The following is a 57671-nucleotide window of genomic DNA, read 5'->3' as shown; positions in this document are numbered from 1 at the left end:
ATATGGCTGTATATGCGTCCAGTCAAGATTGCTCGCTTCGGCCGCTTGCTCCACCGTTCCCTTCACGCCGCTCCACAGAATGGCAACGCGTTGTACGCCCGCTTTTACAGCCAGGTCAATGATTTCGTCTCCGGTCTGCAGAGGGGCGCCGCCTCCGCTGCTGGTCATCAAGTAGATGCCCTTGACTCCTTCCATTGCCGGTGCAAGCGTCTCCGGCGCCGCAAGGTCCCCGTATACATTCTCTACTCCTTCAGGCAAGACAGCCTTTGCCATTGCGGGATTGCGAGTCAAAGCACGCACTTGCTGTCCGGAGCGAACAAGCTGATGAACGAGATGGCGGCCTACGTTTCCGGTTGCGCCTGTTACTAGAATAGTCATTGGGTTTCTCCCTTCGATTCTTGGTTTTGGAACAGATCGATGCCCAGCTTCTCAAGAACGTCGATTGCCTTCTCAACGGGCAGTCTCGGTAAGTTGAACTCTCGGTCGATTACATCCCGAACCTCGTTGCGGTTGGCTAATATACGCTTTTCGACCTGCCCGCGGCTGTTCCGGATGCTCAGCACATTGTTGACTAATGAAAGCGATCGATCTCGATCCAATTGCCAAATTTGACAGCGTAAGAACGAGGTGAACAGACTATTCGGCTTGAAATAGTTTGCGATCGCTTGCTGAAAATCATCGAAGCGGTACGTTTTACGGATATCGAACGTTCAGCTCAGTTCAGTAAGCAGCTTTCCGTCCACTTCTCTGTTGTACGTGTACGTACCGGGTTCATCCCCCGGGAGCAATCTGATTTCTAAACCGCCGAAACGGGACACCTGATCGGGATCGCTCTCCAATCGGACGGGATCGAAAAAAGGGGCTCCGTTCCCGCAATCCACGTACACTTCTTCCTGTTCATCCGGGAGCCGGACGAGCAGCCCAACGTGCCCGCCGCCCAATAAAGCGTAGCGGCAGTGGAATCCAAGCCGGTTCAGCAATTCAAGGAGACTGCTGCTTATGACATAGCACGTTCCTCCCATATGATACTGAACGAGCTGCTTCACAAACTTCTTTTCATCCTGTTGGAGATGTTTTTGCCTGTGGTAAGCTTCAAAATTCATTAAGGTGCTCACGTTCTCGAAAGGAATACGATTTAGATGGGCCGTGCAAATCGTTTTTAAGTAGGCATAAGAAGGTTCTTGAACCGGAACTTGAATGTAGTTCAAATAATCGATCGCCCATGGAGGTAACGGCTTTTGCATCACGATCATCTCCCCTTCCGTCTGATTTCAATCCAACGGTAAGGTGAGTATAAACTGTAACACTAGTGTGATAGTCAAGGCGGAATGAGAGTGGTTCTGGAATAGAGCGGGAGAGGGGGCGAGAGGCTGTCCCATAAGCAGAGTTGCTTGAGATGATCGATAGAAAAAGTAGGGGTATGTACCTTCTGGAGAATGCCTCATACGCTCCTGAAATCACCGTACCACGGGTTTACCCATTCAAGTTTCAGGAGCGTATAGCATCGGAAGGAGGTACATACCCCTTGCACATTTATCGTCGATCATCTTTCAGAGCAGCTTAAAGTTCTTATGGGACAGCCGATTCTCGCTTAATTGAAATTGAAGCGGATTTCCCGCTGTTCGCATTCCGGGGCGGCAAAGCTCAGCAAGCGTTCGCCTTCTTCGGCGAGAGCGTCCCGGTCCTGCGGGCTCAGCGGGCGAAAAGGAGTGATGACGAGCGCCGCGGAACCGCGTTCCCGAACGAGGCTCCACATTCCGGCGACGAACCCGTCGATCAGGAACGTCGGGCGAATGATTCCGTTGATCGTGAATACGCGCTTGCGATCTTCCTCGGAAATGATGCGCGCCCGGTCGGCATGCGACAGCAGCACGTTATCGAATTCGGCCACAAAGCGCGGAGGAATCGGCATATCCTCGTCGGAAAGCGGCGCATTCGGCACATCGAACAGCTCGCGGCCCTGCTCGTCGCGGAAAACCCGCAGGCGGGGGCGCATTCGCTTGACGACTTCGCCCAAGCGCGTCAGTCCGCACCAGGCTTGCATATCTTGAACCGTCGCGGGGCCGAAGGCGGCCAGATAGCGCTCCAGCATAGGCTCCAGCGAGTCTGGACCGGCCGCCGCTTCTTCGCTTCCGAGCCAGACCTTCACGGTCGTATGGGCGGCCGGGCCGCTCTCGCCCCACAGCCCGCGCGGAGGCACTTGCACGAGAGAGAGCAGCGTGCGCGCGGCGGCTCCGAGGACGCCCACGTCGCGGCCGTGCCAGCGGTTGTCCGAGGCCAAGCGCTCGCCGATTTCCTGGAAGGTCATCGGGCGCTCCTCGAGCAACTTGCGGGCGGCTGCCGCCAGCTCGGCTTCGTCGACTCCCTCGAGAAGCTTGCCGTGGGTCGCCTTGAGGCCCCGATCCATCGCCGGCTGCACGAGCGGGCGCAGGGCCAAGGCGTCGCGGGCGGAGACGAGATGGATCGTCGAGCGCATGAGCGCGATCCGCACCGCTTGGCGGGATCGGATCAGCTCTGCCAGCTCGTCTTGGCGAAACCCCTCAAGCCTTGTCCATAAGCCGAAATAGGGCGGAGTTGGAGCTTGGGCTTGCATGCCGACGAGATGCTCGATCGCTTCCATAGCGGAGAGGGTTCGGCGGCGGATGAGCATCTGACGTTCGAGCAGCGCGCGATTGAGCTGCCGACGGCTCAGCACGGGCTCCCGGCTCGCAGCCGCAGCAGGATTGGCCATGGGATGAAATCTTCCTTTCCTAATTGGGATGAAATACGCAAGCTACTCTCTCTCCCGAAGCTGCCGCATGTACTCCGTCACCTTCCGGTCTTCCTCCAGCGGATACGCACAGCCGAGCTTGTCCGCTACGGCCAAGCCCACGGCCCGGGTCAGCCGCCCCGTCTCGAACAGCGCGTCCCAGATACGCTCCGGGTCGCCGTCCGCATACGTGCGGGCGTAGGACGTCCACAGCTCCTCCGGCAAAAACCGCTCCAACCAGCGACCCGCCTTGCCGACGTTCACCGTCCAGCCGTTGTTCATGCCGACGTGCCAGCTCAGCAGCTTCACGACCGCGTCCCGCACGACGGCGTCGAGCATGAACTTGGCGTATGGAATCTCGCCCCGTACTAACCCCTTCGCCACATTCGTCGAGCACCACCAAATCTCGTTGAATGCTTTTTCTACCTCCCGCTTATCGGGCTTCGCCGTCACGTAGGATCGCTCGCTCGGAGGCGGTATTTCGCCCATACGTCCGTCCTTGTCCAGCAGCACCTTCGTCAAGCTGTCCTCGATCCCCGCCACCGTATCCGCGCGCCGGAAAGACAAGTCGATGCGGACTCCGTCCGTGAACAGCATCAGGAAAATCTCCCAAGCTTCGCCGTCTTCCTCGGCTTGATTGTGCTGCATGATCATCAGCTCGCCGAATTCCGCGGCAATCCAGCTCTGATCCTCGGCGAACGAGGCGAAATCCGTCACGCCATAGATGACGTCATAGTCCCGCAGCTCGTCCTTCGCGACGTTCGGGTTGACGCGCGAGCCGTTCAGCAGCACGACGCGCACCCGCGCATCCCGCTCGGCGAAGGCCAGCAACCGTCCGAATACTTCCTCTTCCTGCCTCATGACAACCTCCGCGATTTCCTGTTTTCTTCAGTCTACCGGAACAAGCTTTTTTTTCCAACAACCGCTTTACTCTGGAGTTACTCCATAGTTTAAGATAGAGGAGAAACGAACCGATCCTATTCCTGCAGCCCATTCGGGAAGGAGACGACGGAGATGGAGTTTATAAGAAGGGTAGCGGGCAACGCCAGAAAAGCGTTTCGGTTTACGAGCACGGGATTGTCGTTAAAGGAAAAGTGGAGGCTCGCGCTCCCCGGTCCGATTCTGTCGGTCGGAGGCGTGCTCATCCACAACGTCTTCATCAAGTATTACACCGACATTATCGGCCTAAGCCCGACGATGGTCGGCTGGGTGTACGTCATCTATAATATTTGGAACGCGATCAACGATCCGTTCATCGGCGTCTGGATCGACAAAATGAGGCACAGGCCGAGACGAGGCAAATACGTCTACGTCATGCGCGTAACCGTACCGTTCATGATCCTCTCTTCGTTCGCGATGATGCTGTCGAGCCCGTCCTGGGACGAGTGGATGATTTTTCTGCTGTATACAGTGGAATTGTTCATCTACGATACGGCGGCAACGGCCTACAGCATCGCCTATCAGTCCTATACGCTGATCGCCGCTCCGACGAAGGAAGAGCGCGTCGACGTGAACATTATCCAGAACTACGTCTCCCAAGGGATGTCGTTCCTGGTGACGATGATTCCGACGATGCTGCTGGTCGGCGACGGCAAGAGGGAGGTTATTCTCCCGATTTTCTCCCTGGTCATCCTAGCGGAGTCCATATTCTTCGCACTGGCGCTAAGAGGGCTGAGAGACGACGCCAAAATGTACGAAAGTCTCGAAACCCAGTACTTCGACCTAAGAGACGTATGGAAAGAGGCATGGCAGATCATCAAATCCCGTCCTTTTCTCTCGTATATTCTGTTCTCTATCATCACGGTCGGGCCGATCGGTTTCTACTTCACGCCGTTCTTGTACTATATGGACGACGTCATGGATGTAAGCGGTATCACCGCGACGATCGTCGACGTGAGCACGCATGTGGCCGTTCTGCTCGTGCTTCCCGCGGCAGGCTATTTCATCAAGAAGAACGGTACGAAGATCAGCGTCTACTGGGGAACGTTCACCGCGGTGCTCGGATACGTCGGAATTTTCCTGGCTTCCAACCTATGGCTGGCCGCGATCTCTTATACGCTTGTCGTGTTTACGGTCAACTACATCCGTACCGCGGCTGCACCGATGGGGGCGCTGATCATCGACGAGAACGAAAGAACGACTGGCGTGCGGAAAACGGGACTGTTCAACGGCTTGTTCTCGGTGTTCACCGTCGCTTTCTCGAGCTTGCAGACGGTGATCTTCATTAATATCATCGGCGCGTACGGATACGACGGGACGGCGGACGTCCAGACGGATTCGGCGGTGTTCGGCATTCGGCTGGCGGCGGGAATCGTTCCTCTGGCCGCGGTCCTGCTGGGGTTGATCCCTCTGGCGCTGTATCCGTTCGATAAGAAAAAGGAAGAGGAAATTTCGGCGTTCAGCAATCGGGCGAGGAGAGGGGACGGGGTTTAGATGGGCGATCCGTCGTTGAGGCTGAGTTTTACGATCGGGGAAGTGTCGCAAATTCTGGACATTCCCGTAGATACGCTGCGCTACTATGACAAAATCGGGCTGCTGGCCCCGCATGTTCGCGACACGAACAAGTACAGGTATTACGACCTGGAACAGTTCGACTCGCTGATTACGATCCGCATGCTCAGGGCGATGGAGGTGCCGATCGAGCGCATCCAGGAGCTGCTGAAGGAGCGGGAGCTGACCGGAATTCAAGGGCTGTTGAGGGAGAAAAGAACGGACATCGACCGCAGGCTGGTTTACTTGAACCGATTGTCCGGCAAGCTCGATTCGCTGCATGCGAAGCTTCGCAAGTTCGAGGACGCGGATACGATCGAGCTGGTGAGAACGGAGCCCGCCTGGGTACTGCTGACCGACTCGATCATGGAAAGCGGCGACCGCAAGCTCGGGAGCCGGGTTCAGGAGCAGGTGCGCCGCATTCGCGAGCCGAAGGAATGGGTGGCTTTCTGCCATATTATCTCTATCGTATCGCAGGAGAATTTGCAAGCGGGCCGCTACCACAACTATTTGAACAACGGCATCCTCTCCACTCACCCGATGGACGGGGAGGGGGAGACGTTCCGGAAGCTCGAGCCGTTCTACTGCGCCAGAAAATACGTCGTCATTGGCAAGGACGATTACGCCAAGCTGGACGAACACTACGAGCATATGAAAGCTTTTATCGCCCGCCGCGGCTTTCGCATTGCCGGCCATTCGCTGGAAATCAATCTATATAATCAGTACGACCGTCACTATATCGAGATTCATATTCCGATCGCGGAGAAATAAGGAGGTCATTGTCTATGAAAAAATTGTCGGCTCAAGCTCAGCGCATCGTCAACGAGGACGGAGCGCACGTCATTCTTCACGGCGTCAATCTGGTCTGCAAGGACAAAAAGAAAGGGTATGTAGAACCTTGCGACGAGAGCTTGTTCATTTGGTTCCGCGAGCAGGGCTACAACGTGATAAGGCTGGGACTCATCTGGGATGGGGTAGAGCCCGAACCGGGGGCGTACGACGACGTCTATCTCGGGAAGATCAAACAGCAGGCAGCTTGGGCGCAGCAGAACGGCATCTACGTATTCCTCGACATGCATCAGGATCTGTACAGCTCGCTGTACGGGGACGGGGCGCCGGAATGGGCGACGCTGCACGACGGTCTGCCGCATGCGGAGGGCCAGCTCTGGAGCGACGCCTATCTGGAGAGTCCGGCCGTCAATCGGGCATTGGATCGCTTCTGGGACAACGCCCCGGGGCCGGGCGGCGTCGGCTTGCAGGATCGTTACGCGGCGATGTGGCGGCATGTGGCCGAATTTTTCTCCGACTGCCCGAATCTGATCGGCTACGATCTGATGAACGAGCCTTATCCGGGTACGGACGGGCAAGAGGTGCCGGGCGCGATTATCGCCGCTTACGCGGAGAAGGCGCTCGGGCTGGAGGACGCCGATGCCGGGCAGCTCGGGAAGCTGTGGTTCGACGAGGAGAAGAAGCTGGAAGTGCTGGCCGGCATGGCGAAAATGGAAGTGTACCGTCCGCTTGTGGAGAGCGCGGCGGAAGCGTCCCAACGCTTCGAACGGGAGAAGCTGTCCCCGTTCTTCGACAGGACGGCCGAAGCGATCCGCTCGGTTGACCGGGAACGGCTGCTGCTGCTGGAAACGAGCTATTTTGCGAACATGGGCATCGAATCCGGCCTTCAGCCTGCGGCAGACCGATCGGGGAATAGGGATGCGGGTATGATCTATGCTCCGCACGGCTACGACCTGGTCGTCGACACGGACCACTACGAGGCGTACAACCAGGATCGCGTCGACTTGATCTTCGAAGTTCATCGCCGCGTTCAGCAGCGTTTGAACGTTCCCGCTCTGATCGGGGAATGGGGCGCGTTCAACGGAAATCCGGCTACGCACGGCTTGACGCGGGCCATCGTCGCCTTGTTCGAAGGGTATCTGTGGAGCAGCACGTATTGGTGCTGGACGGACGGCTTCAAGGAAGCCCCTTACGCCTCGGCGCTTAATCGGGCCTATCCGCAGTCGACGGGCGGAGAGCTGCTCCGCTATCGCTACGATTACGATGCCGGACGGCTGGAGATGGACTTCGTGCCGAACGGAGCGGAGACGGTGATCTACCACCCGCAAGCGGCCCGCCTGACCGGCAGCGATATTCTGATCATGGGCGCGGAAGGCTGCTTGACGGAGATCTGCTCCTACGATGGCGCGCAAGGTGGACTGGTCATCGTGCGCGCACCGCAGGGAGAGGCTTCCGTATCCGTTCGGATTGGCGGATAATCGCGGCTACTTGATAATCATGACGGGGACGGGGGCGTGCAGGATGACGTTATGGCTGACGCTTCCGACCATCAGCTCCCGGAACGCGCCGAGTCCTCGGCTGTCCATGACGATCAGATCGCAGCCCTCGCGGTCGGCATAGTCGAGAATGGCCGGGGCCGGCGATCCGGCGAGAATGACGACATGGGCTCCGGGCACGTCCCCTAGGCGCCTTTTCACGCGGTCGATGATTTCCTCCCCGTGCTTCTTCACCTGCTCCTGATAGGATTCCGGCTGAGCGAAGGTCATGTCCGCCACCGTAACCGGCTGCAGATTGATGACGTGGGCAACGGTGAGCCGGATCTGCGTTTCGAAACGAGCGAACTGTACGGCTTTGTCGAGCGCTCTATTCGCCGGGTCGGAGCCGTCGTACGGAACGAGAATATGGTTGAAAATCATGCGAAGTCCCCCTTAATCGTTATACAGTCCAATTTACCCTGAAGGGGGATGCGCCAAACGCTTATGACGGGGATGCATGCGTGCCGGCGATGATCCGATCGCAGTTGGAATCGGAGTCCTGCTCGGAACTATGGTATGATACGGTTAACGTGTTTTACTTATAGTGACGAAGAGGGTTGGTATCGGAATGCATCTGTTATCCGTCGAAAATATATCGAAGAGCTACAGCGACAAAATGTTGTTCGAGAACGTGGCGTTCGGCGTCGAGAGCGGGGACAAAGTCGGCATCATCGGCGTGAACGGCACGGGCAAGTCGACGCTGCTGAAGGTGATCGCGGGCCTGGAGCCGCCGGATTCCGGCCAGGTGTCGATCGGCCGCTCCGTCGTGCTTCGCATGCTCGCCCAGGATCCGTCGTTCGGGCCGGAAGAAACCGCGCTGGAGCACGTGCTTGGCGGCGACTCTCCGCAGCTTCGGGCGGTGCGGGAGCATGCCGCGGTGCTGAAGGAGCTGGAGCTTCGCCTCGACGACGCCGGTTTGCAGGAGCGGCTCATCGCCGCCAACGCGAAGATGGACGAGCTGAACGCTTGGCAACTGGAAAGCGAAGCGAAGACCGCGCTTACGAAGCTGGGCATTCTGGACGTGCACGGTCGGGTGGCGGCGTTCTCCGGCGGCCAGCGCAAGCGCGTGGCGATGGCCGCGGCGCTGCTGCAGCCGTCCGACGTGCTCATTCTGGACGAGCCGACGAACCATATCGACAACGATTCCGTCGCTTGGCTCGAAGGGATGCTGCAGAAGCGCAAAGGCGCGCTGCTGATGATTACGCACGACCGTTATTTCCTCGACCGGGTCAGCAACCGGATGATCGAGCTGGATCGCGGCTCGGCGTATTTCTATGAAGCGAACTACAGCCGGTTTCTGGAGCTGAAGCTGGAGCGGGAAGAGCGCGAGGCCGCCTCGGAAGCCAAACGTCAAAACCTGCTGCGGGGCGAGCTGGCTTGGATTCGCCGCGGAGCGCAGGCTCGTTCGACGAAGCAGAAGGCGCGGCTCGACCGCTTCGAAGCTTTGAAGGAGCAGGGGCCCAAGAGCGCGGCGGGCAAGCTGGACGTGTCGGTGGCGTCGGCGAGGCTCGGCAAGAAAATTATCGAGATCGAGCATTTGCGGAAAAGCATCGGCGGCCGCGAGCTGATCCGCGACCTCAGCTACATCGCGGTGCCGGAGGATCGCGTGGGCATCGTCGGGCGCAACGGGAGCGGCAAGTCGACGCTGCTCAAGATGATCGCCGGGAAGCTGCAGCCGGACGGCGGGCGCGTGGAGCTGGGACCGACGGTGAAGCTGGGCTGGTTCAGCCAGGAGCACGAGGAGATGGACGAGTCGCTTCGGGTGATGGAGTATATCCGCGAAGGGGCCGAACAGGTGAAGACCGCGGATGGCACGACGATCTCCGCGGGGCAGATGCTGGAGCGGTTTCTTTTTCCTCCGGCGGTGCAGTGGTCCGTCATCTCCAAGCTGTCCGGCGGGGAGAAGAGGCGGCTGCAGCTGCTGCGGGTGCTGATGAACGCGCCCAACGTGCTGCTGCTGGACGAGCCGACCAACGATTTGGACATTGCGACATTGACGGTGCTTGAAGACTATTTGGACGATTTTCCCGGCGTCGTCATCGCGGTGTCGCACGACCGTTACTTCCTGGATCGGACGGCGGATCGCATTCTGGCGTTCGAGGGGGACGGCGTCGTTGCCGAGCATACGGGCAACTACTCCGATTATCAGGCTTACGCCGAGAAGCGGGAGGCGGAGAAGCAGGCATCGGCTGTCCCGACGAAAGCTTCGGGGGCGTCGACGACGGGGGAGGCTGTTCAGGAGCGCAAAGACCGCCCAGTGCTGAAAATGTCCTACAAGGACCAGAAGGATTTCGAGCAGATCGACGGCTGGATCGCGGAGACGGAAGAGGCGCTCGCCGCCGTAGCCTCCCGCATGGAGGAAGCGGCGAGCGATTCGGGCCGGCTGCAGCAACTGATGGAAGAGCAGACCGCGCTGGAGGCGAAGCTTGATGCGCTGCTGGAGCGCTGGACGGAGCTGAACGAGCTGGCCGAGCAGATCGCGGCCAACAAGACCGGGCGGGGCTGAGACCGGCTTTCGGCCTCGCTTGGACTTAGCGGTCTTGGTAGACCGCTATTTTGTCCACGATTCAGAAAGTGTAAAATCCGCTATCCTTATCTGAATCGTCTCCGACAAAACGCTTTCATCGTCCAGAGGACGCCGAAGGCATTTTTGCTTGGTTAGTGGGTGTTACGGCGAGCTAACGGCCTGGTAGGCCGTTAACGGAGGGAAAGCGGGAGAGTTGGCGCAGCTAACGGCCTGGTGGGCTGTTAACGGAGGGAAAGCGGGAGAGTTGGCGCGGCTAACGGTCTGGTAGGCTGTTAACGGAAGGCGAGCGGGAGAGTTGGCGCGAATAACGGTCTGGTAGACCGTTAACGGAAGGTGAGTGGGAGAGTTGGCGGGATTAACGGTCTGGTTGGCCGTTAACGGAAGGCGAGCGGGAGGATTGACGGGATTAACGGTCTGGTAGGCCGTTAACGGAGGGCGAGCGTGAGGATTGACGGGATTAACGGTCTGGTAGGCCGTTAACGGAGGGCGAGCGTGAGGATAGGCGCGACTAACGGCCTGGTAGGCCGTTAACAGAAGGTGAGTGGGAGAGTTGGCGGGATTAACGGTCTGGCAGACCGTTAACGGAGGGCGAGTGGGAGAGTTGGCGCGAATAACGGTCTGGTAGGCCGTTAACGGAGGGCGAGCGTGAGGATAGGCGCGACTAACAGCCTGGTAGGCCGTTAACGGAGGGCGAGCGGGAGGATTGACGGGATTAACGGTCTGGTAGGCCGTTAACGGAAGGTGAGTGGGAGAGTTGGCGCGACTAACGGTCTGGTAGACCGCTAACGCGCCGGACCGCTTACTCTCCCGGGTAGGAGAAAGCAACCTCGTGGATGCTGAGCTTGGCGCCGAGCATGATGCCGGAGCCGGGCTTCGGTTGCCCGCCGTGGCCGGTTTGTCCCTCGCCGTGGCCGGCCGGACCTGCCGCTGAGCCGCCTTCGGGCTTCGGGCGGGAGTGGGCGTGAGCTTGCTTGAAGGCGTCGCTGTTAACCCACCCTTCGAAGGTCTCTTTGTTTTCCCACGTCGTGCATACTTTCAGTTCATCGTGTTCCTCCAGCGACTCGGTCAGCAGCTCCATGCGGATAAAGCCGGGTGCGTGTTGAACGCCCTTCGGATTTTTGAATCGTTCGGCGACTTCGGCAACATGGCCGGATTTGACGCGAATCGTATTGATGGCGACGATCACGGTCGTAACCCCCTTCGAGATTGAGATCAGCTTAAGTGTACCAAATCTCGCCATCCGCCGCTCGATGCTGACCGAACACCGATATCGCCTCGCGCTGCTCCTCGCTATTTCTGCCGAACTACGCCTCCAACCGAATTCCGCTTCGCTCCGTACCTCATCATTCCCGCCGAATGATGCTTCCAGCGGAACGCCGCTATCGCTTCGCGCTGTTCCTCGCGCTCCACCGTTCTATGCCTTCAACCGAACGCCGATGTCCATTCGCTCAGCTTCCCGCCAATAGTGCGCCGCCACCGCAATGTCGAAAGCGGCCATGCCCATCGGATTGAAGAAAATCGGGGTCTCCCGCGCCACGGAGCGAAGTCCGTCAGCGCCAACGGCCTCCGTCAGCGTCAATGTTACTTCCTCTCTCAACCCCTCTTGCAGATGCAATTGCTCGACGTCGGTGTTCTCCCGGCACACTTCCTTCCAGCTGTCGACGACGACCTGCGTTCCGGTTACGCACTTCGGCTCGTAATCCCGCAGCGAGACGTTCAGCAGCAGCGAACCCGGCGCCGGGCGTTCGTCGATATACCTCGTCGGCGCGACAGTGCAGGTCGCGATGATATCGCTCCCCCGGTAAGCCTCCTGCCACGTATCGCATATCGTCGTCTCCGCGCGTTCCGTCCCAACACGGACCGTCGCCGAATCGATCCCGCGAACGTCGAACAGCCGCACGCTTTCTACCCGATCGCCGAACAGGGTCATGATCATTTCATGATGCATTCTCCCGATTGGCCCCCATCCGATAATGCCGATCTTGCAGCGCTCGTGCCAGCCCAACCGGAAATACGCCCGAAGCATCGCCGCGCTCACCGCCGCCGTTCGCAGCTCGTTCAGCCGCCCGCCGCACAGAAAGGCCACGGGAACGCCGGTCCCGGGATCGTTTAGGACGATCGAGCCGTGCGCTCGCGGCAGCCCCCGCCGGACGTTGCCGGGAAAGCTGGCGATCCACTTGATGCCGCTCATCTCCGTATCGCCTCCGACGAAGGCGGGCATGGCGATAATCCGGTTGCCGGGCTCCCGGAAACGCAAATACGGCTTAAGCGGCTGAACCGCCTCCGGAGTTCCCAGCAGAGAGGCCGTCCGTTCGACGAGCCCGGTCAACGAGGGCCAATCCGTACCGATCTGGCGGATATGTCCGTCGTTCAGGTAGATCATGTCCACGGTGCCTCCTTTTTCGCGTTAACGTAAAGTGGGGGGTGCGAACGGAACTTTGAGCGCTCTTGCGCACGGACCCTGTACGGTCGAGCGCAAGATTTGGTCCTCCCCAAGGTTGGCTCACATATTTTCCATCGTCCACTCGTCGCTGTACACCGTATCCAAGTACCGCTCCCCGCGATCCGGCAAAATCGCCGCACAGACCGCACCGGCAGGGATCTCGTCCCGAAGCGAGCGGATCGCCGCCAGCACGCCGCCCGAGGAGGCGCCGGCGAGAATCGCCTCCGAGCGCAGCAGCTCCCGACATGTCTCGACGCACTCCCGTTCCGTGACGTACACGATCCGATCGATCAGCTCGGGCCGCGCGATGGGAGGGATTATGGCCGCTCCAAGCCCGGGAAACTTCCGGGCACCCTTCGTCCCGCCGAAGATCACGCTGCCCGCCGCGTCCACCGCCACAATCCGGGTAGGCGCGCCGCTGTCCTTCAACCGCTCCGCGCACCCCCGGATCGTCCCGCACGAGCTAACGCCGCAGAACAAATAATCGATACGCGGCAGCGCCTCCAGCATCTCCGGCATCGTCGTGTCGTAATGAGCCATGTAATTGTTCGGGTTGCCGTACTGGTTCGTCCAATAGCAGTCGCCGATCTGCCGCTGCAGCTGCTTCACCCGCGCGATCCGGGCGGGCAAATAGTCTCCGCTTGCCGGGTCCGGAGAAGCGACAAGCTCGATCTCGCCCCCGAGAAGCCGAATGAGCCTAAGATGGCTCTCGGTCGTGCGAGGGTCTACGACGCAAATAAAACGCAGTCCAAGCCCCCGGCAGAGCTGAGCGAGACTGACGGCCATATTGCCCGAGCTCGATTCGATGACGGTCGTTCCCCGGCGAATGTCCCCGGAACGAATCGCTTCCCGCACAATGCGCAGCGCGGGGCGGTCTTTGGCGCTGCCGCCCGGATTCATCATCTCCAGCTTGCCGTAGACGCGGAACGCCGCGTCCCGGAACAGCCGGCGCAGAGGCACGAGCGGCGTTCTTCCGATCGCGGCCCCTATGCCGTCAAGCGCATCCTCAGGGTTCATCAGGCCTGAGCCGTGTGCATCCATCCGCCGATCCCCTCAGTCGTAGAAAATTTTCTTTCGCTTGATTGCCGTTCCTTCGCAGGGAGCTTCCTCGGGTATGACCCGGATCGCCTCCAGAAGGCCTCCCCGGATCATGGCGCCGATCTCGGGAATGCGCTCCGCCAGCTCCCGCTCGATACTCTCGTATACGGCAGGATCAGCCTGGCTCCGGCTGCCGACATGCACGGACAATTTGTTTCCCCGCACGCGAACGGCTACGTTGGCTTCCTTCAAGTGGCGGTAGACGACGTTCTCGATATCGTACACGCTGATTTTCTCGCCGTGCTTCAGCTCCGGGCCGATGCGCCGGACGATGGCCTCGAAGCTCTGCCGCCATTGCCCGTTCACGCGAATCGGACGCAAACCCCGCACGACGTCGTAGGTGACGAACCGCAATGCGGGAAACAGCTCGCGCACGAAAGAAGTCAGCACAAGCACGGACTCGCCTTCCTGGAGCGGCTCCATTCCGGCGCCGAGCCCTTCCGCCGGAACGCCTTCGGCTTTAATGCCTTCGGCGAACAGATAACGTCCATGTTCGTGCGAATAGCCGGCGATCGTGCCGATCTCGATCGAGCCGTATGTGTCGGTTACGTTTTCTTCGTCCAGACCGAGCCTCCCGGCTACGCTGCGGCGCCATGCGGGGGCGGCGATCTCGCCGACCAGAACGACGCTGCGGATTCCGTAGGAGGCAGGATCGTCCTCGCTCGCTTCCAGCAGACGGTCGAGAATCGACGGCATCGTATAGAGAACGTGGGGGCGAAGCGTCCTGAGGCGCTCCAGATGCCGAACGATCGGCTGCTCGAACGAGATGGAATCCGCCGCAATGCCGATTCTCGCGAATACGTCCAGGGCGGTGCCCGCCGCGTGGCCCGTTCCCATGTCCGAGAGCGCGGTAGAAGCGCCGGTCGGCGCGATCATGCGGCGGAACATTTCGGCTTTGATGCGAACGTAATGACTCTCGTCTTCCGCGGAGTAGAAAATCGTTTTCCGACGGTTCGTGCTCGTTCCCGACGTCCGGTAAGACGTCACCCGGCCGGCGACGTCATCCTCCGCGTAGGGCCGTTCGCGGCTATAGTAGTACCGTTCCAGCAGTTCGGACGTCATCAGGGGAAGCCGGTCGATCGAGCGTACCGAGAACCGGTCGATGCCCGCATCCGCGAGCAGTTGGCCGTACCAGGGAAACAGGTGAACGGTCCGGTCTATTTTATCGTGAAAGGGCGACGCACTCATGGCCATTCCTCCGCTTCCGCCTCCAAAGGCTGATAATCATAATATATGTGCGGGAGCGGCGCGCGTTCTTCCTTGCGGTAATGGGCCTTGGCCCTGCCTTCTCATGCGGGTTGCCCATACAGTATTCATAAGCGGATAGACCCCTACGGGAAAAAGAGGAGCTGACGAGGAAATTGAGCAGGCAGACGAGGGTTACGAGCAAGTGGATCAAGACGAAGCTGCTGGAGGGTTCTGCCTCATTGGCTCTTCACATTCCGGCCACGCGGCGTCTGACGGCCGCTTCGCTCGGGCGGATGCTGAGCAGGCATCGGATGGTATACATTAAGCCGGTGTCCGGTTCGTGCGGCATCGGCGTCATGAGAGTAGACCGAGCGCATGGCAAATGGACCGTGCGCGACGGTGTCAAACGCCAGGTTTTCCCCGGCTATTCGGCTTTGTTCAGGTGGATTCGGAGGAGGATAGGCAGGGAGCCTTACCTGGTACAGCGAGGCATTCATGTGTTGAGGCTCGGAGGGCGGCCGATCGATTACCGCGTCATGATCCAGAAGGGCCGCAAAGTCGGCTGGAAGGTGACGGGGATGGCCGCCCGGGTAGCGTCGCCCCGCAAGGCGGTGACGAACGGCAGCCAGGGAGGCAGCATCTACGAGGCGCGCGGGCTGCTGCGGCGCACGGCGGGACACAGCCGCGCTTCCAGGCTGCTGAGCGAGTTCGAACAGTTGGCGCATGCGACGGCGCGGCGGTTCGATCGGGCCTATCCCCGGATTCGGGAGCTCGGGCTGGATATTGCCGTAGATCGGAGCAAGAGATCCTGGATCATCGAGGTGAACACGCGGCCCGACCCGTGTCCGTTCACGAAACTGCCCGACCGGTCGATGCTTCGCCGCATCGTCAGCTTCGCGCGCAGCTACGGCCGGACGTACAACCTGGCCTGCCTGAAAGCGAGAAGAGGAAGCCGCTAATCTCGGCTGCTCCGTCAATCAGTTGCTCGAAATATTGCCCTGATTGACGATGACGGTGCTGACGTCGCACTTGAGTATCAGGTGAGGGTAGTAGCGTTCTCTCCACGAAGTCAATTCATCGTAGGGAAGGAGCCCCCTGAAATGTTGTCCTGCGCCCGTGGGATCGGATTTTGCTTTCAGCAGCTTTTCGTATAACAGCTCGTATCTGCTCCGTATTTGTTCCGTCAGCTCGCTCGCGATCTCGTCCACGCTCTTGTCGTCGTGCTTCTCCTTGATGATGGCCGACAGCTGCATCCGGGTATGGAGAACGGGGCGGCCGTCCACGATCGACCCGCGATGGCGGGTCGAATTGCGGACGATCAGCAGGCTGGACGACTTCGTAACCTCCAGAACCGCGTCCTCGATCTGATTATTCGCGATATTGACGAGCAGCGATTGCTCCGGAGGAATCTGCCCAACCATCCGATCTCTGCTCATCAAGGCGGAGCCTTCGAATTCCAGCATCGTCGATGTGCCCGCGCGGATCACGGGCAGAGCGATGTCCTTCGTCTCCGAATGGATCGTCTCGAAAGCTTGCCATAACGCGGCAAGCGTAATTTGCGGATCCCATCCGGCGTTCTTGTTGAAGAAATTCATGAACGAGCTGCCGTTCTGCACGACGGAGTTTCCGGTTTTGCGCAGGAAGCTCTCCATGTCTTCGTTCGTGACGGCGAGCAGCGCCTTCATGGGGATTTCCTGCGTACGCATGGCAAAGGCGATCTCGTCCTGAATTCCCTCCTCCGCGACTTTGCGGTCGAACAGAATCAGCTGCATATGCGTGAGATCCAAATGGCTTTCGATGTTCATGTCGAGATGGGAGATCGCCTTGCTGAGCGTAGCCGCTTCGGCCGATACGACCAGATTGCGGATGTTGCGAGCGGTAGGGACAGGCACCTGGAGCGATACTTTGTATTTGTGATCCTTGCTGTACGAGATGCCCATGATGATGGGGAGCACGCGATGGTTGATGTCTTTGATGTCCCAGCAGCCAGGCAGCACCGTCAGCGCGCAAATCAGAGCGATGCAGGCGGGGAGACGGCGCGGTCGAATCATGAAGCGGCTCTCCTTCGCGACAGGATCAGGCCTCTCCACAGAACGGCGGCGGGGATGGCGAACACGGCCAGAATGCGGAGCCAGGTTTCCCAGAACAGCATATTCTGCAGCCAGTCCCACCCGGGAATCATCAGTCCCCAGACGAATAAGGAGACGGCGGCGGCCGCGATTACCGGCTTCTCCGGGCATTTCGGAAACCGCTTGTGAACGATTCGACCGATCGACCAGAGCAGGAACGAAGCGTGGACGGATACGAAGGCCATTATGGAGACGGCGTAGAACAGAGTTACCCGGTCGAAAACAAGCCATAGCAGACTGACGCTGTCCATCGTGGCGAGAAAAGGGAATACGAGCAATCTCGCGGCGGGCGTTCCGAAGACGAGAATCGGAATATGCAAGGCAATCAGGCAGAGCGCCCAGATCGGCAGCATGGTCAGGAAGACGCCGCGCGGGCGCAGCGGGCTCAGAGGGGGCAGCATGCCGATGACGAGGAACGGCGAGACGACGAACATGGAAGAGTAGAACTCCTGCTTGCGCAAGAAGTCGAAGCTCGAATTCCACGAGGGATAAAGGTAATGAAAGTCGGCATTCTTGAAGCAACTGCTCAGCGCGAACAAGAGCACGGGCAGGAAGAGGGCCGAGAAGACGACGTTGGCTCGCAGGATGGAGTCCCCGCCCATAAAAGCGCCGAACATGAACAGCAAGACAAGTAGGGCGAGCAGCGCCCACATCGGGGTGTTCGCGACGAACATGATCCGAACCAGCTCGGCGAAACTTCTCATAACCATCAGCGAAACCAGCAGAAAATAGGCGACAAGAGGAGCCAGCAGCAGGAGCGAGACCACCTTGCCCAGCGGGATGAACAAGTCGGCGAAGTCCTTGCCGGGAACTCTGGCAAGTCCGGCCAGCAGCAGGAAGAGGCACAAGGCCTCGATGCAGATATAGACGACTGCCGGCTGCCAATGCGCGTAGGCGGTCGTTCGAAGCGTCGCATGAGCGTAGAAGAAAAAGATCAGCCCCGTATGAGTCCCGACGATGAAAAGATAGGTCGGCAGGCGGGAGGCGTTCCGTTGCAACGTTGCTTCATTCCTTTCTTGGGGAATCGCGGGGCGGGCGCAAGCGCTCCTACCGCAACCGCATAAACGGAATTCCGTTTATGCGGATGCTGCTTATGTACAAGATGAAGCCGATCAGACCCGCGAACAATCCCATTGCTCCGTACATCGCGCTTAAGCAGACGATGAAGTATTTCAGGAACCGAATCGTTAACGCGTTATTGAATCCGACCAGCGTAAAGTTGGCGATCGTCGTGGCCGCCAGCACGATGATGACCAGATTGCTCACGAGCTGGGCTTGCACGACGGCTTGTCCAAGAATTATGCCGCCTACCATGGTGATCGTAGGGCCGATGCTCTTCGGCAATCGAAGACTGGCTTCCACGACCATTTCGATAATGAACAGCATGATGATGATCTCGATGAATGCCGGGTAGGGAACGTTCAGCCGGCTCATCGCCAGCGATAGGGCAAGCTCGATCTTGAGCGTCTCCGGATTGACCGCGATCAGCGCGACGTACAAGCCCGGAAGCAGGAGGGCGACGAGCAAGCCGATGATCCGTACGGCGCGGATGGCGAGCATGAGCGGGTAGGGAAAATGCTTGTCGGAGAACATCGCAAAAAAGTTGCGGATGGACGATGGCGTAATCGCCGCGGTGCATTGCCCGTCCATCAGAATCGCGACCCTGCCTAGAAGCAATTCGTCGGACACTTGTTCCGGCAGCTCGGTGTTGTACAGCGGAGAAATCAATTGCCAGCGCGTTCCCGTCAACAGGGAGATAAGCGCTTGTTCGCTGCGAACCGGATAGCGGTAAGGGGCGCTTATTCGGCCGCGGATCTCGCTTACCAGCTGCGGGGACGCTTCGCTTCCCAAGTAGACGAGAGCGATGCGCTTGTCGGCCGGGCCGCCCCGGGAGACGTATTCCACCCGCAGATCCGCCGATCCGAACGTGTGCCGCAGCAGTCCCACATTCGTATTCAGGTCTTCCACGAACGCGGCGGAGGGAGCCCCCACAATCGTTTCTTCCTTCGGGAGGTCGACGGCTCTCTTTAGCTCGGCAGGTTCGGATTCCAGCACGAAAGCTCTAGTGCCGTCGCCGGACAGAACCGCCAGCTTGCCTTGGAGCAGCTTGCCCAGCAGCTCCGAAGAAGGCACGAACTCCCCGAACAGCCTCGCGGCCAGCTCCTCGAACGAACAGGACGTTTCGGGGAGGCTGCCAAGCAACTCGTATCGGGTTTTGGCACGTTGGATCAGGGATTCGAGTCCCGCGATCCAGACGGGAGTTCCGCGGAGCGCGAACGGTTCGATTTTCAAATCTTCGCGGCTGGCCGCCGCTTGCTGGAGATCGGCTAAGCAGGAATTGGCGCGCATGGTCGACGAGCACCTCCGTTACTCCGTAGCATTGACAATGTTTGGGGAAACCACTCGGATTTTTTTCTTCCTCGTATCTGGGGAGAATAACGCGAGGAAACCGATACGGCGCAGTTGCGTATTACAGACAAGATGGACATGAAATCAGGGAGGAATTCGGAATGAATTGTCCGGTATGCGACGGCACTCGCATGAGAGAAGTGGAGAAAAACGGGATTCTCATCGACGTCTGCCCGACGTGCAAAGGGGTGTGGCTGGACCGCGGCGAGCTGGAAAAGCTGATGCAGGACGTCAGGGAAGTTCGCCAAGACTACAATGAATGGTATTACGGCAATTCTTCGGGCGGGTACGAGCAACAGAGAGGGGCATATCCTCCCCAGCACCAGCAGCCGCACTATCCCCCTCCGCAACAACCGTATCCCCAAAACGGTCGTTACCCCTACAAGAAAAAGAAAAAAAGCGTCATGGATCTCTTCGGAGATTTGTTCGACTGAGCGCAGTAAAGCTCCTATACCGTTTGTTCGGCCAACCGGGAATAAATCCGGTTGGCTTTTCCGGAAGCGGTACGGAGCTTTGTTGACGCCGTGTGGCTGGCCGATCTTACTTAATAACCCTGTATCGCAGGTGGGTCTCGCTCGCAAAGGCCAATGTTTCTATGCGCTCCAACTTAATACGCTCTCCAAGCCCGTCAAATAATGAAATGCCGTCACCCAGCAGCAGGGGGACTACAGCTAATACGATTTCGTCCACTAGACCAAGCTTAAGGCATTGACGGGAGATGCTGCCGCCCAACAGAGCGACGCTTTTATCGCCAGCGCTTGCTTTGGCAGCCTCAACGGCTTTCTTGATATCGTTAACAACGAAATGATACGTGATGCCGTCTTTTTCAACCGGATCATGGGCTTCGCGAGTCATGAGGTATATTGGAACTTTCAACATACCGCCATAAGGGATTTCCCCTTCTTCAATCGTGTTCGTTTTGTTGGCGCCGCCTATTACGGCACCAATTTCCTCCAAGACTTTTCTGACGACTGCGTAATCCTGGTCCGTAGCTTCGAAATCGAACATCCAATCGATACCGCCCTTTTTGTCGGCCATGTATCCATCCAATGTTGTTGTTGCGTGAATAATGACTTTTGCCATCTTTTATTTCTCCTTTACATCGTAGTCTCAAAACGGGTTTGTATGGCTCAAGTCGTAGGTTAGCATGTTTCGACTTGCTGGACTTCTTGTCAATTGCTGTGTTTCCCGATCGAGCTGAATTGTCGATATAATCGTTGCATGAGCAGCGTCAACGATATTAATATGGGCGGGTCATCCAGCCGAGGCGGGTATAGAATCACATCTTGCTGGTGCGCGCATTCCCCAGGCTTAATGATGATTGGCGCTCTGGAACGCGTTCTTAGCGTATACGCCGGCAATAGAATGTCGTTGGCCTTCGACTTCCATGACACGGAGGTGGCCATCAGGTAATAAACGCCGGGTTTAACGCCCGATATTCGGAATGAATCGTTCACACGAGCCAATGTTCCGTATAGCGGTATGCCTTCAGGGAGTGGTTTGCGGAACAACCCGACCAGTACGACGCCTTGAAAAGGGATCTCGCTCCGGACCGTGCCCTCAATATAGTCATTCAGCGATAAGGTCGTTGTATGCCCGGGCAGCCAAATCGCAGGCTCGGATAACCGACGCAAATGATGCTCGGCATGAAGGCCGGAGCTTCTGAATTCGGAAGGCGTCATGCCCACGGATTTACTGAAGCGCGATGTGAATGTTCCGAGACTCTGGTAACCCAGTTCGTTCGCGACCTCCCGAACAGGGAAAGGAGTCGCCAACAACAGTTCTTTGGCTTTCTGTAACCGTAGGGAGGATATGTAATATTGCGGAGTCAATCCCATTTGCTCTTTAAAGATGCGTATGAAATGATAGGGGCTATAGAAAGCGTAATGCGAGAGTTGTGAAAGGGATATCGGTTCATGAAGATGATTCTGGATATACATGATAACTTGATCTAACTCCGGATATTTAGAGGACATTTCAACCTCCTGATCGCCATATAGAATGGAATAAGGACTATTGTAGATGCCGAAAAAGTGATGGCGCCTGCGTGCAACCTTTATACGGTCTGCTGGCCATCTGCACGTGATACGGGGATATGTTTCTCATAAATTAACGGCCTGCTGAACAGTTCAGCCGGAGTCATATTGGCATACTTTAGGAACTCTCTATACATATGGGATTGATCATAATATCCGCTGGACAGAGCCAGATTAATACCTGGTTTTGCCCGCGCTTGCCTCATCATGCGAACTGCAAATTGGAATCGCATAACGTTTGCATAATTTTTAGGCGTCATTCCTACCTCTGCCTTGAAAACCCGAATAAACCGTTCGGCGCTAAGATTAGCCATGTCCGCAATTCGTTCGATGGAAGGCGAAGTCGCCGGGGAATTCTCAATCATTCGCAACGCATAAGCTACGGCTGGATGACCCTTCGGAACAACAATTTTCTGCTCCAGGTATCGCAGTAAATATTGCTCGACTAACTGCAACCGTTCCTCCGCCATAGTAGCTTCCTGCAGCCTCTCCCGCAAATCAGCCACATGGGAATATCGATTCAATGCATGCTCAAGCGGCACATCGACGTCCTGTAGTTCGCCTACCCATTTACCGAGAAACGGCAGCGCTCCGCCTGGTTTGAATTGAATGCCCAAACATGATTCTTGGCAAACCGTGTCCAAGTAGTAGCTGGATGACCGCGGACCGGCGATAATACATCCAGGCAAGATCATAGACCGATCCATTCGATTTCGCTCAAACACTCTGATCCGATCCTCTTGGAGATTAATAATCCATGCCATAGAGGCATCGGGAAGTTTAGATTCAAGCTGGTGGCTTGGGCGGTACCCTTCGCAGATCCACAACTTATCAATCCATCTTGCCAGATCATGTCCAGGCTTGCGAGCATAGAATTTCATGCAATCCCCCCTACATATGTAAAATATATACCATTTATACAACCGATTGAAGATCAATTTTATACAATCCATTCTGCTTTATTAGGGCTATACTGATGGGGGCAACTACATTTCATAAATATTGAGGAGGACGGGCTATGGCAACAACGTATAAACCGCAAGGATACACCGCTGTTACGCCTTATTTCATTGTCGCAGGCGCAGATCGGTTTATTGAATTTCTCAAGAATGGCTTCGATGCCGAAGAACTCGAAAGGAATACCCGGCCTGACGGAAGCATTCAACATGCCGCATGTCGAATCGGAGATTCCATTGTTGAAATCGGCGGAGGAACGAATAAAGATTTTCCACCGATGCAGAATGCAATTCATTTATTTGTCGAAGACGCGGATGAGGTGTACAGGCGGGCTTTGCAAGCGGGAGCACGTTCCCTCTATGAACCGCAGAATCATGAATATGGGGAACGCTCGGGAGGCGTGGAGGACCCTTTCGGAAACCATTGGTATATAGCCACTGCTATCAGCACATCATCGTTTGATTAATGCTTCCGAGCGAACTGCCATGAAATCGTCATTGACTTTAGAAGTGAGAACAATTATCATTCATAGCATAGAGATTATAATGAGAATCGTTTTCAACATATAAAAGGTGGATGAGAGCATGTCCCGATTAAGCACGAGTCACTTGTCTCTGGCCTACGGCAACCGGAGCATCGTTGAGGAATTGAATCTGCACGTCCCGGACGGCCTGATCACGGCGCTCGTAGGAGCGAACGGATCGGGCAAATCGACGATCCTCAAGTCGATGGCGCGCATTCTTACGCCGGCTAATGGCGGCGTCTATCTGGACGGCAAGCTGATTCACCGCCAGCCGACGAAGGAAGTGGCGAAGAATCTGGCCATTCTGCCGCAAAACCCGACCTCACCGGAAGGGCTGACGGTCCGCGAGCTGGTCTCGTTCGGTCGTTATCCTCACCAGAAAGGATTCGGCATTCTGTCCTCCGAAGACAATCGCATGATCGATTGGGCCTTGCAAGCGACCGGCATGTCGATGTTCGCCAGCCGTCCGGTCGACCATCTGTCCGGCGGTCAGCGTCAGCGCGCCTGGATCGCCATGGCTCTGGCGCAAGGCACGGAAGTGCTGCTGCTCGACGAGCCGACGACGTTCCTGGATATGGCTCACCAGATGGAAGTCATGATCCTGCTGGAGAAGCTGAACAAGGAACAGAAGCGCACGATCATCATGGTCGTTCACGATCTCAACCATGCGGCCAGATACGCCCAGCATCTCGTGGCGCTGAAGAACGGCACGGTCTTATACGAAGGCAAGCCGGAAGTCGTCATGACTCCGCAAATGCTGCGCGACGTGTTCAACATCGACGCCGATGTCATTCCTGACCCGCGTACGGGAGCGCCGATGTGCCTGCCTTACGGATTGGCGGAGTCCGCCGCTCCGGCTGAAGACGGCGAGCAGGCGGAATACGAGGACAACAGAGTCCAAGCGATGGCTTAACGTCAACTGAATAGTTGTGACTTCTCACAGTTCACACCCTTCTCCGGAATTGCTAAAATATAGGAAACGGAGGAGGGTGTTTTTGCGTCGTGAACAAACAAGTGATTGAGAAAAAGCTGTCTTCTGTTATTGCAAACGTAGGCTCGGTCGTCGTCGGGAAAGAATCGGTGCTGGAGCATCTGCTGATCGCTCTGCTTGCACAGGGGCACGTTATTTTGGAAGACGTTCCCGGCACGGGAAAAACGCTGCTCGCCAAGTCACTGGCCCGTTCGCTCGCTTGCGGGATGAAGCGCATACAATTTACCGCGGACCTGCTTCCTTCGGACGTGACCGGCATTAACGTATTTAATCAGCAGACGGCCCAATTCGAGATGCGCCAGGGTCCTGTCTTCTCCAATATTTTGCTGGCGGACGAGCTGAACCGGGCCACTCCCCGCACCCAATCGAGCTTGCTGGAATGCATGGAGGAGCGCCAGGTGACGATAGACGGCGTGACGTATCCGCTGGATTCTCCGTTTATCGTCATCGCCACGCAGAACCCGATCGATAACCATGGTACGTTCCCTTTGCCTGAAGCCCAGTTGGATCGTTTTATGCTGTGCATTTCGATGGGTTATCCGACGGATGACGAGGAACTGGCGATTCTGAAGCGGTTTACGGCAGGCAATCCTCTGGAAGAGCTGCAAGCCGTGCTGGGCCGCGATGAAATTCGCGAATTGCAGGCGCAGGTGCCGAAGGTTCACGTCTCCGACGCCGTATACGGCTATCTGCTGTCCATCGTGGCTGCGACGAGGAACCATGCGGACATTGCGTTCGGAGCGAGTCCCCGCGGAAGCCTGCAGCTGCTGAAGGCGGCTCAGGCGCTAGCTCTGTTGCGAGGCAGGGACTTTGCGTTGCCCGACGATGTGAAAGCGCTCGTGAAGCCGGTGTTCGCTCACCGGTTGATTTTGAAGGATTCGTTCAGGGGCGAAACGAATCGGGTCCATCCGCTGCTGGACAGCCTGCTGGCGGCCGTACCCGTCCCGACGGAAGCCGCGCTGGAGTCGAGATAGCGATGGCGGCGATCGTCTGGGTCGTTTTGCTGATGGCCGTTCTTTATTTGGCGCAGCGCCTTGTTTTTAATCTGCTCGGATTCAGGTCTTTAACGTATTCCAGGTCGTTCAGCTCGTTTCGGCTTCACGCGGGGCAGTCGGTATGGATGAACGAGACGATCGCCAACCGCAAACGGATGCCTCTCCCTTGGCTGCGCGTGGAGTCGATGCTCCCGGCGCAGCTCGTGTTCAAGCAGCGGGAGTCGGACATGGCGATCCATCGCGGCGACCGGCTGCAGAACCATGCCAGTTTGTTCAGCGTTCCGCCGTACACGGAAATCGTGCGCAAGCACGAAGTCGTATGTCCTCAGCGGGGCAGATACCGGGTCGACAGCTATACGATCACGCTGGGCGATTGGATCGGCGTATCGGGCAAGTCGTACAAACGAACGGCCGATTGCGAGCTTGTCGTCTATCCGGCGGTCAAGGACATTCGCGATTTCCCGTTGGACGCGCGGAAGTATTTGCAGAGCGTCCGAAGCGCGGCGAGTCCGATCATGGAGGATCATCCGCACGTTGCGGGAATCCGGCCTTACCGCGAGGGCGATTCCTTCCGCATGGTCAACTGGAGCGCGACCGCGAAGACGGGCCAGCTTCTGGTGCATAAGCGGGAAAGCATGCAGGACAACGATCTGACGATCCTTCTGAATGCCGAGCTGCTGGATCAGGAGCACAACCGCCGAATTACCCCCGAGCAATTCGAAGATGCGCTCAGCTATGCGGCATCCGCCGCTCATTACGTCATCTCGGGCGGCGGCAAGGCCGGCTTTATTTTCAACGGAGTCAGAGGGGAAGGACAGACGGAGATTTACCGCGCTCCCGCGAGAGCGGGGGCCGCGCATATGGACAATCTCCTCGAAGCGATGGCGGAATTCCGCCCCGTTACCGCGCTGGGACTGTCCTACCTGTTGGAGCAATTGATCGAGGAACGGAAGCGCGGCTTGAATTATTTGCTGGTTACGGCGTTCATCGACGGGAAGCAGGAGAAGCTGATCGCCCGGCTCAGAAGCCAGGGAAATACGGTCCAACCGCTGCTCTTGTGGAAGGAGGAGGCTGCCGATGGCCGGAAGACTGGCACTTAGGGCGCTGGCCGAATGGTTCGTCTGGCTGCCTCTGTCGTTGATTTTCTCCGCGAATATGGGCGTATGGGGAAAGATAGGCTTGGCGGCGGGAGTGCTGCTGAGCGCGGGACTGGGTCTCGGCCTTAACGCGCTGCCGGTTGTACGGAGGAGGCTCGTGCTGATCGCGCTGGCGCTTGCGTTGGTCGCGGTCGGAATCGTCCGCTTTACGGATCATCTTCCGATGCTCGTTTGGCTGTGCGTCGTTCTCTGGCGCGGCAGGTTCGTCCGCTTCGGCTATCGGCAATTCGGGGTTGCGTTCGGCGTCAGCTGCCTTGTTTTGTTCGCGATTTCTTTGAACGAGGCATGGACAGGCTACCGGCCCGCGATTATCGTTCTGGCCGTGCTGTGGATGGTCGGATGGTTCATCGCGTTAAACGGAAGCCTGGTCGACCGGGCGGGACTCGGAGACGGCATCGTAACCCGGCCGGTCCTGCAGTCCAGCCGTAAATACGCCCTGGTGTTCGTAGCGATCGGAGCGTTGGCGATCGCCGTGACGGTCGGCTATGGCGAGAAGCTGCTCACGCCGAGGGAAATCGTTAATCCGGGCAACCGGTGGATCGATCCGGAGCAATTTATCCCTCCGCCCGAGCCGATGCCGCAGTCGGACTGGATGGGCGAACTGATTAAGGATCCGGGCGAACCTTCTCCGATATGGGACTACCTGTTCTGGGTCTTTATGGCGTTTGCTACGGTCGGGCTGGTCTGGTTTGCGAGGCTCCTGTGGAGAGATCGGACGTGGACGTGGCGCGGCCTGTTGAAGAAGATCCGGGAGTGGTTTTTTCGAGAAAGGCGTACGGAGCAGCTGCCTTACGTCGAAGAACGCCGCAGCTTGCAGAAGGAGAAGAAGCCGGGACAGGGGAGGTTCTCGTCGCTGTTCCGAGGTTCGTCTTCCCGCCGGGATTGGGAGCGGCTCAGCAACCCCGAGAAAGTGCGGCGGCTGTACGAGGATGCGGTGCAAGCCGGCATTCGGCAGGGCTACGGCTTCAGACCGGCGCATACGCCCGCGGAGACGCTTGAAGAGCTCGAACGCTGGCATTCGGACCGGTCGGCCGCTTCAGATAAGGAGCGGCAAGCCGACTACTGGACGTGGCTCCGCCGCGTCCGGGGCGCGCTGACAGGCTTGTACGGGAAGGCAAGATACAGCTCTCACGACATTTCCCCGGAGGAAGTGGAGGAGCTGAGGGCAGGTGCGCCGAAGGGGAGTTCCGGTTATCACCGATAGAGACGATACCTTGGCAAAACAAACCCGATGACGGGTTTGTTTTGTTTTAGCGGGACCCATTCGATTCAACCTTATCATTTGCATGAATGTTGTACGATAAGGGGGTAAACGAATTTGCGAGCAGGGGGCGAGCCAATTGGCAACGAATCCGACCGGAAAGACCATTCCTATTTTCCCGTGCAGGTCGATTGACGAGCAGGTTGAATTTTATCAGGCGCTAGGTTTCGAACTGACTTACCGGCAAGCCAGACCGAATGTGTATGCTTGCGTACGTCATCGCATCTCGGAGCTGCACTTTTTCGTGCTGAAGCAGTTGGAGCCATCCGCCTCATACAGCATGTGCTACGTGAGCGTCTCCGATGTGGACGACGTGTACCGGGAATTTCGCGAAAGGCTGAAAAAGGCTTACGGCAAAATCCCGGTAAAGGGGTTTCCGAGAATAACGAAGCTTAACGATCTGGTCGAAGACCGGCGGTTTAACCTCGTAGACCCTGCCGGGAACTACTTGATAATCGGTCAGCAGCATGCGGTTCCCAAACCGATAGCCGGCGGCCCGAACGAGGCGGAGCGCACGACGAAGTTCACCGTAGCGTACGAGACCGCGTACAAGCTGACGTACAGCAAAGAGGACCAAGCGCAGGCGGCCCGGGTACTGGATCTCGCCTTGGGCAAATCGGCGGAAGTGTCAGCGCCGCTTCGTTACAAGGCTTTCGTACTGCGGGCCGACATCGCCTTCTCGATGGACGATCTCCAGCTCGCGAAGAGGTATATCGGAGAAGCCGGCCGGTTGCCGCTGTCGGCCGAAGAGCGGGAGAAGGCGTCGGCGGCCGCGGATCGATTGGAGGAGCTTAAATCGTCTTGGGCATAGCGGCTCACAGGCGGGCTCGAAGCGTCTGTTCCACGGCCTGAAGGACATGGGGATACTTCGCGGTTAACGCCAGGAAAGCATCCCTTCTCATGGAGAGGACGACCGAAGGGCCGAGCGCCCTGACCGTGGCCGTCCTCGGAATTCCCTTCAACAGAGCGATTTCCCCGAAGTGATCTCCGTCTTGCAGAACCGCGACTCTCCGCTCTTCTCCGTCGGCGACGAGCTTGACGATCTCGAATCTTCCGCGAACGATCAGATACAATTTGTCACCGGGATCGCCCTCGCGCACGACGGCATCCCCCTCATGGAACGTCTCCGTCGCGAACAGGACGGCCAGCTCGCGGAGCCGCTCCGGCTCGATGCCGTCGAAGAACGGCAGCTTCGAGAGCCGCTCTCCGTCGACGTCGACGTGCAAACCGTCCTGCGACAGCACGAAGCCGTGCTGCTTGTCCCACATTTCGCGGTACAGGCCGCTTTGCCGCAGCAGTTGCTCATGCGTGCCCGATTCGGCGATCCGGCCGTCCTTGAATACGAAGATGAGATCGGCGTCGGCCACGGAGTCGAGCCGGTGCGTGACGGAGACGATCGTCTTGCCCGCGCGAAGCCGCTTGACGACGCCGTTCAGCTCGGCTTCGGACGCAGGGTCGAGCGCGGAGGTGAATTCGTCGAGCAGCAGCAGCTCCGGGTTCCGCAGCAGCGCCCTGGCGATCGAGATGCGCTGGCGCTGGCCGCCGGACATCGAAGCCCCTTCGTGAAATACCGGAGTATCGTAGCCGTCCGGCCAAGCCGCAATCGTATCGTGAATGCGCGCTTGGCGGGCGGCTTCGATCATTTCCGCTTCTTCGGCACCTTCCCGGCCGAACAGCAGATTGTCGCGGATCGTCGTGTTGAACAGGAACGAATCCTGCGAGACGATGGCGGAGCGGCTGCGAAGGGAAGCTTCGCTTACCCGGCGCAGGTCGATTCCGTCGATCGCAATTGTGCCCTGCTGCGGATCGTAGAAGCGGGCGATCAATTGCAGGGCGGTGCTCTTGCCCGAGCCGCTCGGACCGACGAACGCCGCATAGCAGCCGGCCGGAATGTCCAGGTTGACCGAGTCGAGCTGAAGACTATCGCCGTCATAGCTGAACGATACGTTCTCCAGTCGCAAGCTGCGCGAGATCGGAGGCAGCTCGACGGGAGCGGCCGATTCGCGCAAGTCCGGTTCATGGCCGAGCACATCGCGAATGCGCCGGAGACTGTTGCCGGAATCGATTAGCCCCGGAAGAATTAGCGTTAAATTGGACGCAGACTGGCCGGTGCTCATGAACAACGTGAAGAACGCCATGAACTCCCCGACGGTGAGCCGATCCTGGAAAATAAGATAGCCGCCGAAGCCGATCATCGCCCCGTTAAGCACCATCAGCGAGGCAAGAGGCACTTTCTCCAGCAGGGAATTCATCCGGTGCATCCGGAGGCCGAGCGTCAGCATGGATTGAATGCGCTCGCGGGCCCGCGCCTGGAACAGCGCCTGGCGGTTGTAGATTTTGACCGTGCGATATCCCTTGACCGTCTCGTCGATCAGGTTCGCGAACCTCTCCTGCTCTTCCTTGTATTGCATGTTCGCCTCTTCGGCGCGGCTCTGAAGCAGCTTCGGTCCGGCAAGCAGAAGCAGCGATCCGATCGCCATCACGATCGTGAGCTGCCAATTCAGCAGCGCGAGCATGGACAGTCCCAATGCCACGCTGAGCGACTCTCGCAGAAAAAACGGAAAAGAGGCGGTTGCCAGGCGTTCCATCGCATTCATATCGGAGGAAAAGCGGGCGACAAGATCGCCGATCTTGAAGCGGCGATAGAACGGCGTCGTTTGTTTCTGGATGTGGTCGTACAATTCGGTCCGCATCCGCTGCACCATCCGCGCGCCCAGCTTGTTGACGGACAGATCGCCGACGTAGCCCGCAATCAGGCTGAGCGCGCCCCCGCCCAGCAGCAGGGCGAAGATCCAATAGAATGCTTGCGCGTCTTTCGGCCCGAACGCTTCGTCGACCAAATATTTCAGGCTGACCGGCGCGGCGACCGCGTAAGCGACTTCGAGCAGCAGGCCGATCAGGAATAAGGCAAGCAGCAGCTTGTGTTTGGTGAAATGACCTAGCATTGTTCCTAGAAATCGCATGGTGATCGCCTGCCCCGTTTGTCCGTTCTCTTCTTTTCATCATATAGAGGGCGGCGTCAAAATACCACAATTTGTTTGCTTATGCGACATCGGACGGAGGAGGTGGAGGTCCGGAGCTCGCCTCGGAACGCCGCGGCGTCGCCGAACGCTTGCGCCGATCCGGCACATCGGCTAACCTAAATAATTAATCATCCAACCGGGGAGGTGGCCGCCTTGGCTTACGGATCATCGGCGGCGGATGCGGGAGACGGTTCGCCGCTGCTCAGGCGAATTTCGATCAAGTACCGCCTGCTCGCCGCGTTCCTGATCACTTCGCTGCTGCCGGTCGTGTTCGTAGCCTTGTATTCCAACATGAAGTACGAGGCTTCCATCACGAACAAGATCAGCGCGTCTTCGCAGCAGATTCTGGCCGAGCTGACCCAGAACATGACGCGGGAGCTCGAACAGTACGAAACGCTCAGCGAGACGATCATTATCAACAAATCGATCCAGGGCGGCCTGCCCAAGTTCGGCAAAATGACCGACTACGAGAAGAACGGGCTGCGGACGAGACTCAACGAGGAGCTTGCGCAGCAAATTTTCCGGCTTAGCAATTTGACGAACGTGGTCATTCTGACGAATGACGGTCAGACGATCTTCGATCTCGGCTTCGAATGGTATCCCGAGCTGCAATTCGACCGGCTGACGGACGCGGTGAACGGGTCGCCGGGCAACGCCTATTGGTCCTATATGCGCTCGAACCGGGGAGCGAACCGAATCGTGCTCAGCCGGGCGGTGTTCTCGGAAGACAACTTGAACGAGCGTCTCGGCTATGTCATGATCCTGATCGACGAGAAAGTGTTCACCCGCAATACGTACGGGCAAGTCGATCTGGGGACGGGAAGCAGCATCTATATCGCCAATGCCGAGGGCAGAGTCGTCTCGTCCGTGTCGCCGGACATCCCGCACGGCGCGGAGTTCGAGAAGACCGAAGTGTTCGACCGCGCGACGGGCGAGCATCGGAACGAAGCATTCTATGCGAATGTCGGCGGACGCAAGACATTGACGGTAAGCTCGTATCTCCGGACGGCCGATTGGTATTTGATCGGGCTCGTGCCGCATTCTTTCCTCGTATCGGAGCTGAAGGACATGCGGGGCAACATCGTGCTGCTTTGTTTCGTGACGCTGCTGCTCTCGGGCGTGCTGGCGATGTGGATCTATTTCAGCATCCACAGCCCGATGAGATCGCTACTCCAATACGCCAACCAAATCCGGATGGGCCAGCTCGAGACGAAGATCGGCCGATCGCATCCGGACGAGATGGGCAAGCTGACGGAGACGATTGACAGAATGGTCGAGCAGCTTAAGCGGCTCATTTTCCAAGTGGTGTCGGAGCAGCAGGCGAAGCGGGACGCGGAGCTGAAAATGCTCCAGGCGCAGATCAATCCCCACTTCCTGTTCAATACCCTGAATTCCTTGAAGTGGAGCGCGATGATGAGCGGCAACGAGTCGGTCAAGATGGGCATCGAGTCGCTGTCGGAGCTGCTTCGCAACACGATTCTCGTCAAGGAGGAGCTGATTCCGCTGGAGGCCGAGATCGCCAATCTGCTCCATTATGCGACAATCCAGCGCATTCGCTACGGCGACTCCTTCAAGCTGAGCTTCGCGATGAGCGACGGGGAGCTGTACGCGTGCCTCGTTCCGAAGTTTATTTTGCAGCCGATCGTGGAAAATTCCATTCTGCACGCCGGGACGGAGGACGGCCGCAGGGTGGGCATCCGGGTCGAGGGGATCAAGGAAGGAACGACGCTGAAGCTCGTCATCGCCGATGACGGCAAGGGGTTCGACATGAACGACGCGAGCGCCCGCAAGTCGTCTTCGCATGCCAAGCTGTCGGGAATCGGCATCGGCAACGTCGACGAGCGGATTCGCATCCACTTCGGGCCGACGTACGGCTTGAAGACCCGAAGCGCGCCGAACGAAGGAACGGAGACGGTCATTACGCTGCCGATCGTGACGAAGGAGGAACGAAGCGATGTATAAGGTGCTGATCGTCGACGACGAGATGATCGTCCGCCATGCGGTCAAGACGTTGATCCGCTGGGAGGGAAGCCGCTTCGAATACGCGGGGGCCGCCGCCAGCGGAACATCTGCGCTTGAGCTCGTCCGCGAGTCGGGGGCGGACATCGTCATTACGGACATCAAGATGCCGGAGATGGACGGGCTGGAGCTGATCAAGCGGCTGACTTCGGAAGGCTTCGACGGCGAAGTGCTCGTGCTCAGCAACTACAACGACTTCGAGCTCGTGCGCGAAGCGCTGAAATGCGGCGCCCACGACTATATGCTGAAGCTGACGCTCAAGACAGAAAGCTTCATGGAGACACTGGAGGAGATGGCGGCGAAGCTGGACGGCCGAAGAGGACGGAGCCGAGAGACCGCGCCGCCCTCTTCTGCAGCTTCGGGCAGCGGCGACCGCGACCGGCTGGCGGATCTGCTAAGGGAGATGGACAACGCCGCCGCCCACGGCTCTTCGTCTTGGCGGGGAGAGAGATTCATGGAGCCGGGCCAGCGGGCATACGCCTTCGTTGTCGTGCTCGGCAACGAGGAGCAGAACGTTCGCCCGGCCGGCGCTTTCCAGGATGCGCTGGACAAGCTGGCCGACGGCCTGTTCACGGGCAGCCGCTGGACCCGCGCGATCCGCACCGACTCGCTTCGGTTCCTGCTCGTCGTCGCTTACGCAGAGGAGGCGGCCGAAGCGAATCCGCAGGAGCTGGCGAGGCGTCTGACCAGCCTGTCGTCGATGTACTACAGCGTGCAGATCAGCGTCGTCTACGCGGCCGCCGCGACGAGCGAGGAGGCGCTGGCGAGCGAACTGGCTCGCAGCCGGCAGGCGGAAGGCCTGCTCTTCTACTCGCTTCCGACGCTGGGCTGCCTGTCCAACCGGGAGGTCGCGACCGAGGAGGACGAGCGGTTCCGGGCGGCCGAAGCCGCGCTCAGGGACAGTCTGCGCAGACCTGTCGCGGGGGCGATCGATCTATGGACGGAGAGCGCGATGAATTTGATCGACGCGGCGGCTGAGCGGCGAATTCATCCGCGCGCGTTGAAGCGGGCCATAAGCGGGGGCATCTGGAGCTTGGCCAGCGCGGAAGCGATCGGAATCGGACGCGAATGGGACGAGAAACCGTGGCTGCAGAAGATGGAGGAGGCGGAGTCCGATTCGCAGCTCAAGGAGACGATCCGCGAGCTGGCCGAGGACGCCGCGGCGGATGCGGGCGGGGCGCTCTCTCCCAGAGCGACGGCCCGCGAAGAGGTGCGCCAAGCGATCCGCTACCTTGAGGAGCACTATCCGCAGCGCGTCGCGATCGCCGATATCGCCGCGCAGGTGGGGCTGTCCGAGCCGTATCTGTGCCAGGTGTTCAAGGCCGATACCGGCTTCAGCATCCTGACGTACTTGAACGAGATCCGCATGGCGAAGGCGTACGAGCTGCTGTCCTCGGGCAAATACCTGGTCAAGCAGGCGGCGCTGGAGGTCGGCATTCCCGATCCGTTCTATTTCAACCGGCTGTTTCGCAAGCGCTACGGCATCGCACCCAAGAACATAAAAACGACGTGACGCGCCTTCCGCCGGAACCTGTACGGTTGACGCGATGCTACACGCCCTGCGACAAACCTGACAATAAACATGATGCTACACGCCTCCGCCAAACCTGTACGATTTTAAGACGAGAAGTCTCAAGATCGTACAGTTTTTTTCGGGACCGGGCCAGGGCGGTTTAAAATCGTCTATTAAGTTCCTGCTTTTTGTTAATATGGCCGACAGCCCCGCAAGCTTATAATGGGACCAACAAAGGCTAAGGGGGTCACGAAATGAAACCAAAGAAATGGTTAACGACGGTCGCCGCTTCCGTCGTGGCAGTGTCGGTATTGGCCGGATGCGGCTCCAACAACAACGGCGGCAACGCAGCTTCTCCGCCGGCATCCAACCCGTCGTCGCCTTCCGCGTCGGCAAGCGAGTCTGCAGGAGGCAAGCAGTTCGAGAATATGGAGCTGAACGTCGCGGTATTCCAAGGAGGCTACGGCCGCGAGTATTGGGATACGATCGCCGAAGATTTCATGAAGGACTATCCGGGAACGAAGATCAACATTACGGCCAGCCCGAAGATCGCCGAGCTCGTTCGGCCGAAGATTGTCGCGGGCAATCCGCCGGACTTCATGTATATCGCGGGCAGCGACAACCTGCCGATCATCAACGGACTGATCAAAGATAAAGCGCTGCTCGATCTGACCGAAGTCTTCAACGAACCTGCTGAAGAAGGCGGCGCGCCGCTGAAGGATAAAATCCTTCCGGGCGTGCTGGAATCTCGTTCCAGCTCACCTTACGGAGACGGTCAAGTCTACCTCGCGCCATACAACTTCGGCGTGATGGGTCTGTGGTACAACAAGACGCTGTTCGACGAGAAGGGCATAGCCGTTCCGAAAACTTGGGAAGATTGGTTCGCTCTGACGGCGACCGCGAAGGACAACGGCCGCGCGCTCTTCACGTATCAAGGCCTGTACCCGGGATATTTGGAAGAGATGATCGTACCGTCGATCTACAGCGTGGGCGGACAGGAAGCGCTCGACCAGTTCTACAACCTCGACCCGGAATTCTGGAAGAGCGATACGTTTAAGCAAGTATGGGGCCTGATCGAGCGGATCGCGAAGGAAGACAATGCGCTGATGAAGGGCACGATCGCGCTCAACCATACGCAATCCCAGACGGCGTTCATGCAGGGCAAAGCGATGTTCATCCCGAACGGCACCTGGTTCGAGGACGAGATGAAGGATGCGCCTCGCGAAGACGGCTTCCAGTTCGGCTTCCTCGGCGCTCCAGCCTTCACGGCGGATAAGCCGGCTATGGCGATGACGAACGTGGAACAGCTGGTCATCCCGGCCAAAGCGAAAAATCCGGAGCTGGCGAAGGAATTCCTGAAATACCTGTACTCCGACAAGAGCGTGAAGCTGAACGCGGAGAAATCTAAAGGCGTGCTTGCAGTGAAAGGCGCGGCAGACATGTCTATTGAGTTCATTTCGGAGTCGATGTACAACGTGTACAAAGCGGTGGACGAAGGCATCGTGACGGTCAACGGCGCGTTCAAGTCCGTGGCCAAGGGCAGCAAGTACAATCCAAGCGACGAAATCTTCAAACCGATCTCCTCGATCATGAACAAGCAACTGACCGTGGACGAGTACGGAGCCAAGATGTACGACATTTTCACCGATGTTCAGAAGGAATTGGAACAAAACGGAGCGCAAGAATAGAAGCCTCCCGCTTCCCGGAAACCTGCCGCGCGTTTGGACGAACCCGGCAGGTTTCCTGTATCTTGCGGGGCGGAAGGGATGGTTGAAACCATGAGTATGAAAACAAGAAGGGGATTGTTCATCGCGGCTTGCTTGCTTCCCGGGCTCGCGCTGTTTCTCCTGTTCAAAGTCTATCCGACGATACAGATTTTCCAGAAATCGCTCTACCTGTGGACCGGCGTAGGCGACGAGCCGAAGTTTATCGGACTGCAAAACTTCGTCGACATGTTCCATGACGACGTGTTCCTGCTCGCTCTGCGCAATACGGGCTTCCTCATGCTGGTCGTTCCCGTTCTGACGCTGCTGATCGCGCTGGTCAACGCTTCCTTGCTCACGCAGTCCAAGCTGAAGGAAAGAGGCTTTTACCGGACGGTGTTCTTCTTCCCGAGCATTCTGTCGTTCGTCGTCATCGCGATTCTGTGGTCGTTCATCTACCACCCGACGATGGGCTTCGTCAACTCCGGCTTGGAACTGCTCGGGCTCGGCGACTGGGCGATGGCTTGGCTGGGCGACCAGCGGACGGTGCTGTGGGCGCTCGCGGTGACGCTGATCTGGCAGGCGGCGGGTTATTACATGGTCATGTACATGGCGGGCATCGACGGCATTTCGCCCGATCTGTACGAAGCGGCCGGCCTGGACGGGGCGACGCGCATCCAGCAATTTTTCCATATTACGATTCCGATGCTGTGGGAGATCATTCGCGTGACGATTATCTTCAGCATCAACGGCGTTCTGACGATCAGCTTCGTCATCGTGTCGGTCATGACGGCCGGCGGACCGGATCGTCATTCCGAGGTCGTGATGACCTATCTGTACAGCCAGGCGTTCACGAACTCCAACTTCGGCTACGCGATGGCGATCGGCGTGTTCATCTTCATCATCTCGCTGCTGCTCGCGCTGATCAGTAACAAATTAACCGAGAGGGGGTCGCACTAAGATGTCCGCCTATTCCGCATCGCTGCAATCGGGCAGGAAGTCGTCGGGCGGAGCCGTCGGAAGGCTGCTCGTCCGCTTGTTCCTGATCGTGCAGGCGCTGATCGTCGTCTATCCGCTGATTTGGAACGTCATTGCCTCGCTCAAGACGAACGCCGAGGTGATGGAGAGCCCGTGGTCTTTCCCGACGACGTTGAATTGGGACAATTACGTTCGCGCCTTCACGACCGCCAAAATCGGCGACTACATGTTGAACTCGGTGCTCGTCGTCGCCATGTCGATGACGGTGCTGCTGCTCGCGGCCATCCCGACCGCTTACGTGCTCGGACGGATGAGATTCCGCGGCCGCTCGTTCCTGACCAATTTCTATATGGCCGGCCTGTTTATCGGCGGCGTCTACATTATCGTGCCTCTGTTCATCATGATGAACGACCTGAGCATGCTCGACAATCGGTTCTGGCTTAGCGCCGTCTACGCGACGGGCAGCTTGCCGTTCTCCGTGTTTCTGCTGACGGGGTTCATGAAGTCGATTCCGCACGATTTCGAGGAAGCGGCAATGATCGACGGCTGCGGCTACTTCGGCACGCTGTTCAAGGTCATCATGCCGATGGCCCGTCCCGGCATCATTACGCTGATCGTGTTCAGCTTCTTCGACTTCTGGAACGAATACGTGCTGGCGATGACGTTCATTACGGACGACGCCAAGAAGACGATTCCGATCGGCTTGTCCAACCTGATGCAGATCCAACAGTACGCGACCGATTGGGGCTCGTTGTTCGCCGGACTCGTCATCGTGCTCGTGCCGACCATCGCCGTCTATGCGCTCCTGCAGAAAAAACTGACGGAAGGCATGATGTTGGGTGGAGTAAAAGGATAATCGGGGAGATGCGGCGAAGATAACAGGGAACCCAAGGGAATTCCAAGGGAAACCAATTTCGGAGAGGGGTTGTCGCGCAGGTGGCAACGTTCGGCATTCAAGGAAACGACTTTGTATATGAAGGGAAGCCGATCCGGCTATTGTCCGGAGCGATCCATTATTTCCGCGTCGTTCCGGAATATTGGGAGGACCGTCTGCTGAAGCTTAAAGCTTGCGGCTTCAATACGGTAGAGACTTACGTGGCCTGGAACGTCCACGAGCCGAAGGAAGGCGAGTTCGACTTCGAAGGCATCGCCGACGTGGAGCGCTTCATCCGGCTGGCGGGCGACCTGGGGCTCCACGTGATCGTGCGTCCGAGTCCGTACATCTGCGCGGAGTGGGAGTTCGGCGGTCTGCCGGCCTGGCTGCTGGAGGACGCCAACCTGCGTCTTCGCAGCTACGAAGCGTCCTATCTGGCCAAGGTCGACGCGTATTTCGACGAGCTGCTGCCGCGGTTTAAGCCGTTATTGTGCACCAATGGCGGACCGATTATCGCGATGCAGATCGAGAATGAATACGGCAGCTACGGCAACGACAAGAAGTATTTGGGCTATATCCGCGACGGCATGAAGAAGCGCGGCATGGACGTGCTGCTGTTCACGTCCGACGGTCCCGAGGATCATATGCTGCAAGGCGGGATGGTTGAGGGCGTGCTGGAGACGGTCAATTTCGGCTCGCGCGCGGCGGAGGCGTTCCGCAAGCTGCGGGAATATCAGCCGGAAGGCCCGCTCATGTGCATGGAGTTCTGGAACGGCTGGTTCGACCATTGGATGGAGGAGCATCAATCCCGTCCGGCGGCGGATGTTGCCGAGGCGCTCGAGGAGATGCTGGCGGAAGGCGCTTCGGTCAACTTTTACATGTTCCACGGCGGCACGAACTTCGGCTTCTACAACGGGGCGAATCATATCCAGCGCTACGAGCCGACGGTGAACAGCTACGATTACGATACGCTGCTAAACGAATCCGGCGAGCCGACGGAGAAATATTGGGCGGTGCGCAAGGTGCTGGAACGGTACGCGGAGCTGCCGGAGGCGAAGCTGCCCGCGCCGATTCCGAAACGGGCGTACGGGGAAGTCCGGCTGGAGGAGAAGGCGGATCTGTTCGGACAATTGAATCGTCTGTCTACGCCGGTGCAGCGCACGAGCCCGGAGCCGATGGAGAAGGTCGGACAGGCTTACGGCTTCATTCTGTATTCGACAACGGTGACCGGACCGAGAAGCGGCATGAACCTGGTGCTGCAGGAAGTGCGCGACCGGGCGCTCGTCTTCGCGGACGGCAAATCTATCGGCACGACGGAGCGGTGGAATCCGGTCGAGATTCCGCTTGAGGTGCCGGCGGAAGGGCTGCGTCTGGACATTCTCGTGGAAAACATGGGACGCGTCAACTACGGCCCTCTGATGCGCGATCCGAAGGGGATAACGGAAGGCATACGGGTGGGCAACCAGTTTCTGTACGATTGGACGATCCGTCCGCTTCCGCTGGATTCGCTGGAGGCGTTGGAGTTTGAAGGAATCGGCGGACAGCAGGCTGCCGGCGGTTCGGCGGAGGAATCCGACGCGTCGGGTACGGCAGAATCGCTTCCGACGTTCTATCGCGGCACGTTTAACGTGGAGGAGAAGGCGGATACGTTCGTGCGCCTCGACGGCTGGACGAAGGGCATCGCTTTCCTGAACGGCTTTAATCTCGGCCGGTACTGGGAGGTCGGCCCGACGCGCACGCTGTACGTTCCCGCGCCGCTGCTGCGCGAGGGCGAGAATGAACTGATTGTGTTCGAGCTTCACGGTACGGAGGATCCGGTTGTCCTTCTGACGGATCGGGCGGATCTGGGCTAAAGCGCAAAGAGCCGCCCGCTAGCTCGGGCAGCGGCGGTCAGCGAGGCCGCGGAGACGCGGACAGGGACCGAAAGGACAATGGAGCGGTGAAACGGGGAACGGAGGATCAACGGAATGGGAGTGTCGATACAGGAAGCCGCGCGCATCGCTCCTTCGCCGCGGCAGTTGGCGTGGCAGGAGCTGGAATTCTACGCGTTTATTCATTTTACGGTGAACACGTTTACGGATATGGAATGGGGGCATGGCGACGAGAGCCCCTCCATATTTAATCCGTCCGAGCTGGATGCGAGGCAGTGGGTGGCGGCTTGTCAGGCAGCGGGGATGAAGGGACTGATTCTCACCTGCAAGCATCACGACGGGTTTTGCTTATGGCCCAGCGCTTATACGGAGCATTCGGTGAAAAGCAGTCCGTGGCGCGGCGGCCAAGGGGATCTCGTGCGCGAAGTATCCGACGCCTGCCGGGAAGCCGGCTTGAAATTCGGCGTCTACTTGTCGCCATGGGATCGCCATGAGCCGAGCTACGGGGATTCGCCGGCGTATAACGCCTTCTTCTTGAACCAGCTTCGTGAACTGCTGACCGGTTACGGCGAGCTGTTCTGCGTCTGGTTCGACGGAGCGTGCGGCGAAGGGGCGAACGGCAAGCGGCAGGTGTACGATTGGGATGCGTATTACGGCTTGATTCGCGAGCTTCAGCCGAACTCCGTCATCTCCGTCTGCGGACCGGACGTGCGGTGGTGCGGCAATGAGGCGGGACATACGCGGAAGTCGGAATGGAGCGTCGTTCCCGCGACGATGCGGGATAACGAGAAGATCCAGGCCAATTCGCAGCAGGCAGACGACGGCGAGTTCGCCAAGCGCGTCGGCTCGGAGGATGAGGACTTGGGCAGCCGCGCCGTGCTTGCGGGAGCGAGCGAAGCGGTCTGGTATCCGGCGGAGACGAACACGTCGATCCGTCCTGGCTGGTTCTACCATGCCGCGGAAGACGACCGCGTGAAGACGGCGGACGAACTGATGGAGCTGTACGAGCGGACCGTCGGAGGCAATTCCACTTTCCTGCTCAACTTGCCGCCGGACAGAAGGGGACTCCTTCACGAGAACGACGTCGCGCGGATGAAGGAACTGGGCGAGCGGATCGGACGGACTTACGGCGCCGACTTGGCTGCCGGAGCTTCCGTCCAGGGATCGGCTGGGAAAGATGCGGCGCACGGAGCGGAGCGCTTGACCGACGGCGACCGTTCGACGTTCTGGCAAGCTCCGGAAGGCGCGGAGCAAGCCGAGTTCGTGATCGAACTCGGAAGCGGGCTGGCGTTCGACCGCGTCGTGCTCGCGGAGAACATACGCGAAGGCCAGCGCATCGAGCGTTTCCGGCTGGAAGCGTCGTCCGGGGACGGGGAGTGGCGGCCTCTGTACGAGGGTACCGTCGTCGGTTACAAGAAAATTTGCCGCATCGCCGAGACGACCGCCAGCCGCTTGCGCCTGACGATCGAGGAGTCTCGCTGGAGCCCGACTTTGACCAGCGTTGGCGTGTATCGGAGCTTGGCGGTTGAGCAGTAAAGGGAAACTGTCCCGCAAACGATCAAACGTGGCCAACAGAAACGGCGCTGCAACGGGTGATTCCGCTGCCAGCGCCGTTTTTTTGCGACGATTGACCAGTTTGCGTACATGCAAAGCGAGTTGTTCTAAGAAATCGTGCAACGCCACCCCAATGACGGTCAAACGGAGGGCGTTGTTCTAAGAAATCGTGCAACGCCACCCAAATGACGGTCAAATGGAGGGCGTTGTTCTAAGAAATCGAACATTGGCACTCAGACGAGGCAAGCGCCTTCGCCGTCCTATGGTAGTTTTTCTACTTGAGAGACTTGTAATAAGCCGAGAAAACATCGGCAAACGCCTCCGCAGCGAGACGGCTTTCCTCCAACGTATTGTTGGCGCCCCCGATTTCGAGCAGCAGACTGCCCGGAGAGAGAGATTGGTTGTATTCCCCGTTGCCCTGGTGGGCGCTCTTGGAGATGACGCCGCGGGACAGGCCGGGATATTTCTTGTTCAGCCGCTTGTTCAGCTCTTCGGCCAGCTTCTGGTTGGCGGCGTGGTTCGGATGGGCAGTGCCGATAACGAACAGGATGCGTGCGTAGTTTTTGCCTTTGATTGCGATCGTCGTATTTTTGCGCGGAACGTCCGCGTCTCTGTGAATATCGAAGAAATAGGCCAGTGAAGGATTAGCCTTCTTGGCTTTGGAAATGGCTTTGCGAGATTCCGCGTAGGATTGCGAGAAGCCCAGCTTCTGAACTCTCAGTCTCTCGGCAAAATCCGTGGTTTCCACCAAAGAACGGATTCCCGACTTGTTCAGCATTTCTCCCAAATGTCCGCCTACCAGGGTAATGTTGATTTCGGGATCGTCGACGGAGGAGCCTTTGGCGTTGCGCGCGACGTTTTTCCAAGATTCCCGGTTATGGGTGTGGTAGATGTATACTTTCGGCACGTCGCCTTCATCGAGATTCGTCTTGACGACCCAATTAGCTACGTAGGCCCGATTTCCGTCTGCAAGCGAAACGAGATACCAATCTCCCTCGACCGCGGCGATCGGCAAAGTATCTCCCGGGGCGGCCTTGCCTACGATGTCGTAGTCCAGTCCCGGTCCGCTGCGCAAATTGGTCGTGTCCACGAAAACGACGTAGCGAAGAGGATTTTCGGTCTCGACCACCCAACTGGCGACGTAAGCGCGATCCCCGCTCGGAAGCGGCACGACGTACCAATCTCCTTCCGTATTGACGATCGGCAGCGTAACTCCAGGCACGGCTTTGCCTACAATCTCATAATCCAACCCCGGTCCGCTCCGCAGATTGGTGACATCCACGATTTTGACGACACTTCCGGGCGTCGCGACGGATGAATTCTGGCTGACCGGTTCGTTGGCCGGCTCAGTCCCGATGGCAGGGGCGGCCGGCGGGGATTCTCCGTAAGCCTCGGAAGCGGAAACGAAAGAGACGAATAGTAGCAGGACGACTGCGGCTGCACGGGTTGCGATTTTACGAAGAAACAAAGCATCCTCTCTCCCTGTTCGAAAATTCGTTTATACATTTTTCGACAGGGTTGAAGTAAAAGCCTGCTGTATGTCGGAAAATTATCATGAGAAGTTCGCGAGCGATGTCGAATAAAGGTGCTATGCACAAGAACGTATGTTTGGCATAATGAATGCAAAGGATAAACGGCGAGTGAAGCACACTCCGATAAGCGCCAGAAGGCGCTCGGGGCGTGCTTTTTTTCGCGTGTGCGGAAGTCGTCGGAGAGGGGATGTGGTGTATAATGAAGGTAACGGATCGGCGCAAGAAGGAGAAGCTGAAGCTCGATCAAATGATCGCAGCAAGCACGCGCACGGACGATGAGAAGCGGCAGCTGTTTGCGCAGGAGTTTGCGCGCCTGAAGGAGACGATCGGGGAGACGCTGGACGTCATCCGGGACCTGCATCAGCAGCGGCTGCTGCCAATCGGCGACATGGACCGGATCTTGCAGGTGCTGGGGAACATCCTGAACTACTTATACCGACATTACGGTGAATATAAACAAACGGAAGAGGAGGTACGCCGAATGTTCAAAACGTATATTCCGGAAGCGATGAAGAAAGGCGAAAAAAAGGCCAAAATCAAGGTTGCCCGCAATTTGCTGAAAATGGGCTTGGATGTAGGCATGATCGCGAAAGCGACGGAGCTGACCCCCGAAGAGGTGACGAGCCTGCAGAAGAAAAAAAGTTCTGTCCAGTAGTCTAAGGCACTACTTAAAGGAACAAAGGCCCGCTATAGGCGGGCCTTTGTCATATAAAAGAATTATTGCTTAGCGACTTCCTCGGCTTCGATCTCCGTTGCGATTTTCTCGTAGGTCTCGTCGCTGAGAATTCGGCGAGCTCCAAGATAACGCTTGGCGTAATAATTGTCGTCGAGGGAGGTAATCGTCACGCCCTTGGAAGCGGCGTGGGCGAACTTGTTCTTGCCGATGTAGATTCCGACGTGAGAGACGCCGCTGCCGCTCGTATTGAAGAATACGAGGTCCCCAGCGCGCAAATCGTCGTCGGAGATCTTCTTGCTCTTCTCCCAGCTGTACATGTCCCGCGAAGAGCGGGGCAGGTCGATTCCGAGTTCATTGAACACGTATCCGGTAAAGCCGGAGCAGTCAAATCCCTTCGGTGTCGTTCCGCCGTACTTGTAATCCGATCCGATCAGCGGAGCGATCGCTTTGTCGAGCTTCGAATCCGCGAATACGCTGCCGACCTGGAATGCCAAGAGCAAAGCAAGGCCAAACAAGAAGACTGAAACTTTACGCAAAACCGGCGACTCCTTCCAATGCCTACGAGGTTAGCTTAAGGGTTCGGTAGAAGGTCCCCTATGGCTTCTTTGAAGCAAAGCCAACTCACCCGAAAAGATGGTTCCCCCGTTCCCCGATTCACGGGAACTCGGCATTTTATGATTTCTTTAGCTTTATATATTCGGTTATCCTGACGAATTTCCTGCATCTTCTATATTAGAATTCCTTAATCTAGGGACGGCCATTAGGCTCGGATACCCCTCCTTTCGTCCCGAATGTATCCCGCCGATAATAACGCCAAACCCCGGCTGCGGCCGGCAAGCGGCGCAACCGGGGAATGTCCCGGGAAGAATATTGTCGATTGTCGGGACGTGATAAGCCTACGATTTCGCGTCTCGCCATACGTGAAACTGGGATGCGGAAGTCCACAGCTTCAGCAGGGAGCGCACGAAGTGAAAAGCTTGATGCAGCGTCACGGCGAGGAAACCCGACCAGAGCAAGGAGATTGCCCAGGCTGCGGCGGACACCGCAAGTCCGATGCCGAGCATGACGAGCGTAATGCCCAGCAGGGGGAAGGCCCGGCGAAACGCCAACCCCAAACTTCTGACGATACCTTCCCGCGCAGCCGCTCCGAACTGCATGAATTGGCAGACCAGATGTACGGCGAGTCCGTACAGCAGCCATGAGGCCGCGTAAGGGAGCAGGTCGAGGAGCCAATTCGTCAGCGAAGGCTCGGAGAAAAAGCGGTCCTTGGCCATCGGCAGCAGCCATGCGGCGGGAAGCAGGAGGAGCGCGTTCTCCATCCAGTAGAGCAGGGTGACCGGCTTCCATGCCCGTCGCACCCCGGACAATACCCGCGTTCCTTCCTCCTCGGCGGAGTGGCGGAAGGAGTAAAACAGTCCGGCATTGATCAGGGGGGTTAGCACCATCCTCAGGAGAAGCAGTCCGCCGAGCACCCAGAGCACGTCGTCGACGAGATCGGTTTTCAGCAGGCGGAACTGGGCCTCGATCAGGAACAGATGGGCGGCGTCGGAATTCGGATGTTCGTCGGGATAACGCGCGAGTACGGGCGTTACGACCGAATCGACGAACCGGTACAGGAAAAATCCCCACAGCAGACGGTACAGGAACAGGAGAACCAATACATATTTATGCCTGACGGTCATGTCCCATCCCATTTTTAGTCTTTCGCGCATTTTCTTCCCTCACCTCACCAGGCCAATGATCCGAACAGACCTTCTATAATCTGGGTTATTCCGGTTGCATACCGGGAGCGCTGTTCGGGCGGTACTTCGGCTTTGAGATAATTGTTGTACTTGCGATTGTCGAGCACGATATGGTTGCCGGGATCGATCGTCGCGTAGAGCAGCGGGGAGGCCGACTCCAGCTTGAGCTGAACGTGGGGCTGAACGCCGTCCCAGCGCTTGCGTACCGACTGGCCGTCCTGGAACTGCAGCCATACCGATACCGCTTCCGGGCTGCCCCCGTTGCGCCGAAGCAAGACGATGCTCTCGTAGCCGGTGTCCGTCTTTCTCGTCTGAATCGTTTCCACCGAGAAATCCGCCATTTCGCCGCGCTGCACGTAAGCCCGGAAGAAGTCGGTCCATTTCTCCTTCGTCACCGTCTCCACGACTTTCTGGAAGTCCGAGAAAGAAGGATGCTTGAACTTGTACTTCTGAAAATAGGTTCGCATGATCTTGCTCATCGTTTTGTCCCCGACTTGCTTCTCCAGCGCGAAGAGCACGAGCTTGCCCCGCAGGTAGACGTTCTCGGCGTATCCGTCCGAGGAGCTGAACTTCCAGGAGGAGAGGCTCAGCGGCTCGGGATGGGTCATATAGCTGGCCTCGATCGGCAGATTGGGCAGTACGCCGTAAATGCTGGCCATCAGCTTATCTTCGGTGTAGGACGTAAAGCCTTCGTCCAACCAGGCTTCTTCGAATTCGTTGGAAGCGACGAGCCCGTACCAGTATTGGTGGGCGATCTCGTGGACGAGCGTTCGTTCCAGCTCATAGCCGGGATTGTCGTCCCGGGCCGACGCTCCGGTGACGAGCGTCGGATATTCCATGCCGCCGGCACCGTTGCCGCTTGCCGGAGGGACGACGACGGAGAGAGTGGAATAGGGATATTCTCCGTACCACTGTCCCAGCTTGGCTAACGCGGACTTGGCAGCGTGCATGTAGCGGTCTTTCAAGTGCTGATGGAGCGGGTCCAAATAGAGCTTGATCCGAACTCCGGGAATTCCGGGCGAAGAGAACGAATCCTCCACGTACACGAAGTCCGGAGAAGCCGACCAGGCGAAATCGTGCACGTCGTCGGCATAGAACTGGAAGCTCTTGCGCCCGCCGGAGACGGCCGGGGTTTTCGTAAGGAAGCCGGTAGCCGCTACTTTATAACCGTCCGGAACCTCGATGCGAACGCTGTAGATGCCGAAGTCCGAATAAAATTCGGAATCTCCGTGGTATTGGTGCAGATTCCAGCCCTCGGAGGCGCGCCCCCTCATTCCGGACGTCTCGTAGACGGGAATTTTGGGAAACCATTGGCCGGCCATGACGAAGTTGCCGGATTTGCCCATGCGAGCGAAGATTTCGGGCAGCAGAACGTTGAACTTCATGCGCAAGGTGACGGATTCCCCAGGATTGACCGGTTCGGGTAGCCGGAAAGCCGCCAGCGTGCGGTCGTTGCGGTTGCCGTCGTCCGGCTGCACGTAATGGACTCTGGGCAGAAGCGTTTCCCCTTCCTCAGTGGTCAGAGAGGTAAGCTCCATCCCGCCGTAGCCGCCTTCTTTCATTTTGTCTCCCCTGAGCTTACCTCCCGATTCGCGGAGGAACGTACTGCCGGGCGCGAAAGCGTTCGGATATAGATGAAGGTACATCTCGGAGACCGCTTTGCGCCCGGGATTTTTCCAGGTAACGACCTGCTCTCCCAGCAGGGTTCCGCTGTTCTCGTCGAGCGAGACGGAGATGTGGTATTCCGTTACGCGATTGCTGAGGACGACGGCTTGCGGTTTCTGCGGAACGTCGGGCCCGGGATTGGGCTCGGACTTGGCTTCTGCCGCGGGCGGGCCGGCGGCGGGAAGATCGGACAAGGAAGACGCGGGCAGGGCGTATTGATCGACCCAAGCGTCGGCAAACCCGAATCGGACGGACATGACAAGTACGGCAGCGGCGGCGACGAATAGCAGCATTCGCAGCGAACGGCGCTTAGGCATACGGATAACCCTCCCGTTGACAAGCATCTACGAGATATATATGTAGGTTGTCCGCGGATTATATCTGGAGTTTCGGGCCAAGCTACTATGAATTGTAGTTGACAGGGATTTCGCAAATCTTTTAATATGAAGGAAGAGTGCAAACGTTTGCGCAAAATGAGAATCGAGGAGTTGGCATCATGAACGGAAAATGGTGGAAAGAGGCGGTCGCCTATCAAATTTATCCCCGCAGCTTTATGGACGACAACGGTGACGGCATCGGGGATTTGCCGGGCGTCATCTCGAAGCTCGATTATTTGAAGGAACTCGGCGTCGACGTGCTCTGGATCTGTCCGATCTACAAGTCTCCCAACGACGACAACGGGTACGATATTTCCGATTATCAGGACATTATGGACGAGTTCGGCACGATGGCCGATTTCGACCGTTTGCTGGCAGAGGTTCATTCCCGCGGGATGAAATTGATCCTGGATCTGGTCATCAACCATACGTCCGACGAGCATCCGTGGTTTATCGAATCGCGTTCGAGCCGGGACAATCCGAAGAGAGACTATTATATTTGGTCCGACGGGAAGAACGGGGCGGAGCCGAACAACTGGGAGAGTATTTTCAGCGGCTCAGCGTGGGAGTACGACGAGGCAACTGAGCAATATTACATGCACGTATTTTCTACCAAACAGCCGGATTTGAATTGGGAGAACCCGCAAGTCCGCCAAGATCTGTACGCGATGGTCAACTGGTGGCTGGATAAGGGCATCGACGGCTTCCGCGTGGACGCCATCTCCCATATTAAGAAGATTCCGGGCTTCCCGGACATGCCGAATCCGGACCAACTGCGCTATGTGCCTTCCTTCGAAGGCCATATGAATCGCGAGGGCATTCACGTTTTCCTGCAGGAGATGAAGAGCGAGACGTTCGACAAGTACGACGTCATGACCGTCGGAGAAGCGAGCGGGGTGACGGTGGATGACGCGGAGCTGTGGGTCGGAGAACAGCGGGGCGCGTTTAATATGATTTTCCAATTCGAGCATATGGGGCTGTGGCAGAAGACGGCGGACGGTTCCGTGGATATCCCGGCGCTCAAGAAGACGCTCACCCGCTGGCAGAAGGGGCTCGAAGGAGTCGGCTGGAACGCGCTGTTCCTGGAAAATCACGATCAGCCAAGATCGGTATCGACGTGGGGAGACGACCAAACCTACTGGGAGCAGTCGGCGAAAGCGTTCGCGACGATGTATTTTCTCATGCAGGGGACTCCGTTCATCTACCAGGGCCAGGAGATCGGGATGACCAACGTCCAATTCCCTTCGATCGACGACTACAACGACGTAGCCAGCAAAAACCTGTACCGCACCGAGCTCGAAAATGGCAAAACCCACGAAGAGATCATGCGGGTCATCTGGAAAAACGGCCGCGACAATTCCCGGACGCCGATGCAGTGGAACGATCTCGACCAAGCGGGCTTCACGACCGGCACGCCTTGGCTGAAGGTTAACCCTAACTATAAGGAGATCAACGTCGAGAAAGAGCTGAAGGAGCCGGACTCGATCTATCATCATTACCGGAAGCTGATCGCGCTGCGCAAAAACAATCCGTCGGCGGTATACGGCGCGTACGACCTGATTCTGCCGGAGCACAAGCAGATCTATGCCTATACGAGAACGCTAGGGGAAGACAGGCTGCTCGTGATTGCCAACCTGTCCGCCGAAGCGGCCGAAAGCAGGCTGCCGGACTCCGTCGTTTATTCTTCGGCTGAGCTGCTGCTGATCAGCGGAGAGTCGGGAGACCGCAACCTGCGCGATCTCCGGCTTGCTCCTTACGAAGCGAGGGTCTATCGTCTCGTTTAAGCTTCCGCGATCAGCGGGCTTGGCAGCCCGAGATACATCAGCGTGAGACGGTGAAGCGCGCGCGTACAGGCGACATACAGAAGCTTGGCGTCCTGCGGCGCGGCCGCATAGCGGCGGTCGTCGGCATCCGCGACGAGCACGGCGTCGAATTCGAGTCCCTTGGCCAGATACACGGGAACGACGGTAATGCCTCCGCGGTATTGGGTTTGGTTCTCGGCGATCAGATTCGCCTCGATGCCGCTTGCTTGCAGCAGCTCAGCCAACCGGGCGCAGTCGTCGTCCGTGCGGCACACGATCGCGATCGTCTGCATGCCGCGCTCCCGGTTGTCCCGGATGAAGCGCTCGATGCGAGGGAGTCGATCCGTCTCGGCGTCCAGCTTGGCGACCTCCACCGGATCGCCGCTGCGGAAGACCGGAACGGCAGGAGGCAGACTCGTGCCGGTATGCGGCAGGATGCGGTTGGCGAACTCGATGATTTCAAGCGTCGAGCGGTAGCTTTGCTGCAGGGCGTGATAGGAACGGTATTCCTCCGCGAATACGTCGGACAGTTCCTCCCACCTCTGCACGCCGCGATACGCATGAATGCCCTGGGCCAAATCCCCGAGAATGGTGAACGAGGGCTCGCTCATGAACGCGTTCAGCAAGGCGATCTGAAGCGGGGATACGTCCTGGGCCTCATCGACGACGACGTGGTCGAACGAGAGTTTCTCCGCGCCGTTGAAGGCATAATGGATCCAGACGAGCGCGGGCAGGTCCTCGTGCCGGACTTCGCCTTTTTTCAGATAGGCTTTCGTGCTCTGAACGATGTCCTTGGGGATGTCCGCCGCGCCGTCCGAGGAGAACAAGCGCTGATAGAAGCTTAGGGCGTCCGCTTTGGGCAGCTTGCTCACGTAAGCTCTCAGTCGCTGCTTGCCGGTCTTGGCCCTATCCTTGCGGATCTTCGGGTCGCCGATCTCTCCGAGCTGCATTTCCAGCCAGCGGTTGATGCGGGCTTGCAGCCGCTCCAACCGCGGGGCGAGCGGGTAATGGCGGTATTCCACCTCGAACCATTCGCGAATGTTGGCGGTTGGCAGCACGCGGCCCTCCCAAGGCTCGAACGGCTGAGGTTCGAGGAAGCGCGTTTCCAGGCTCCTCAGTTGCTCGTCCAGCAGCGCTTTGAAAGCGAGCGATCCCTTATATCTTCCCGGCGTTTCGTCGTTGATCTGCGGCCTGGCGCCTGCGAGCGAGAACCACAGTTCTCCTTCGGAGGCGTCTTTGGCCAGCTTGACGTTGCCGCTGAGCCGGTCGAGCGCCCAATCCGCGAACGTCGTCTGTTTGACGTCGCCGACGCCGAGCTCGGGCAGCACGCCGGAAATATAATCGAGGAACATCGTGTTCGGCGCGAAAATAATCATCCGCTCCGCGCGAATCTGCTGCTGGTACTGATAGAGCAGGAAGGCGAGCCGGTGCAGCGCGACCGTCGTTTTACCCGAACCGGCCGCACCCTGGATGATCAGCGCCTTGTGGCGCGGAGCGCGGATGATGCGGTCCTGCTCGGCCTGGATCGTGGACACGATGTCGCGCAGCTTATTGTCTTTCTTGTCTCCGAGCTTATACAGCAGGAATTCGTCGTTCAGGCCGATATTGTCCCCGCCCCGCTCGTAGCTGTCGACGATTCGTCCCAGCTTCCGATCGCGGATCGACAGGTTGCGCTTGCGGTAGATGTCCCCTTGGATCGTGCCGTCCGGCGCATCGTAGGAGACGGGCGCATCGCCGCCGGTGAAGGAATAGAAGAGGCTAGCGACCGGCGCTCTCCAATCGATGACGTACGGCTCGCCGGTATCCTGGCGGTCCATGCCTCTCTTGCCGATATACAGGGGCAGCGCCGCGGTTTTCCCGTTTTCCTTGAAGTCGAGCCTGCCAAAGTAGGGTTCCTTGTCGAGCAGGTCGAGCCGACGGCGGCTCTCCTCCCGTTTCTCTTCGAGCAGCTGCTCGGTAAAATCCTGTCCCCGGTAGACCGGGCCGATGCCGGATCTCTGGCGGTCGATCTCCCCGAACGTCTCCTGCAGGCGCTCCTGTTCCTCCCGAACAACCGGGCTTTGCGTATCCATGAGTGCGATTCCTCCTTGCGTTGCGTATTGACTTCACCTATTGTGGCGCATTTTCGCAAAAAACAATAGACTTATGTTTTCCGTTTTGTTATGATGTTGAGTACAGAATTACCTAAAATAGACGGAACAAATGTTCGCGTCGATAAACATCGCTTAAAGAAGCGGGAGGGACTCGAATTTTCGAGGGTCTCGGTCCCGGTTTTTTCGTATGTAACGGCATTTAGAGGAGGCTGACCATGGATAATCCGAATCAACCGACGGAGAAAAAGAAGCTGTCGCTTAACGTCGTCAGCAACAAGGAACATAGAGGTTTCGGCGCGGGATCGATCGACCTGAGCCAAGTCGCCTGCGTCATGATCGACGGCGGAGAGGCGTATATCGATGTAGGCGCGATGCATGCCAAGAGCAAGATTGAGAAGGGGATCAGGTTTTCTCCCGACAAGTCTCTCGTGCCGAACGGTCGTCCGGCCTGGGTCGTATGGGTGGCCGTCGACCGCAACGAGACCGGCTCGTACTACGCTGGCGCCACCTCGTGCGAGATGCTGATCGACTCGGAGGCGAGAAGGGGCTGGAAGGTGCTGCCCGATCACGTCAACCGGCTCGACGCCGCGATCAAGCGCAAGTATATGCTGGACAACATCGGTCCGGAAGAGAAGGCGGCGCTTCGCAAGCTGCTCATCGAGCACAACGAGGAATGGTGGAACAACTCTCCGCAGGCGTTGAAGGATTTGCTCGTTTAGCGTAAGGTGCGGCTTTAGATGATGCTGCTCCTTCTGCTGCGGCAGCTGAAACGCGAGGTTTTGCCTGCGATGCCGGCGGGAAGCCATCCAATGTCTAAGTTGGAAGTTGCTGATGTGCCTGACGCATAAAAGCTCACGTCGTTGACGTGAGCGCTGATATGGCGGGATTAAATTACTTCTCGCGCATCATTGTCCGGCAGGGTCGGGAACGAGGCGTGGGGCTCCGCCTGATACCAGAAGGCTGTCGAAGCGATATCGCTTTGCTGCGGCAAGTATCGACCGCCGGAGCGCCATCCGAGGTCTTGAATGGTCACCCGCAGATCGCTCTCGAACCGAATCGGGTCCATGACATGCCAGCGGTACATGCCGAAGCGCGTCTGGCTTCGATACAATCCGTCCGGTCGAATCACCTGATGCATGCCTAGGTACGGCGTGGAATAGGTGCTGTACGTGCCCAGAGGCTGCTCCCAATTCCATGCGCCCCCGAAGTAATCCTCGGTTCCCGTTCCGCATATCGTCGGGAATTCCTTGTCTCCGTCCATGTAGAATTTGATTTCTCCTTCTCCCCACCAACCGGTGTTGTTCACCTGCCAAGCGAGGTAGGTTCCGATATAATGGCCTTTGCCCGAGATGCCGTCGATAATCGTATAGACATCCTTGTACGGCACAGGGTTCGTGCGGCGCCACTGGGCGTGAAAATATGCCGCATCCTCCGGGACGTCCGTCAACGTATAGTCGATCTGATAGTACAGTACGGCTTTCTCTGAAGATTTGTTTTCCATCGTCAATCTGGCGGAGCGGCGAAAAGGCATCTGCCAGTAGCTGTTCATCCCGCCGGCAGGATTAACCGCAATCGGCAATGAATTGACATCGCTGCGTTCTTGCCAGCCATTGCAGAAGAAATCGCCGATCGGCACTTCCACGGAAGCTTCCTCTTCCTCATCCCAATAAATCCGGAAAATCAAATTTCGCCAGAACGTCGGGAAGCATGTCATCCACATATGCTGGATTGCGCCCGGCCCTTGAATTTCGCCTATTGTAAATACGGCTCCCGGCTCGATCTCGACCGAAGGAGACACTTTCCAGCCAACCCCCAAATCGCGCGCGCAATTCGCGCCCGTTCCTTCCGTCGCCATGCCTCCTTTACCTTTCTCGCCGGAAAAGTTTTCGGGGCTGATCGATCGTGTTCTAGCGTTAGACAGACGCGCCAAATTGCCCAAGCCCATATCGAATCCGTTATAAAGATTCAAGTGTCCCACTCCTAGTTATGATGATATCTGTACGGCTTTGAACGAACTCATCCCTTGAGACCGGTCAAAGTGATTCCTTCTATAAAATACCTCTGACTGCTGATATATGCGACCATAACCGGAAGGACGGAGATCATCGCAGCAGCCATTAGCAGGTGATACTTGGTCGTATATAGTCCTTGGAATGAAGCTAGGCCCAGCGTTATCGTTTTAACGCTCTCCGTCTGGATGACCACAAGCGGCCACAGGAAATCGTTCCATACTCCCATGAAGGTAAAGATGAACAAAGAGGCGAGAGCCGGCTTCATTAACGGCATTAGAATCCGCATATAGATACCGAAATACCCGCAGCCGTCTATCCGCGCCGCCTCGTCGAGCTGGTTCGGAATCGTCATGAAAAATTGCCGGAGCAAGAAGGTTCCGAAGGCGTTGCCGAAAAAACCGGGAATGATAAGCGCATAGTAGGTGTCGACCATTCCCAGCTTCCGCATAATAACGAACGTTGGAATCAAGGTCACCATCAGGGGAACCATCATCGTTCCCAAATACATGCTGAACAACAGGTCCTTGCCCTTGAACCGCAGCCGCGCGAAAGAATAGGCGGCCAACGAACTGAACAGCAGCGTGCCCGCTGTTACTGCAACCGCAACAAATAAGGAATTAAGCAGCATTCTCAGCAGCGGCACGGCGGTCAATACCTCTTGGTAATTGCGCCAGCTCCATTCCTCGGGAAACATACGAGGCGGCCATTGAAAAATTTCCTGCGGCGACTTGAACGAGGTCAACGCCATCCATAGGAAAGGAAAGATGAACAGAATGCAGCAGACGATCATAACGGCATGAATGAGAAACGACTTCGTCTTCACGCGAGTGCTCGTTGTATAGGAGGTCACAAATATCACCTAGTCCATCTCATAATTTACTTTGTTTCCGAAAAACTTCATCTGCAGCAGCGTAACCGCAAATAACATAATGAAGACGACCCAAGCCAGAGCGGAGGCGTATCCCATTTCGAAGAACTTAAACCCGTTCTGGTAAACCCAATAATAGATCACTCGCGTAGAGTCGCCGGGACCGCCGCTTGTTGTAGAGTAGATCAGATCGAACACCTGAAAGGAACCGATGACCGACATGATCGATACAAAAAATAAAGAAGGCGTAATCAAGGGTAGCGTGATCCGTGCCATGCGTCTCCAGGCGCCGGCTCCGTCGATGGTCGCGGCTTCGTACAGATGGGAGGGAACCCCCTTCAAGCCTGCAAGCAGAATGACCATATTGAAGCCCACGTTTTTCCATATCGAGATGGCCGACACCGAGAATAGGGCGTAATTTTCATCGGACAACCAGCCTGCGCCTTGCAGATTCACGAGGCTGAGCACATAATTCAGAATGCCTAAATCGGTGTTCAAAATCCATCTCCAGATCACCGAAATGGAGATCATGGAGATGCCGACGGGCAGGAATACGGCGGCGCGGTAGAGATTAACTCCCTTGATCGATTGATTCAGAAGTAGCGCGATGACAAAAGCCGCTACAATTCCAAGCGGAATAGTCAATAAGGAGAAGATGAACGTGTTCTTGAGAGACACCCAGAATTGCTGATCGTGAACCATCTTGTCCGTAAAATTGCTCAAGCCCACCCACCGGGGAGCGTTAATCAAATCCCAATCGGTAAAGCTCATCAGCAGGGAGGTGAAGATCGGGACAATTACGAACACCATCATTCCAAGCAGGTTGGGCGCGATGAATAAGTAGCCGTATGCCGACTCCGTCATACTTTTCTTCTTGTTAGCCTTCGATTTTGACATGGCTGACTCCTTTGCGTTAAAAGCGTCAACTGGGGAACGGATCGTTCGCTCGCTCCCCAGTCCACCCGTACCTTCCTATTCGTTCAAGACTTTATCGATTTCCTTCTTCGCTCTGCCGAGAGCGTCTTCCACGGTTATCAGATTGCGCATCGCCGGATCGATCTCCCGCATAAAAATCTCGTCAATGGTCTTGGACCACGATGGATGGAACGGCAGGCTCTTGGCATTGTTCAACTGATCGAAGAAGACTTGCACGTGGTCCTGCGACTCTCCTTCAAGCAGCCACTTCCCGGAGTTCGTTACAGACTTCAGCACGGGCATGCCCAGACCGGTCGAAGAGTTGATCTCCTGAGCCGTTTGCGAGACGTAGAACTTGATGAACTCGAACGCTTCCTTCGGATGCTCCGTATTCTTTGGCATTGCCAGCGTGACAAAAAGCAGCGGCGAGGAGCTTCCCGTTTTCTGCGGGAACGGCACGACTCCCCATTTTCCGGCCAACGGCTCCAGCGAATAAGAAACCCAGCGGCCTCCGGACACCATAGCGGCTTTGCCGGCAAGGAACATATCGACGGTGCTCATGCCTGTCCCTTGCAACCCGTCGGGCGTCGGCGACACGCCGCCGTCTCTGTACATCAAGCTCTTGTACCAGTCGAGAGCTTCAACGGTTTTCGGATCGTCAAGCATGGATTTACCGTCATCGCTAAGCAGCTTGCCGCCATTCTTATAGATCGAAGTAATCAACGGTCCCCACCACAAATCCTGCGCGAATCCGTACTGCTTCGATTTACTGTCGCCCTCCGACGTCAACGCTTTGGCCGCCTTGTCGAAGTCGTCCCAAGTCCATTCATTGGTCGGATAAGGGACATTCGCTTTATCGAACAGCTCTTTGTTATAGTAGATCATGTAGGGCGTCGCATCTTTAGGGAATGCCCACATATGGCCGTCGTTATAGCCCATCGGATCAAGCAGCGCCGGGAAGAAGTCGTCGAAGTCGACATTGCTCTCTTTGGCAAGTGGAAGCATATCCAGCAGCACGTTTTTTTTGACAAAGCTGCTGACTAGCGCCTCGCCAATATAGAAGACGTCGGGAGCATTGCCGCCGGCGATCTGGGTCAGGACGGACGCCGGGAAATCATTGGCGGAGCTGACGTGATCGAGAGTGACTTTAATGTTCGGATGCTCTTGTTCGAATGCGGCTTTGATTTTTTCCTGTACGAGCTTCTCGTCCGGAGTTCCCCAGAAGGCGAACCGGATATTCACTTCTTTCGTCTCCGAGGCATTGCTTCCCGTTGCCGACGAAGCTGCCGGCGATTTGGAATCGTTCGAGTTGCCGCATGCGGTTGTTAGAAGCAGCGATAGAATAAGCGCAAGCGAAACGGTTGTTTTTCTCATGGATGTACCTCCCTTTTATTTGTAACAGGCGATAAATCGGTTACCTCAACTTGCTCTGCATGCCCCCTCCGGTGTTCAAGTTAAAACGAATTTACTTTACCGGTAAATTTATGTTAGCACAGCATGTTAGCGATTACAATCCTTTTTCGTGATAAGGTCGTCAAAAAACCGTATAGGAATTTAAAGGGGATGGGGGGTTGTTCGTTGAAATTATTTATAGTATCTTAAATATGACTTTACCGGTAAAATCGATTAAGGAGGAATTAAGATGAAAAAGTCCCCAATTCGGGCAGCTTTCCTCGTTATGGTGATGACCGTATTGCTTTTGTCGAGTTTTCAGATGCCGCAGAATGCCTCGGCTGCTGTTAGCACTGTCTATTCCAACAGCGGCGGAACAATTACGTTGTCCAATACGTTAATCGAATTAAAATGGAAAACAACGAACGGTACGCTGATCGGACTTAAGAACAAAACCACCGGCACGCAGCATTTGGGCGGTACATTGGCCGGCAACTGGACGTTATTCGCGAATACGACGACGGACAACAAGTGGAACGCCTCGCTGGGAACGATGTTCAAAGGCCGCGACGCTGTGCTCAGCAGCGTTAACGCCACCGCGTTAAGCAACGGCATCCGGGTCGATCTGGCCTTTCACGGGGTCGGCGGAAAAAACATATCCGTTGTGCAGCACGTTACCGTCTACGATAATGATCCGGTTTCACATTGGACAACGGAAGTGGCCAATAACGAACCGAACTCAACCGTTACGGCGGTAGTCAGTCCTCAGCTCACCGGAGTGCAAGCGCTTTCCGGAGAGTCGCTGATGTGGCCCTATAAAGAAGGGGAAATTTTCAGCAATCCCGGCACGTTCCTGCGCATGATGCAATATCCCGTTCCCGCTTCTATGCAGTGGATGAATCTGTACAATAACAATGAGGGCTTATATTATGCGGTGCTGGACACGAACGCTGCATATAAGGAGTTTCGCTTCGGCTACGATGCCGGATTAGACCCTTCGGCCGGCTCGCCCAGACAGATGTCCGCCACCGTATGGCCGTTCGCCGAGACGAATGACAGCTATATTTCTCCACAGGTTGACATTGGCGTAGCGAGCGAAGGGGGCTGGTATTGGGGCGCCGATCGCTATCGGGATTGGCTGATCCATACGGCTCAATGGGAGAAGGGCAAGCCGACCAAAGCCATGGAGCTGGACGCATGGTATATGGGCAATGTCAAAGCGTATAACGGTTCGATTAACCTGAATTACAGCGATTTGCCCGGTTATATTCAGAATGTCGATTCTCAGGGCATTCATAATCTGGAGGTAACAGGGTGGCATGTCGACGGCTTTGACAGCTATTATCCCGATTATTACACCCTGTCGGCGGCCGGCGGGGATACCGGACTGGAGGATGCGGTCGCCGACATTCATGCCAACGGGGACAATATCTTCTTCTACATTAACAATCACATTGCGGATATCGGCAGCGACTGGTACGCCAGCAATGCCGGGGTCGCCAATTTGCAGAAGGTCGACGGCACTTATTTCCCGGAGAGCTACGGGAACGGAAGAAGCTTCTACGCGATGTCGCCCCATTCCTCGGTATGGATTAGCCAATTGAAGGATCGAGCCAACTTCTTGCGCGATATCGGGGCAGACGGCATCTGGTGGGATCAGATGGCGGAGATGGACGCTGTGCTGGATTACAATTCCGCAGCAGGCCATTCTTCGCCCGCCACTTCCTTCTCGGAAGGGTACAAGGAAATGATGGATACGATCCATTGGAACTTCAGCAACCATGG

The 57671-nt window shown here is 57.4% G+C and carries 48 protein-coding genes and 1 riboswitch (1 of these 49 running past the window's edge); of the genes, 23 read left to right on the top strand and 25 right to left on the bottom strand.

Going from position 1 to position 57671, the window contains the following annotated elements; all coding sequences use genetic code 11:
- From ACESLM_RS04165 to ACESLM_RS04150, 4 genes are all read right to left on the bottom strand, one after another.
- On the bottom strand, positions 1-378 hold the 5' end (the start) of the coding sequence (locus ACESLM_RS04165; protein WP_372630116.1) for an NmrA family NAD(P)-binding protein. It extends 447 nt beyond the left edge of the window; the window shows 378 of its 825 coding nt (coding positions 1-378); it begins with the start codon at positions 376-378; the stop codon falls past the left edge of the window.
- Between the two features lie 332 nt (positions 379-710).
- A complete protein-coding gene (locus ACESLM_RS04160; RefSeq protein ID WP_372630115.1) occupies positions 711-1244 on the bottom strand; it encodes an arylamine N-acetyltransferase in 534 nt (177 codons plus the stop codon).
- 347 nt (positions 1245-1591) lie between these two features.
- Complete coding sequence (locus ACESLM_RS04155; RefSeq protein ID WP_372630113.1) at positions 1592-2731, bottom strand: winged helix DNA-binding domain-containing protein; 1140 nt, start codon at positions 2729-2731, stop codon at positions 1592-1594.
- Positions 2732-2773: 42 nt separating this feature from the next.
- Complete coding sequence (locus ACESLM_RS04150; RefSeq protein ID WP_372630112.1) at positions 2774-3610, bottom strand: aminoglycoside 6-adenylyltransferase; 837 nt, start codon at positions 3608-3610, stop codon at positions 2774-2776.
- 153 nt (positions 3611-3763) lie between these two features.
- Between ACESLM_RS04150 and ACESLM_RS04145 the strand changes: the two genes are divergently transcribed.
- The 3 genes from ACESLM_RS04145 to ACESLM_RS04135 are packed head-to-tail and all read left to right on the top strand — an operon-like array spanning position 3764 to position 7506.
- Positions 3764-5182: an MFS transporter gene (locus ACESLM_RS04145; protein ID WP_372630111.1), complete on the top strand. Its 1419-nt coding sequence runs from the start codon at positions 3764-3766 to the stop codon at positions 5180-5182.
- Positions 5183-6010, top strand: coding sequence for a MerR family transcriptional regulator (locus ACESLM_RS04140; protein ID WP_372630110.1), 828 nt, complete (start codon positions 5183-5185; stop codon positions 6008-6010).
- Positions 6011-6024: 14 nt separating this feature from the next.
- Positions 6025-7506, top strand: a complete 1482-nt coding sequence (locus ACESLM_RS04135) for a glycoside hydrolase family 5 protein (protein ID WP_372630109.1) — start codon at positions 6025-6027, stop codon at positions 7504-7506.
- A gap of 6 nt (positions 7507-7512) precedes the next feature.
- Here ACESLM_RS04135 and ACESLM_RS04130 read toward each other — a convergent pair whose 3' ends face one another.
- Positions 7513-7944, bottom strand: a complete 432-nt coding sequence (locus ACESLM_RS04130) for a universal stress protein (protein ID WP_372630108.1) — start codon at positions 7942-7944, stop codon at positions 7513-7515.
- Between the two features lie 187 nt (positions 7945-8131).
- On the opposite strand from ACESLM_RS04130, the gene ACESLM_RS04125 reads away from it, so the two are divergent.
- Positions 8132-10069 (top strand): ABC-F family ATP-binding cassette domain-containing protein, encoded by a 1938-nt coding sequence (locus tag ACESLM_RS04125; RefSeq protein ID WP_372630107.1) that lies wholly within the window; start codon positions 8132-8134, stop codon positions 10067-10069.
- Between the two features lie 820 nt (positions 10070-10889).
- Here ACESLM_RS04125 and ACESLM_RS04120 read toward each other — a convergent pair.
- From ACESLM_RS04120 to ACESLM_RS04105, 4 genes are all read right to left on the bottom strand, one after another.
- Positions 10890-11276 carry an antibiotic biosynthesis monooxygenase gene (locus ACESLM_RS04120; protein ID WP_372630106.1) on the bottom strand — a complete coding sequence of 129 codons (387 nt, stop codon included), beginning with the start codon at positions 11274-11276 and terminating at the stop codon, positions 10890-10892.
- Positions 11277-11504: 228 nt separating this feature from the next.
- A complete protein-coding gene (locus ACESLM_RS04115) occupies positions 11505-12473 on the bottom strand; it encodes a 2,3-diaminopropionate biosynthesis protein SbnB (RefSeq protein WP_372630105.1) in 969 nt (322 codons plus the stop codon).
- Between the two features lie 120 nt (positions 12474-12593).
- Entirely contained in the window at positions 12594-13574 is a 981-nt protein-coding gene (gene sbnA / locus ACESLM_RS04110; RefSeq protein ID WP_372630104.1) for a 2,3-diaminopropionate biosynthesis protein SbnA, read from the bottom strand.
- Between the two features lie 12 nt (positions 13575-13586).
- Positions 13587-14819 carry a phenylacetate--CoA ligase family protein gene (locus ACESLM_RS04105; RefSeq protein ID WP_372630103.1) on the bottom strand — a complete coding sequence of 411 codons (1233 nt, stop codon included), beginning with the start codon at positions 14817-14819 and terminating at the stop codon, positions 13587-13589.
- Positions 14820-14992: 173 nt separating this feature from the next.
- Between ACESLM_RS04105 and ACESLM_RS04100 the strand changes: the two genes are divergently transcribed.
- Positions 14993-15778, top strand: a complete 786-nt coding sequence (locus ACESLM_RS04100) for a YheC/YheD family protein (RefSeq protein WP_372630102.1) — start codon at positions 14993-14995, stop codon at positions 15776-15778.
- 18 nt (positions 15779-15796) lie between these two features.
- Here ACESLM_RS04100 and ACESLM_RS04095 read toward each other — a convergent pair whose 3' ends face one another.
- From ACESLM_RS04095 to ACESLM_RS04085, 3 genes are read right to left on the bottom strand one after another with little or no spacing between them, the layout of a single operon-like run.
- Positions 15797-16870: a Ger(x)C family spore germination protein gene (locus ACESLM_RS04095; protein WP_372630101.1), complete on the bottom strand. Its 1074-nt coding sequence runs from the start codon at positions 16868-16870 to the stop codon at positions 15797-15799.
- Positions 16867-17946 carry a GerAB/ArcD/ProY family transporter gene (locus ACESLM_RS04090; RefSeq protein ID WP_372630100.1) on the bottom strand — a complete coding sequence of 360 codons (1080 nt, stop codon included), beginning with the start codon at positions 17944-17946 and terminating at the stop codon, positions 16867-16869. Before ACESLM_RS04090 ends, ACESLM_RS04095 begins: the two co-directional genes overlap by 4 nt.
- 49 nt (positions 17947-17995) lie before the next feature.
- Positions 17996-19297, bottom strand: a complete 1302-nt coding sequence (locus ACESLM_RS04085) for a spore germination protein (RefSeq protein WP_372630099.1) — start codon at positions 19295-19297, stop codon at positions 17996-17998.
- Positions 19298-19458: 161 nt separating this feature from the next.
- Between ACESLM_RS04085 and ACESLM_RS04080 the strand changes: the two genes are divergently transcribed.
- Complete coding sequence (locus ACESLM_RS04080) at positions 19459-19791, top strand: TFIIB-type zinc ribbon-containing protein (protein ID WP_372630098.1); 333 nt, start codon at positions 19459-19461, stop codon at positions 19789-19791.
- 106 nt (positions 19792-19897) lie between these two features.
- Here ACESLM_RS04080 and ACESLM_RS04075 read toward each other — a convergent pair whose 3' ends face one another.
- From ACESLM_RS04075 to ACESLM_RS04065, 3 genes are all read right to left on the bottom strand, one after another.
- The gene (locus ACESLM_RS04075) at positions 19898-20440 is read right to left on the bottom strand and encodes a dihydrofolate reductase family protein (protein ID WP_372630097.1); all 543 of its coding nucleotides are present in this window, start codon (positions 20438-20440) and stop codon (positions 19898-19900) included.
- 89 nt (positions 20441-20529) lie between these two features.
- Positions 20530-21333, bottom strand: a complete 804-nt coding sequence (locus tag ACESLM_RS04070) for a helix-turn-helix transcriptional regulator (protein ID WP_372630096.1) — start codon at positions 21331-21333, stop codon at positions 20530-20532.
- Positions 21334-21413: 80 nt separating this feature from the next.
- Positions 21414-22274 carry a helix-turn-helix domain-containing protein gene (locus ACESLM_RS04065; protein WP_372630095.1) on the bottom strand — a complete coding sequence of 287 codons (861 nt, stop codon included), beginning with the start codon at positions 22272-22274 and terminating at the stop codon, positions 21414-21416.
- A gap of 137 nt (positions 22275-22411) precedes the next feature.
- On the opposite strand from ACESLM_RS04065, the gene ACESLM_RS04060 reads away from it, so the two are divergent.
- The 6 genes from ACESLM_RS04060 (at position 22412) to ACESLM_RS04035 (ending at position 28088) form a co-directional block, all read left to right on the top strand.
- A complete protein-coding gene (locus ACESLM_RS04060; protein WP_372630094.1) occupies positions 22412-22816 on the top strand; it encodes a VOC family protein in 405 nt (134 codons plus the stop codon).
- A 118-nt stretch (positions 22817-22934) separates the two neighbouring features.
- The gene (locus tag ACESLM_RS04055; RefSeq protein ID WP_372630093.1) at positions 22935-23786 is read left to right on the top strand and encodes an ABC transporter ATP-binding protein; all 852 of its coding nucleotides are present in this window, start codon (positions 22935-22937) and stop codon (positions 23784-23786) included.
- 89 nt (positions 23787-23875) lie between these two features.
- Positions 23876-24838 (top strand): AAA family ATPase, encoded by a 963-nt coding sequence (locus ACESLM_RS04050; protein ID WP_372630092.1) that lies wholly within the window; start codon positions 23876-23878, stop codon positions 24836-24838.
- Between the two features lie 2 nt (positions 24839-24840).
- Positions 24841-25959, top strand: coding sequence for a DUF58 domain-containing protein (locus ACESLM_RS04045; RefSeq protein ID WP_372630091.1), 1119 nt, complete (start codon positions 24841-24843; stop codon positions 25957-25959).
- Positions 25937-27220 (top strand): DUF4129 domain-containing protein, encoded by a 1284-nt coding sequence (locus ACESLM_RS04040; RefSeq protein ID WP_372630090.1) that lies wholly within the window; start codon positions 25937-25939, stop codon positions 27218-27220. Before ACESLM_RS04045 ends, ACESLM_RS04040 begins: the two co-directional genes overlap by 23 nt.
- A 136-nt stretch (positions 27221-27356) precedes the next feature.
- On the top strand, positions 27357-28088 hold the full coding sequence (locus ACESLM_RS04035; RefSeq protein ID WP_372630089.1) for a bleomycin resistance protein: 732 nt from the start codon (positions 27357-27359) through the stop codon (positions 28086-28088).
- A 4-nt stretch (positions 28089-28092) separates the two neighbouring features.
- Here the strand turns inward: ACESLM_RS04035 and ACESLM_RS04030 are convergent, their stop codons facing one another.
- On the bottom strand, positions 28093-30240 hold the full coding sequence (locus tag ACESLM_RS04030; protein ID WP_372630088.1) for an ABC transporter transmembrane domain-containing protein: 2148 nt from the start codon (positions 30238-30240) through the stop codon (positions 28093-28095).
- Between the two features lie 213 nt (positions 30241-30453).
- On the opposite strand from ACESLM_RS04030, the gene ACESLM_RS04025 reads away from it, so the two are divergent.
- The 7 genes from ACESLM_RS04025 to ACESLM_RS03995 all read left to right on the top strand — a co-directional run bounded on the left by ACESLM_RS04025 (position 30454) and on the right by ACESLM_RS03995 (position 40794).
- Positions 30454-32262 (top strand): cache domain-containing sensor histidine kinase, encoded by a 1809-nt coding sequence (locus ACESLM_RS04025; RefSeq protein WP_372630087.1) that lies wholly within the window; start codon positions 30454-30456, stop codon positions 32260-32262.
- Positions 32255-33832, top strand: coding sequence for a response regulator (locus ACESLM_RS04020; protein WP_372630086.1), 1578 nt, complete (start codon positions 32255-32257; stop codon positions 33830-33832). The genes ACESLM_RS04025 and ACESLM_RS04020 overlap by 8 nt, the downstream gene beginning before the upstream one ends.
- A gap of 254 nt (positions 33833-34086) precedes the next feature.
- Complete coding sequence (locus ACESLM_RS04015; RefSeq protein ID WP_372630085.1) at positions 34087-35520, top strand: carbohydrate ABC transporter substrate-binding protein; 1434 nt, start codon at positions 34087-34089, stop codon at positions 35518-35520.
- Between the two features lie 90 nt (positions 35521-35610).
- Positions 35611-36495: a carbohydrate ABC transporter permease gene (locus ACESLM_RS04010; protein ID WP_094044942.1), complete on the top strand. Its 885-nt coding sequence runs from the start codon at positions 35611-35613 to the stop codon at positions 36493-36495.
- Between the two features lies 1 nt (position 36496).
- Complete coding sequence (locus ACESLM_RS04005; protein WP_372630084.1) at positions 36497-37369, top strand: carbohydrate ABC transporter permease; 873 nt, start codon at positions 36497-36499, stop codon at positions 37367-37369.
- 80 nt (positions 37370-37449) lie between these two features.
- Positions 37450-39240, top strand: coding sequence for a glycoside hydrolase family 35 protein (locus ACESLM_RS04000; RefSeq protein WP_372630083.1), 1791 nt, complete (start codon positions 37450-37452; stop codon positions 39238-39240).
- A gap of 114 nt (positions 39241-39354) precedes the next feature.
- Positions 39355-40794 carry an alpha-L-fucosidase gene (locus ACESLM_RS03995; protein WP_372630081.1) on the top strand — a complete coding sequence of 480 codons (1440 nt, stop codon included), beginning with the start codon at positions 39355-39357 and terminating at the stop codon, positions 40792-40794.
- Between the two features lie 292 nt (positions 40795-41086).
- On the opposite strand, the gene spoIIP is transcribed toward ACESLM_RS03995, so the two are convergent.
- Entirely contained in the window at positions 41087-42280 is a 1194-nt protein-coding gene (gene spoIIP, locus ACESLM_RS03990; protein WP_372630080.1) for a stage II sporulation protein P, read from the bottom strand.
- A gap of 263 nt (positions 42281-42543) precedes the next feature.
- On the opposite strand from spoIIP, the gene ACESLM_RS03985 reads away from it, so the two are divergent.
- Positions 42544-42999: a hypothetical protein gene (locus ACESLM_RS03985; protein WP_372630079.1), complete on the top strand. Its 456-nt coding sequence runs from the start codon at positions 42544-42546 to the stop codon at positions 42997-42999.
- A gap of 62 nt (positions 43000-43061) precedes the next feature.
- Here the strand turns inward: ACESLM_RS03985 and ACESLM_RS03980 are convergent, their stop codons facing one another.
- The 3 genes from ACESLM_RS03980 to ACESLM_RS03970 all read right to left on the bottom strand — a co-directional run bounded on the left by ACESLM_RS03980 (position 43062) and on the right by ACESLM_RS03970 (position 46744).
- Positions 43062-43556, bottom strand: a complete 495-nt coding sequence (locus ACESLM_RS03980; protein WP_372630078.1) for a C40 family peptidase — start codon at positions 43554-43556, stop codon at positions 43062-43064.
- Positions 43557-43560: 4 nt separating this feature from the next.
- Positions 43561-43700: riboswitch (cyclic di-AMP (ydaO/yuaA leader) on the bottom strand.
- A 216-nt stretch (positions 43701-43916) separates the two neighbouring features.
- A complete protein-coding gene (locus tag ACESLM_RS03975) occupies positions 43917-44732 on the bottom strand; it encodes a hypothetical protein (protein WP_372630077.1) in 816 nt (271 codons plus the stop codon).
- Between the two features lie 14 nt (positions 44733-44746).
- Positions 44747-46744: a M1 family metallopeptidase gene (locus tag ACESLM_RS03970; protein ID WP_372630076.1), complete on the bottom strand. Its 1998-nt coding sequence runs from the start codon at positions 46742-46744 to the stop codon at positions 44747-44749.
- Between the two features lie 179 nt (positions 46745-46923).
- On the opposite strand from ACESLM_RS03970, the gene ACESLM_RS03965 reads away from it, so the two are divergent.
- The gene (locus tag ACESLM_RS03965; RefSeq protein ID WP_372630075.1) at positions 46924-48588 is read left to right on the top strand and encodes a glycoside hydrolase family 13 protein; all 1665 of its coding nucleotides are present in this window, start codon (positions 46924-46926) and stop codon (positions 48586-48588) included.
- On the opposite strand, the gene ACESLM_RS03960 is transcribed toward ACESLM_RS03965, so the two are convergent.
- On the bottom strand, positions 48585-50678 hold the full coding sequence (locus tag ACESLM_RS03960) for a HelD family protein (protein WP_372630074.1): 2094 nt from the start codon (positions 50676-50678) through the stop codon (positions 48585-48587). The two genes, ACESLM_RS03965 and ACESLM_RS03960, sit on opposite strands and share 4 nt — an antisense overlap.
- A gap of 236 nt (positions 50679-50914) precedes the next feature.
- Between ACESLM_RS03960 and ACESLM_RS03955 the strand changes: the two genes are divergently transcribed.
- Positions 50915-51418, top strand: a complete 504-nt coding sequence (locus tag ACESLM_RS03955; protein ID WP_372630073.1) for a YwhD family protein — start codon at positions 50915-50917, stop codon at positions 51416-51418.
- A 167-nt stretch (positions 51419-51585) separates the two neighbouring features.
- On the opposite strand, the gene ACESLM_RS03950 is transcribed toward ACESLM_RS03955, so the two are convergent.
- The 4 genes from ACESLM_RS03950 to ACESLM_RS03935 all read right to left on the bottom strand — a co-directional run bounded on the left by ACESLM_RS03950 (position 51586) and on the right by ACESLM_RS03935 (position 55868).
- Positions 51586-52644, bottom strand: a complete 1059-nt coding sequence (locus ACESLM_RS03950; RefSeq protein WP_372630158.1) for a glycoside hydrolase family 172 protein — start codon at positions 52642-52644, stop codon at positions 51586-51588.
- A 71-nt stretch (positions 52645-52715) separates the two neighbouring features.
- Positions 52716-53534, bottom strand: a complete 819-nt coding sequence (locus tag ACESLM_RS03945) for a carbohydrate ABC transporter permease (protein WP_372630072.1) — start codon at positions 53532-53534, stop codon at positions 52716-52718.
- 36 nt (positions 53535-53570) lie between these two features.
- Positions 53571-54476: a carbohydrate ABC transporter permease gene (locus ACESLM_RS03940; protein WP_372630071.1), complete on the bottom strand. Its 906-nt coding sequence runs from the start codon at positions 54474-54476 to the stop codon at positions 53571-53573.
- Between the two features lie 75 nt (positions 54477-54551).
- Positions 54552-55868 carry an ABC transporter substrate-binding protein gene (locus tag ACESLM_RS03935; protein ID WP_372630070.1) on the bottom strand — a complete coding sequence of 439 codons (1317 nt, stop codon included), beginning with the start codon at positions 55866-55868 and terminating at the stop codon, positions 54552-54554.
- 268 nt (positions 55869-56136) lie between these two features.
- On the opposite strand from ACESLM_RS03935, the gene ACESLM_RS03930 reads away from it, so the two are divergent.
- Positions 56137-57671: DUF6259 domain-containing protein (locus ACESLM_RS03930; RefSeq protein WP_372630069.1), on the top strand; the 1535-nt coding region annotated here is incomplete at its 3' end.

Source organism: Cohnella sp. (assembly GCF_041641335.1).
Taxonomy (GTDB): domain Bacteria; phylum Bacillota; class Bacilli; order Paenibacillales; family Paenibacillaceae; genus Cohnella.
Note: the sequence above shows the minus strand (reverse complement) of the source record. Positions and strands in the feature narration are given on the sequence as shown.

What these genes read in the sequence shown, in the direction of transcription:
- ACESLM_RS04160 (WP_372630115.1), bottom strand. Translation starts at nt 1,244, where the DNA reads ATGCAAAAGCCGTTACCTCCATGGGCGATCGATTATTTGAACTACATT.
- ACESLM_RS04155 (WP_372630113.1), bottom strand. Translation starts at nt 2,731, where the DNA reads ATGGCCAATCCTGCTGCGGCTGCGAGCCGGGAGCCCGTGCTGAGCCGT.
- ACESLM_RS04150 (WP_372630112.1), bottom strand. Translation starts at nt 3,610, where the DNA reads ATGAGGCAGGAAGAGGAAGTATTCGGACGGTTGCTGGCCTTCGCCGAG.
- ACESLM_RS04145 (WP_372630111.1), top strand. Translation starts at nt 3,764, where the DNA reads ATGGAGTTTATAAGAAGGGTAGCGGGCAACGCCAGAAAAGCGTTTCGG.
- ACESLM_RS04140 (WP_372630110.1), top strand. Translation starts at nt 5,183, where the DNA reads ATGGGCGATCCGTCGTTGAGGCTGAGTTTTACGATCGGGGAAGTGTCG.
- ACESLM_RS04135 (WP_372630109.1), top strand. Translation starts at nt 6,025, where the DNA reads ATGAAAAAATTGTCGGCTCAAGCTCAGCGCATCGTCAACGAGGACGGA.
- ACESLM_RS04130 (WP_372630108.1), bottom strand. Translation starts at nt 7,944, where the DNA reads ATGATTTTCAACCATATTCTCGTTCCGTACGACGGCTCCGACCCGGCG.
- ACESLM_RS04125 (WP_372630107.1), top strand. Translation starts at nt 8,132, where the DNA reads ATGCATCTGTTATCCGTCGAAAATATATCGAAGAGCTACAGCGACAAA.
- ACESLM_RS04115 (WP_372630105.1), bottom strand. Translation starts at nt 12,473, where the DNA reads ATGATCTACCTGAACGACGGACATATCCGCCAGATCGGTACGGATTGG.
- sbnA (WP_372630104.1), bottom strand. Translation starts at nt 13,574, where the DNA reads ATGGATGCACACGGCTCAGGCCTGATGAACCCTGAGGATGCGCTTGAC.
- ACESLM_RS04105 (WP_372630103.1), bottom strand. Translation starts at nt 14,819, where the DNA reads ATGAGTGCGTCGCCCTTTCACGATAAAATAGACCGGACCGTTCACCTG.
- ACESLM_RS04095 (WP_372630101.1), bottom strand. Translation starts at nt 16,870, where the DNA reads ATGATTCGACCGCGCCGTCTCCCCGCCTGCATCGCTCTGATTTGCGCG.
- ACESLM_RS04085 (WP_372630099.1), bottom strand. Translation starts at nt 19,297, where the DNA reads ATGCGCGCCAATTCCTGCTTAGCCGATCTCCAGCAAGCGGCGGCCAGC.
- ACESLM_RS04080 (WP_372630098.1), top strand. Translation starts at nt 19,459, where the DNA reads ATGAATTGTCCGGTATGCGACGGCACTCGCATGAGAGAAGTGGAGAAA.
- ACESLM_RS04075 (WP_372630097.1), bottom strand. Translation starts at nt 20,440, where the DNA reads ATGGCAAAAGTCATTATTCACGCAACAACAACATTGGATGGATACATG.
- ACESLM_RS04070 (WP_372630096.1), bottom strand. Translation starts at nt 21,333, where the DNA reads ATGTCCTCTAAATATCCGGAGTTAGATCAAGTTATCATGTATATCCAG.
- ACESLM_RS04065 (WP_372630095.1), bottom strand. Translation starts at nt 22,274, where the DNA reads ATGAAATTCTATGCTCGCAAGCCTGGACATGATCTGGCAAGATGGATT.
- ACESLM_RS04060 (WP_372630094.1), top strand. Translation starts at nt 22,412, where the DNA reads ATGGCAACAACGTATAAACCGCAAGGATACACCGCTGTTACGCCTTAT.
- ACESLM_RS04055 (WP_372630093.1), top strand. Translation starts at nt 22,935, where the DNA reads ATGTCCCGATTAAGCACGAGTCACTTGTCTCTGGCCTACGGCAACCGG.
- ACESLM_RS04045 (WP_372630091.1), top strand. Translation starts at nt 24,841, where the DNA reads ATGGCGGCGATCGTCTGGGTCGTTTTGCTGATGGCCGTTCTTTATTTG.
- ACESLM_RS04040 (WP_372630090.1), top strand. Translation starts at nt 25,937, where the DNA reads ATGGCCGGAAGACTGGCACTTAGGGCGCTGGCCGAATGGTTCGTCTGG.
- ACESLM_RS04030 (WP_372630088.1), bottom strand. Translation starts at nt 30,240, where the DNA reads ATGCGATTTCTAGGAACAATGCTAGGTCATTTCACCAAACACAAGCTG.
- ACESLM_RS04020 (WP_372630086.1), top strand. Translation starts at nt 32,255, where the DNA reads ATGTATAAGGTGCTGATCGTCGACGACGAGATGATCGTCCGCCATGCG.
- ACESLM_RS04015 (WP_372630085.1), top strand. Translation starts at nt 34,087, where the DNA reads ATGAAACCAAAGAAATGGTTAACGACGGTCGCCGCTTCCGTCGTGGCA.
- ACESLM_RS04010 (WP_094044942.1), top strand. Translation starts at nt 35,611, where the DNA reads ATGAGTATGAAAACAAGAAGGGGATTGTTCATCGCGGCTTGCTTGCTT.
- ACESLM_RS04005 (WP_372630084.1), top strand. Translation starts at nt 36,497, where the DNA reads ATGTCCGCCTATTCCGCATCGCTGCAATCGGGCAGGAAGTCGTCGGGC.
- ACESLM_RS03995 (WP_372630081.1), top strand. Translation starts at nt 39,355, where the DNA reads ATGGGAGTGTCGATACAGGAAGCCGCGCGCATCGCTCCTTCGCCGCGG.
- ACESLM_RS03985 (WP_372630079.1), top strand. Translation starts at nt 42,544, where the DNA reads ATGAAGGTAACGGATCGGCGCAAGAAGGAGAAGCTGAAGCTCGATCAA.
- ACESLM_RS03975 (WP_372630077.1), bottom strand. Translation starts at nt 44,732, where the DNA reads ATGCGCGAAAGACTAAAAATGGGATGGGACATGACCGTCAGGCATAAA.
- ACESLM_RS03970 (WP_372630076.1), bottom strand. Translation starts at nt 46,744, where the DNA reads ATGCCTAAGCGCCGTTCGCTGCGAATGCTGCTATTCGTCGCCGCCGCT.
- ACESLM_RS03965 (WP_372630075.1), top strand. Translation starts at nt 46,924, where the DNA reads ATGAACGGAAAATGGTGGAAAGAGGCGGTCGCCTATCAAATTTATCCC.
- ACESLM_RS03960 (WP_372630074.1), bottom strand. Translation starts at nt 50,678, where the DNA reads ATGGATACGCAAAGCCCGGTTGTTCGGGAGGAACAGGAGCGCCTGCAG.
- ACESLM_RS03955 (WP_372630073.1), top strand. Translation starts at nt 50,915, where the DNA reads ATGGATAATCCGAATCAACCGACGGAGAAAAAGAAGCTGTCGCTTAAC.
- ACESLM_RS03950 (WP_372630158.1), bottom strand. Translation starts at nt 52,644, where the DNA reads ATGGGCTTGGGCAATTTGGCGCGTCTGTCTAACGCTAGAACACGATCG.
- ACESLM_RS03940 (WP_372630071.1), bottom strand. Translation starts at nt 54,476, where the DNA reads ATGTCAAAATCGAAGGCTAACAAGAAGAAAAGTATGACGGAGTCGGCA.
- ACESLM_RS03935 (WP_372630070.1), bottom strand. Translation starts at nt 55,868, where the DNA reads ATGAGAAAAACAACCGTTTCGCTTGCGCTTATTCTATCGCTGCTTCTA.